General features: G+C 63.5%; 58 protein-coding genes (1 of these 58 only partly in view). 32 read left to right on the top strand and 26 right to left on the bottom strand.

Annotated elements, in window-relative coordinates:
• Positions 1-316, bottom strand: a 316-nt coding sequence (locus tag AC1D0I_RS20335; protein ID WP_477397272.1) for a LysR family transcriptional regulator, incomplete at its 3' end; no start/stop codon positions are given.
• A gap of 288 nt (positions 317-604) precedes the next feature.
• Between AC1D0I_RS20335 and AC1D0I_RS20340 the strand changes: the two genes are divergently transcribed.
• Both AC1D0I_RS20340 and AC1D0I_RS20345 read left to right on the top strand, forming a co-directional pair.
• On the top strand, positions 605-1,339 hold the full coding sequence (locus AC1D0I_RS20340) for an SDR family NAD(P)-dependent oxidoreductase (protein ID WP_477397274.1): 735 nt from the start codon (positions 605-607) through the stop codon (positions 1,337-1,339).
• A 215-nt stretch (positions 1,340-1,554) separates the two neighbouring features.
• Entirely contained in the window at positions 1,555-2,154 is a 600-nt protein-coding gene (locus tag AC1D0I_RS20345; RefSeq protein ID WP_477397276.1) for an NADPH-dependent F420 reductase, read from the top strand.
• 34 nt (positions 2,155-2,188) lie between these two features.
• Here the strand turns inward: AC1D0I_RS20345 and AC1D0I_RS20350 are convergent, their stop codons facing one another.
• Positions 2,189-3,205 carry a polyprenyl synthetase family protein gene (locus AC1D0I_RS20350; RefSeq protein WP_095091894.1) on the bottom strand — a complete coding sequence of 339 codons (1,017 nt, stop codon included), beginning with the start codon at positions 3,203-3,205 and terminating at the stop codon, positions 2,189-2,191.
• A gap of 207 nt (positions 3,206-3,412) precedes the next feature.
• Between AC1D0I_RS20350 and AC1D0I_RS20355 the strand changes: the two genes are divergently transcribed.
• The 6 genes from AC1D0I_RS20355 (at position 3,413) to moaB (ending at position 7,189) form a co-directional block, all read left to right on the top strand.
• The gene (locus tag AC1D0I_RS20355; protein ID WP_015318845.1) at positions 3,413-3,637 is read left to right on the top strand and encodes a putative signal transducing protein; all 225 of its coding nucleotides are present in this window, start codon (positions 3,413-3,415) and stop codon (positions 3,635-3,637) included.
• Positions 3,637-4,437: a tRNA1(Val) (adenine(37)-N6)-methyltransferase gene (locus tag AC1D0I_RS20360; protein WP_477397278.1), complete on the top strand. Its 801-nt coding sequence runs from the start codon at positions 3,637-3,639 to the stop codon at positions 4,435-4,437. Before AC1D0I_RS20355 ends, AC1D0I_RS20360 begins: the two co-directional genes overlap by 1 nt.
• Positions 4,438-4,516: 79 nt before the next feature.
• Positions 4,517-5,380 carry a S49 family peptidase gene (locus AC1D0I_RS20365; RefSeq protein WP_477397279.1) on the top strand — a complete coding sequence of 288 codons (864 nt, stop codon included), beginning with the start codon at positions 4,517-4,519 and terminating at the stop codon, positions 5,378-5,380.
• Between the two features lie 165 nt (positions 5,381-5,545).
• Positions 5,546-5,731 (top strand): membrane protein, encoded by a 186-nt coding sequence (locus AC1D0I_RS20370; RefSeq protein ID WP_027023000.1) that lies wholly within the window; start codon positions 5,546-5,548, stop codon positions 5,729-5,731.
• Between the two features lie 26 nt (positions 5,732-5,757).
• Positions 5,758-6,645, top strand: coding sequence for a 4-(cytidine 5'-diphospho)-2-C-methyl-D-erythritol kinase (locus AC1D0I_RS20375; RefSeq protein WP_477397281.1), 888 nt, complete (start codon positions 5,758-5,760; stop codon positions 6,643-6,645).
• 1 nt (position 6,646) lies between these two features.
• Positions 6,647-7,189 (top strand): molybdenum cofactor biosynthesis protein B, encoded by a 543-nt coding sequence (gene moaB / locus AC1D0I_RS20380; protein ID WP_477397283.1) that lies wholly within the window; start codon positions 6,647-6,649, stop codon positions 7,187-7,189.
• Between the two features lie 147 nt (positions 7,190-7,336).
• Here moaB and AC1D0I_RS20385 read toward each other — a convergent pair whose 3' ends face one another.
• Both AC1D0I_RS20385 and AC1D0I_RS20390 read right to left on the bottom strand, forming a co-directional pair.
• Entirely contained in the window at positions 7,337-8,311 is a 975-nt protein-coding gene (locus tag AC1D0I_RS20385) for a hypothetical protein (protein WP_477397285.1), read from the bottom strand.
• Positions 8,312-8,458: 147 nt separating this feature from the next.
• Positions 8,459-8,977 carry a glycosyltransferase gene (locus AC1D0I_RS20390; protein ID WP_457154159.1) on the bottom strand — a complete coding sequence of 173 codons (519 nt, stop codon included), beginning with the start codon at positions 8,975-8,977 and terminating at the stop codon, positions 8,459-8,461.
• 150 nt (positions 8,978-9,127) lie between these two features.
• Here AC1D0I_RS20390 and AC1D0I_RS20395 point away from each other — a divergent pair, with 150 nt between their 5' ends.
• The gene (locus AC1D0I_RS20395; protein WP_477226421.1) at positions 9,128-10,282 is read left to right on the top strand and encodes a PA0069 family radical SAM protein; all 1,155 of its coding nucleotides are present in this window, start codon (positions 9,128-9,130) and stop codon (positions 10,280-10,282) included.
• Between the two features lie 152 nt (positions 10,283-10,434).
• Positions 10,435-11,130, top strand: coding sequence for a ribonuclease HII (locus AC1D0I_RS20400; RefSeq protein ID WP_477397287.1), 696 nt, complete (start codon positions 10,435-10,437; stop codon positions 11,128-11,130).
• A 327-nt stretch (positions 11,131-11,457) separates the two neighbouring features.
• Here the strand turns inward: AC1D0I_RS20400 and AC1D0I_RS20405 are convergent, their stop codons facing one another.
• From AC1D0I_RS20405 to AC1D0I_RS20435, 7 genes are all read right to left on the bottom strand, one after another.
• Positions 11,458-11,949 (bottom strand): F0F1 ATP synthase subunit B, encoded by a 492-nt coding sequence (locus AC1D0I_RS20405; RefSeq protein ID WP_477397289.1) that lies wholly within the window; start codon positions 11,947-11,949, stop codon positions 11,458-11,460.
• 10 nt (positions 11,950-11,959) lie between these two features.
• Positions 11,960-12,559, bottom strand: a complete 600-nt coding sequence (locus AC1D0I_RS20410) for a F0F1 ATP synthase subunit B (protein WP_477225994.1) — start codon at positions 12,557-12,559, stop codon at positions 11,960-11,962.
• 62 nt (positions 12,560-12,621) lie between these two features.
• Positions 12,622-12,846, bottom strand: a complete 225-nt coding sequence (locus AC1D0I_RS20415; protein WP_006206606.1) for a F0F1 ATP synthase subunit C — start codon at positions 12,844-12,846, stop codon at positions 12,622-12,624.
• Positions 12,847-12,929: 83 nt separating this feature from the next.
• A complete protein-coding gene (locus AC1D0I_RS20420; protein ID WP_095091979.1) occupies positions 12,930-13,688 on the bottom strand; it encodes a F0F1 ATP synthase subunit A in 759 nt (252 codons plus the stop codon).
• Positions 13,689-13,747: 59 nt separating this feature from the next.
• Positions 13,748-14,155, bottom strand: a complete 408-nt coding sequence (locus AC1D0I_RS20425) for an AtpZ/AtpI family protein (RefSeq protein ID WP_477397290.1) — start codon at positions 14,153-14,155, stop codon at positions 13,748-13,750.
• Positions 14,156-14,410: 255 nt separating this feature from the next.
• Entirely contained in the window at positions 14,411-15,595 is a 1,185-nt protein-coding gene (locus tag AC1D0I_RS20430) for a cell wall hydrolase (protein ID WP_477397292.1), read from the bottom strand.
• Positions 15,596-15,744: 149 nt separating this feature from the next.
• Positions 15,745-17,052, bottom strand: a complete 1,308-nt coding sequence (locus AC1D0I_RS20435; RefSeq protein WP_477397294.1) for an MFS transporter — start codon at positions 17,050-17,052, stop codon at positions 15,745-15,747.
• 122 nt (positions 17,053-17,174) lie between these two features.
• On the opposite strand from AC1D0I_RS20435, the gene AC1D0I_RS20440 reads away from it, so the two are divergent.
• The gene (locus AC1D0I_RS20440) at positions 17,175-18,098 is read left to right on the top strand and encodes a LysR substrate-binding domain-containing protein (RefSeq protein WP_477397296.1); all 924 of its coding nucleotides are present in this window, start codon (positions 17,175-17,177) and stop codon (positions 18,096-18,098) included.
• A 27-nt stretch (positions 18,099-18,125) separates the two neighbouring features.
• Here AC1D0I_RS20440 and der read toward each other — a convergent pair whose 3' ends face one another.
• The gene (der, locus tag AC1D0I_RS20445) at positions 18,126-19,565 is read right to left on the bottom strand and encodes a ribosome biogenesis GTPase Der (RefSeq protein WP_095091882.1); all 1,440 of its coding nucleotides are present in this window, start codon (positions 19,563-19,565) and stop codon (positions 18,126-18,128) included.
• Positions 19,562-20,227 (bottom strand): tetratricopeptide repeat protein, encoded by a 666-nt coding sequence (locus AC1D0I_RS20450; RefSeq protein ID WP_095091881.1) that lies wholly within the window; start codon positions 20,225-20,227, stop codon positions 19,562-19,564. The genes der and AC1D0I_RS20450 overlap by 4 nt, the downstream gene beginning before the upstream one ends.
• A gap of 192 nt (positions 20,228-20,419) precedes the next feature.
• Between AC1D0I_RS20450 and AC1D0I_RS20455 the strand changes: the two genes are divergently transcribed.
• A complete protein-coding gene (locus AC1D0I_RS20455) occupies positions 20,420-21,427 on the top strand; it encodes a polysaccharide deacetylase family protein (protein WP_477397298.1) in 1,008 nt (335 codons plus the stop codon).
• A 30-nt stretch (positions 21,428-21,457) separates the two neighbouring features.
• Here the strand turns inward: AC1D0I_RS20455 and sbmA are convergent, their stop codons facing one another.
• From sbmA to AC1D0I_RS20470, 3 genes are all read right to left on the bottom strand, one after another.
• Positions 21,458-22,717 (bottom strand): peptide antibiotic transporter SbmA, encoded by a 1,260-nt coding sequence (sbmA, locus tag AC1D0I_RS20460; protein ID WP_477397300.1) that lies wholly within the window; start codon positions 22,715-22,717, stop codon positions 21,458-21,460.
• A gap of 113 nt (positions 22,718-22,830) precedes the next feature.
• Positions 22,831-23,988 (bottom strand): YbfB/YjiJ family MFS transporter, encoded by a 1,158-nt coding sequence (locus AC1D0I_RS20465; protein ID WP_477397301.1) that lies wholly within the window; start codon positions 23,986-23,988, stop codon positions 22,831-22,833.
• Between the two features lie 263 nt (positions 23,989-24,251).
• Positions 24,252-24,476, bottom strand: a complete 225-nt coding sequence (locus AC1D0I_RS20470; RefSeq protein WP_477397303.1) for a hypothetical protein — start codon at positions 24,474-24,476, stop codon at positions 24,252-24,254.
• 94 nt (positions 24,477-24,570) lie between these two features.
• Between AC1D0I_RS20470 and AC1D0I_RS20475 the strand changes: the two genes are divergently transcribed.
• The 3 genes from AC1D0I_RS20475 to AC1D0I_RS20485 are packed head-to-tail and all read left to right on the top strand — an operon-like array spanning position 24,571 to position 27,200.
• Positions 24,571-25,539, top strand: a complete 969-nt coding sequence (locus AC1D0I_RS20475; RefSeq protein ID WP_477397305.1) for a LysR substrate-binding domain-containing protein — start codon at positions 24,571-24,573, stop codon at positions 25,537-25,539.
• Between the two features lie 26 nt (positions 25,540-25,565).
• Positions 25,566-26,822 carry an aminopeptidase gene (locus AC1D0I_RS20480; RefSeq protein ID WP_477225985.1) on the top strand — a complete coding sequence of 419 codons (1,257 nt, stop codon included), beginning with the start codon at positions 25,566-25,568 and terminating at the stop codon, positions 26,820-26,822.
• Positions 26,823-26,843: 21 nt separating this feature from the next.
• Positions 26,844-27,200, top strand: coding sequence for a DUF488 domain-containing protein (locus tag AC1D0I_RS20485; RefSeq protein ID WP_477397307.1), 357 nt, complete (start codon positions 26,844-26,846; stop codon positions 27,198-27,200).
• 246 nt (positions 27,201-27,446) lie between these two features.
• Here the strand turns inward: AC1D0I_RS20485 and AC1D0I_RS20490 are convergent, their stop codons facing one another.
• Positions 27,447-27,803 (bottom strand): ArsC family reductase, encoded by a 357-nt coding sequence (locus tag AC1D0I_RS20490; RefSeq protein ID WP_477397309.1) that lies wholly within the window; start codon positions 27,801-27,803, stop codon positions 27,447-27,449.
• Between the two features lie 154 nt (positions 27,804-27,957).
• Between AC1D0I_RS20490 and AC1D0I_RS20495 the strand changes: the two genes are divergently transcribed.
• Genes AC1D0I_RS20495 through AC1D0I_RS20505 form a run of 3 tightly spaced genes read left to right on the top strand, consistent with a single transcriptional unit; the run spans position 27,958 to position 29,359 of the window.
• On the top strand, positions 27,958-28,521 hold the full coding sequence (locus tag AC1D0I_RS20495) for a dihydrofolate reductase family protein (RefSeq protein ID WP_477397311.1): 564 nt from the start codon (positions 27,958-27,960) through the stop codon (positions 28,519-28,521).
• Between the two features lie 5 nt (positions 28,522-28,526).
• Entirely contained in the window at positions 28,527-28,883 is a 357-nt protein-coding gene (locus AC1D0I_RS20500; protein WP_477397313.1) for an ArsR/SmtB family transcription factor, read from the top strand.
• Positions 28,880-29,359, top strand: coding sequence for an SRPBCC family protein (locus AC1D0I_RS20505; RefSeq protein ID WP_477397315.1), 480 nt, complete (start codon positions 28,880-28,882; stop codon positions 29,357-29,359). The genes AC1D0I_RS20500 and AC1D0I_RS20505 overlap by 4 nt, the downstream gene beginning before the upstream one ends.
• A gap of 100 nt (positions 29,360-29,459) precedes the next feature.
• On the opposite strand, the gene AC1D0I_RS20510 is transcribed toward AC1D0I_RS20505, so the two are convergent.
• The 7 genes from AC1D0I_RS20510 to AC1D0I_RS20540 all read right to left on the bottom strand — a co-directional run bounded on the left by AC1D0I_RS20510 (position 29,460) and on the right by AC1D0I_RS20540 (position 36,249).
• Positions 29,460-29,813, bottom strand: coding sequence for a SnoaL-like domain-containing protein (locus AC1D0I_RS20510; RefSeq protein ID WP_477397317.1), 354 nt, complete (start codon positions 29,811-29,813; stop codon positions 29,460-29,462).
• Positions 29,814-30,192: 379 nt separating this feature from the next.
• Positions 30,193-31,278, bottom strand: a complete 1,086-nt coding sequence (locus AC1D0I_RS20515) for an ABC transporter ATP-binding protein (protein WP_477397319.1) — start codon at positions 31,276-31,278, stop codon at positions 30,193-30,195.
• Positions 31,268-31,876, bottom strand: coding sequence for a cupin domain-containing protein (locus AC1D0I_RS20520; protein WP_457153034.1), 609 nt, complete (start codon positions 31,874-31,876; stop codon positions 31,268-31,270). Before AC1D0I_RS20520 ends, AC1D0I_RS20515 begins: the two co-directional genes overlap by 11 nt.
• Positions 31,877-32,080: 204 nt before the next feature.
• On the bottom strand, positions 32,081-33,145 hold the full coding sequence (locus AC1D0I_RS20525; RefSeq protein WP_379025524.1) for an ABC transporter substrate-binding protein: 1,065 nt from the start codon (positions 33,143-33,145) through the stop codon (positions 32,081-32,083).
• A complete protein-coding gene (locus tag AC1D0I_RS20530) occupies positions 33,130-33,999 on the bottom strand; it encodes an ABC transporter permease (protein ID WP_477397321.1) in 870 nt (289 codons plus the stop codon). The genes AC1D0I_RS20525 and AC1D0I_RS20530 overlap by 16 nt, the downstream gene beginning before the upstream one ends.
• Positions 33,996-34,880: an ABC transporter permease gene (locus AC1D0I_RS20535; protein WP_477397323.1), complete on the bottom strand. Its 885-nt coding sequence runs from the start codon at positions 34,878-34,880 to the stop codon at positions 33,996-33,998. Before AC1D0I_RS20535 ends, AC1D0I_RS20530 begins: the two co-directional genes overlap by 4 nt.
• An 85-nt stretch (positions 34,881-34,965) precedes the next feature.
• Positions 34,966-36,249 carry an NAD(P)/FAD-dependent oxidoreductase gene (locus tag AC1D0I_RS20540; protein ID WP_477397325.1) on the bottom strand — a complete coding sequence of 428 codons (1,284 nt, stop codon included), beginning with the start codon at positions 36,247-36,249 and terminating at the stop codon, positions 34,966-34,968.
• Between the two features lie 242 nt (positions 36,250-36,491).
• On the opposite strand from AC1D0I_RS20540, the gene AC1D0I_RS20545 reads away from it, so the two are divergent.
• From AC1D0I_RS20545 to AC1D0I_RS20565, 5 genes are all read left to right on the top strand, one after another.
• Positions 36,492-37,649: a fumarylacetoacetate hydrolase family protein gene (locus tag AC1D0I_RS20545; protein WP_477397327.1), complete on the top strand. Its 1,158-nt coding sequence runs from the start codon at positions 36,492-36,494 to the stop codon at positions 37,647-37,649.
• A 347-nt stretch (positions 37,650-37,996) separates the two neighbouring features.
• Positions 37,997-38,932 carry a substrate-binding domain-containing protein gene (locus AC1D0I_RS20550; RefSeq protein ID WP_095091864.1) on the top strand — a complete coding sequence of 312 codons (936 nt, stop codon included), beginning with the start codon at positions 37,997-37,999 and terminating at the stop codon, positions 38,930-38,932.
• A gap of 114 nt (positions 38,933-39,046) precedes the next feature.
• Positions 39,047-40,033 carry an ABC transporter permease gene (locus tag AC1D0I_RS20555; RefSeq protein WP_095091975.1) on the top strand — a complete coding sequence of 329 codons (987 nt, stop codon included), beginning with the start codon at positions 39,047-39,049 and terminating at the stop codon, positions 40,031-40,033.
• A 3-nt stretch (positions 40,034-40,036) separates the two neighbouring features.
• Entirely contained in the window at positions 40,037-40,828 is a 792-nt protein-coding gene (locus AC1D0I_RS20560; protein WP_457154340.1) for an ATP-binding cassette domain-containing protein, read from the top strand.
• A 124-nt stretch (positions 40,829-40,952) separates the two neighbouring features.
• A complete protein-coding gene (locus tag AC1D0I_RS20565; RefSeq protein ID WP_457154341.1) occupies positions 40,953-41,975 on the top strand; it encodes a LacI family DNA-binding transcriptional regulator in 1,023 nt (340 codons plus the stop codon).
• 330 nt (positions 41,976-42,305) lie between these two features.
• On the opposite strand, the gene AC1D0I_RS20570 is transcribed toward AC1D0I_RS20565, so the two are convergent.
• Positions 42,306-42,896 (bottom strand): TetR/AcrR family transcriptional regulator, encoded by a 591-nt coding sequence (locus AC1D0I_RS20570; RefSeq protein WP_477300672.1) that lies wholly within the window; start codon positions 42,894-42,896, stop codon positions 42,306-42,308.
• 260 nt (positions 42,897-43,156) lie between these two features.
• On the opposite strand from AC1D0I_RS20570, the gene AC1D0I_RS20575 reads away from it, so the two are divergent.
• Genes AC1D0I_RS20575 through AC1D0I_RS20585 form a run of 3 tightly spaced genes read left to right on the top strand, consistent with a single transcriptional unit; the run spans position 43,157 to position 47,751 of the window.
• Positions 43,157-43,411, top strand: a complete 255-nt coding sequence (locus AC1D0I_RS20575; protein WP_477397329.1) for a hypothetical protein — start codon at positions 43,157-43,159, stop codon at positions 43,409-43,411.
• Positions 43,405-46,584, top strand: coding sequence for a multidrug efflux RND transporter permease subunit (locus AC1D0I_RS20580; RefSeq protein ID WP_184871481.1), 3,180 nt, complete (start codon positions 43,405-43,407; stop codon positions 46,582-46,584). Before AC1D0I_RS20575 ends, AC1D0I_RS20580 begins: the two co-directional genes overlap by 7 nt.
• A gap of 15 nt (positions 46,585-46,599) precedes the next feature.
• Positions 46,600-47,751, top strand: a complete 1,152-nt coding sequence (locus AC1D0I_RS20585) for an efflux RND transporter periplasmic adaptor subunit (RefSeq protein WP_477300676.1) — start codon at positions 46,600-46,602, stop codon at positions 47,749-47,751.
• 21 nt (positions 47,752-47,772) lie between these two features.
• Here AC1D0I_RS20585 and AC1D0I_RS20590 read toward each other — a convergent pair whose 3' ends face one another.
• Entirely contained in the window at positions 47,773-48,705 is a 933-nt protein-coding gene (locus tag AC1D0I_RS20590) for a LysR substrate-binding domain-containing protein (protein WP_477300678.1), read from the bottom strand.
• Positions 48,706-48,809: 104 nt separating this feature from the next.
• Here AC1D0I_RS20590 and AC1D0I_RS20595 point away from each other — a divergent pair, with 104 nt between their 5' ends.
• The 6 genes from AC1D0I_RS20595 to AC1D0I_RS20620 form a co-directional block, all read left to right on the top strand.
• Positions 48,810-49,598 carry a HalD/BesD family halogenase gene (locus AC1D0I_RS20595; protein WP_477397330.1) on the top strand — a complete coding sequence of 263 codons (789 nt, stop codon included), beginning with the start codon at positions 48,810-48,812 and terminating at the stop codon, positions 49,596-49,598.
• 109 nt (positions 49,599-49,707) lie between these two features.
• Positions 49,708-50,400 carry a GntR family transcriptional regulator gene (locus AC1D0I_RS20600; protein ID WP_477397332.1) on the top strand — a complete coding sequence of 231 codons (693 nt, stop codon included), beginning with the start codon at positions 49,708-49,710 and terminating at the stop codon, positions 50,398-50,400.
• Positions 50,401-50,435: 35 nt separating this feature from the next.
• A complete protein-coding gene (locus tag AC1D0I_RS20605) occupies positions 50,436-51,542 on the top strand; it encodes a mandelate racemase/muconate lactonizing enzyme family protein (protein WP_477397334.1) in 1,107 nt (368 codons plus the stop codon).
• A 1-nt stretch (position 51,543) separates the two neighbouring features.
• Complete coding sequence (locus AC1D0I_RS20610; protein ID WP_477397336.1) at positions 51,544-52,728, top strand: mandelate racemase/muconate lactonizing enzyme family protein; 1,185 nt, start codon at positions 51,544-51,546, stop codon at positions 52,726-52,728.
• Between the two features lie 239 nt (positions 52,729-52,967).
• The gene (locus AC1D0I_RS20615) at positions 52,968-54,632 is read left to right on the top strand and encodes an ABC transporter substrate-binding protein (protein WP_095091854.1); all 1,665 of its coding nucleotides are present in this window, start codon (positions 52,968-52,970) and stop codon (positions 54,630-54,632) included.
• Between the two features lie 134 nt (positions 54,633-54,766).
• A protein-coding gene (locus tag AC1D0I_RS20620; RefSeq protein WP_477397338.1) for a molybdopterin guanine dinucleotide-containing S/N-oxide reductase crosses the window boundary here: on the top strand, positions 54,767-56,034 show its 5' portion. 1,084 nt of this gene lie beyond the right edge of the window; 1,268 of the gene's 2,352 nt are visible here — the first part of the coding sequence; the start codon lies at positions 54,767-54,769; its stop codon lies off the right edge, out of view.

The raw sequence follows: 56,034 nt of genomic DNA on the forward strand, positions 1-56,034 counted from the left end.
GGTGTGTCGCGAGGGGCGGTGCCAGCGTGACCCGCAGAAGCCCGCGCACGCTCTGGTCGCGCCCGAAGACGCGCGTCTCCAGCAGGTGCGACGACGCTTCCATCTGGTCCGCGAACTCGAGGACCTCCTCGCCCGCAGCCGTCAGGCGGTAGCCCGACGGCAGCTTTTCGAACATGTGCACCCCGAGGCGTTCCTCGAGCTGGGCGATGCGTCGCAGCACGGTCGAGTGATTCACACCGAGGCGCTCGGCGGCAGCCCGCACCGAGCCTCCACGCGCGACGGCAAGAAAGTAGCGAACGTCATCCCAGTCGATCATGGTGCAATCTCGCACCGCGCGGTGCGCCTTCCAAAGCCCACATCTACCACATCGAACAGCATCTCGTTTGCGGTAGCACGGCGATGATCATAACCCATGCCAACCAGCGCGGCCCAATCCTGAATGGCGGACACCGGTCGTCGCGGCTGGCGTCCGTCGTCCAGCCGGTTCGATTTTGCACCACCGATGTGCGCGCTTCCGCACTCAAAGCCTTACCCCGGCAGACTTATTTCGAGGCTCTCGGGGTTCTTCCCGAACGACCAAAGGCAGAGCCTGAAAGGAAAAATCGTGGGAAAGCTGGACGGTAAGGTTGCGGTCATCACGGGTGGATCGAGCGGCATGGCGCTGGCGAGCGCCAGGCGGTTCGCTGAAGAAGGCGCCTATGTTTTCATCACGGGCCGAAGGCAGGAGACGCTCGACGAGGCGGTCAAGCTGATTGGCCGGAACGTGACCGGCGTGCGCGGCGACGCGGCCAATCTCGACGACCTCGACCGCCTGTTCGACAAGGTCAAGCAAGAGAAGGGCAAGATCGATGTCCTGTACGCGAGCGCCGGCATGGGCGAAGCCGTCCCACTGGGCGAGATTACCGAGCAGCATTTCGATGCGGCCTTCAGCCTGAATACGCGCGGCACGCTGTTTACGGTTCAAAAGGCGCTGCCGCTGTTCAACGATGGCGGATCGATCTTCATGACCGGGTCAGTTGCTTCGGTGAAAGGCTTTCCTGGTTACGGCGTGTATGCGGCAAGCAAGGCAGCGTTGCGCTCATTCGCACGCACCTGGCTCAACGAACTGAAAGACAGGAATATCCGGGTGAACGTACTGAGCCCGGGGCCGATCGCCACACCGATGCAGGACCAAGTTCTCACGGAGGAGGCGAAGCGGATGTTCGAATCTCTGATCCCGCGGGGAAAGATGGGGCGTCCTGAGGAAATTGCGGCGGTCGCGCTGTTTCTTGCTTCAGACGATTCAAGCTTCGTGAATGGGGTGGAGTTGTCTGTCGACGGCGGCTTCTCGGCCATCTGAAATCGCGCCCGATCGCCGGAAGTGGTTGACCGTCCGGGCGCGCGGAAGTCGTTACGGCAGGACGACTACGCGTCAATTCAGGAATTCGAACCGATGTCACGCATCGCTTGCGGTGGCGGTCCGAAGATCTCGCGAAGGTCGCCATGCAGCGAAACGGATAACCCAGCGCTGTTGAAGGCCGGGCAATCAGTATCAACACCGATAGGAGAAGCATTATGAGCTACGCAATTGTAGGATTCGGTAAGATAGGCCAGGCCCTCGCCCACGCCTTCGCCCGTAAAAACATCGACGTGACCGTCGCGAGCCGCCGGTCGCCCGAGGCGTTGGCGACGCAGGCTGGGGCGATTGGACCCATGGTCGTCCCCAAGTCGCTGCCGGACGCACTCGAGGCCGACACAATCATCTTGGCGGTCCCGTTCGGGGAGCATCGCGAGGTTGCGAAGGCCCTGCCGAGTTGGAAAGGCAAGACGGTCATCGACGCGATGAACGCGTTGGTTCCCCTTGAGGAACTAGACGGCCTCCCGTCCTCCGCCTTCGTTGCGAAGTCGTTCACCGGCGCCAAGCTCGTGAAAGGTTTCAATCACCTGGTTGCGGCCACCCTGGCTGCCGATCCGATCGTCGAGGGCGGCCACCGGGTGGTCTTCCTGTCGAGCGACGACGAGGACGCGATCGCTCCCGTGGCGGATTTGGCCAAACAACTGGGGTTCGCACCCGTCAAGCTGGGAAAGCTCAACGAGGGTGGCGCGCTGGTGCACGCACGCGGCCGCACTTGGGGCCAGCTGATCTTCCAGGACCTGTTCAAGAAGGAGCAGTAACGGATTTACTGTCCACTGCCGAAACGCCAGCCGCTCAGTTCACCCGGCTGATGCAGAAATCGATGACGTCGATCAGCGCCGATTTCTGCGGCGTCGCTTCCAGCGGCGCCAGCGCGTCGCGGGCGATCTCACCGAAATGGCGGGCACGCCCGATCGTGTCGGCGATCGCGCCGTGGCGGGTCATCAGGCCGATCGCCTTTTCCAGGCCGGCGTCATCGACGACATTGTCCTCGATGGCGCGCTTCCAGAAGGTGCGCTCGGCCTTGGTGCCGCGCCGGTAGGCGAGGATGACCGGCAAGGTCACCTTGCCCTCGCGGAAATCGTCGCCGACATTCTTGCCCAGATCCTTGCTGGTGCCGCCATAGTCCAGCGCATCGTCGATCAGCTGAAAGGCAAGGCCGAGGTTCATGCCGTAGGAGCGCAGTGCGGCACGGTCGTTGCGTGTCGCCTGGGCAATGACCGGGCCGACCTCGGCAGCGGCCGAAAACAGCGCTGCGGTCTTGGCCTTGATGACGGCGAAATGCTCGTCCTCGGTGGTATCGAGGTTCTTGGCGGCGGCGAGCTGCATGACCTCGCCCTCGGCGATGATCGAGGCCGCACTCGACAGGATGTCGAGCGCTTCGAGCGAGCCGACGTCGACCATCATGCGGAAGGCCTGGCCGAGCAGAAAGTCACCCACCAGGACGCTGGCCTGGTTGCCCCAGATCATGCGGGCGGTCTTCTTGCCGCGCCGCATGCCGCTTTCGTCGACGACGTCGTCGTGGAGAAGCGTTGCCGTGTGCATGAATTCGACCGCCGTTGCGAGCTTGACGTGGCCCTCGCCGGCATAGCCGAACATCTGCGCGGCGGCGAGCGTCAGCATCGGCCGCAGCCGCTTGCCGCCGGACGAGATCAGATGGTTGGCAACCTCCGGAATCATCTCGACGTCGGAGCCGGCCTTGGACAGGATCAATTCATTGACGCGTCCCATATCGGCCGCCGTCAGATCGATCAAATCCTTGATGGAGGCGGGTTCCCGCTTCCCGTTTTCGATGTTGAGAACGACACCCACGACAATCACTCCCGTCTTGGTATAACGCGTGCGACGGCACCCTTGGTCCCTACAGGGACTCTAGGGCGCTAGACACGGCCACGGCAAGTGGCGAATTGGCGCGGCGGCGATGACAGCCTGTCAACCGACGCCGGGAGAGCAGTTCTGCGGGTGACGGAAATCCGCCTGCCCGTTTACATATGCGCCGCAAACTGAGAGTTTCGCCCGATGATAGAGCTCATTCGCACCAACGACGCCGTCATCATCTCCTTTGTCGAATCGCTGATGCGCGATGCCGGCATCGGCTGCTTCGTCGCCGACCAGAACATGAGCGTGCTCGACGGCTCGCTCGGTATCCTGCCGCGACGCGTCATGGTCGATGCCGACCAGGCCGACGCGGCACGACGCATCCTGACGGATGCCGGCATCGCCAACGAGATCCGCGGGAAATAATGTCCGCCGCGCCGGCCACCCTTGCCCCGGACACGCCGGCCCATACGGTCGATGCCTTCCATCGCGGCCGGTTCTGGCTCGTGCAGCCCAAGCAAGGCGGCCATCGCGCCGGCATGGATGCCATGATGCTGGCGGCGTCCGTGCCATCCTCCTTTGGCGGACGTCTCGCCGATTTCGGCGCCGGCGCCGGGGCCGCCGGCCTGGCGGTGCTGTCGCGCTGCCCTGCGGCTGCGGCCGTGCTCGTCGAACGGGCGCCGGAAATGGCTGCTTTCGCCGCAGCAACGCTTGCCCATCCCGGCAATGCCCATCTCAGCGACCGTGCCTCTGTGCTCATCGCCGATGTCACCGTATCGGGCCGGGCGCGGGCGGCGGCCGGCCTCGCTGACAACGACTTCGACTTCGTCATCATGAACCCGCCTTTCAACGGCGCACGGGACCGCGCCACGCCCGATCGCCTGAGAAAGGAAGCCCACGTCACGGAGGACGGACTGTTCGAAAGCTGGATCAGAAGTGCTGCCGCCGTGGTCAGGCCGCGCGGCGGCCTCGCAGTCATCGCCCGGCCCGAGCAGCTCGGCGCCATTCTCGATGCGCTCTCCGGCCGCTTCGGCGATGCCGAGATCCTCGCTGTCCATCCCCGCCCCGACGCGGCGGCGATCCGCATCGTCGTCAGGGCTGCGCTCGGTGCGCGGGGGAAGCTCGCCATCCTCCCTCCCCTGATGCTTCATCCGCAATCGGGCGATGGACCCGATGAGCGCAGCGAAATGATTGCCAACGGCCTCGCCTCGCTGTTCGGAGATTGAGCTATTCTTACCGGCCACATTGCCGTTGGCTGGGGAGTTCCTACATGCCTGCAACCTATCGACCGGAGACCGCGCCCTCGTGAAACGTTTTATCAACCGCCTGCTGCCGAAGTCCTGGCGCTCCACCGTCGTCACCATTCCGGTCATCCGGCTGCACGGCACCATCATGCCCGGGGGTGGCCAGTTCCGGCCGAGCCTGTCGCTTGCCTCGACCGCCGGCCTCATCGAGAAAGCGTTTTCCTACGACGCGCCGGCGGTCRCCATCTCGATCAATTCGCCGGGCGGCTCGCCGGTGCAATCGCGACTGATCTTCAAGCGTATCCGCGACCTTGCGAGCGAAAAGAACAAAAAGGTGCTGGTCTTCGTCGAAGACGTCGCGGCATCGGGCGGCTACATGATCGCGATCGCCGGCGACGAGATCTTCGCCGATCCGTCCTCCATCGTCGGTTCGATCGGCGTGGTCTCGGCCTCGTTCGGTTTCCCGGAGCTGATGAAGAAGATCGGCGTCGAGCGCCGTGTCCACACCGCCGGCCAGAACAAGGCTGTGCTCGATCCGTTCAAGCCGGAGAAGAAGGAAGACGTCGAGCGCCTGAAAGCGCTGCAACTCGAGGTGCACGGCACGTTCATCGACCTCGTCAAGGAAAGGCGCGGCACGAAGCTGAAGGACGATCCGGACCTGTTCACCGGTCTGTTCTGGACCGGCATGAAGGGTCTCGAACTCGGCCTGGTCGATGCACTCGGCGACATGCGCACGGTGCTCAAGACTCGGTTCGGAGCGAAGACCCAGCTCAGGCTGGTCACGGCGCCGCGCGGTTTCCTCAGCCGCTTCGGCCTGTTCGGCTCGAGCAAAGGCTTTTCAGCGCCCGATATCGCCGCGGCAGCCGCCAGCGGCGTGATCGATGCGGCGGAAGAGCGCGCGTTGTGGGCACGGTTCGGGCTTTGAAAAACCGGCAAAACCGTCTAGCATGAGGGCTTAAAGCGCGTCACGCTGAAACGGATCGAGCTTTAAGCCTTTGTTTTTATGCATGTCGTTGTCCCAGGGCTACTTTTGGGCGACATGCATTGACCGACCCGACCGGCCGCCGCCCAGCGTGGGAGGAGTTTTGACATGCCGCAGATCATTTTCTTCACCGTCGTTGGCGTCGCCGCCTATTTCGGCTACCGCACCTTCATCCGGGAAGCCGAGCGCGTGACCGCCAAGGTGCGGCGCACGGAAAAGCAGGCGGCCAACGGCGCGATGGGTACKCTGGTCAAGGATCCGAAGACCGGCGAATACCGGCTGGCCAAGGACTGAGCATCATCCCGCACACGACTGACGCCGTGGACACCGAGATCGGGTCGCGCACCTGGCATGCGCACGCCAAGATCAATCTGGCGCTGCATGTCACCGGCAGGCGCCCTGACGGCTATCACCTGATCGAAAGCCTGGCGGTGTTCACGCGTTTTGGCGACCGGGTTGAAATCGCGCTCGCCGACAGCGATGATTTTACCGTGTCTGGCCGCTACGCGCAGGCCGTTCCGCTTGACGCCAGCAATCTCGTGCTCAAGGCCCGCGATGCGCTGCGAAGAGAGGCTGGGCCCAAGAGAACCCCGACGGTCGCCATCCGGCTCGAAAAGAACCTGCCGGTCGCCTCCGGCGTTGGCGGCGGCTCGAGCGATGCGGCAGCCGTGCTGCGCGGGCTGGCAGAGACATGGACCCTGAACATGGACAGCACCGAGCTGGCGCGGATCGGCCTTTCGCTTGGCGCCGATGTGCCGATGTGCCTGGCGGCCAAGCCGCTGGTCGCGCGCGGCATCGGGGACGAGCTGTCGATGGTGCCGGATTTTTCGGCGTTGGGGCTGGTGCTCGTCAATCCAGGAACGGCCCTCTCGACCGCCGATGTGTTTGCAGCCCTGTCCCGTCGCGACAATGAGCCACTGCCGCCTTTGCCGCGCAGCATCGATTTCCATAGCCTGCGCAACTGGCTGGAGATCACCCGCAATGATCTTGAGCCCGCGGCGCTGGCGATGCAGCCCGCCATCGGCAGAGCGCTTTCCTGGCTTAACAAGGCTGGATCGGGATTCTCCCGGATGTCCGGATCCGGCGCGACATGCTTCGGCCTGTTCGAGACCGGCAATGTCGCCAAGCGCGCTGCAGCCGACATCCGCAGCCGCCAGCCCGACTGGTTCGTCGCCGCGACGCGCAGCATGGCATCGGAGGCTGACTGAGATGGCCAGGATTGACGAGAGCCGGCCTTTCATCCCGATCCGCATCGCGGTGCTGACCGTCTCGGATACGCGCAGCCTCGCCGACGACAAATCCGGCCAGACACTGGCCGACCGCATCACTGAAGCCGGCCACGTCCTCGCCGCCCGCGATATCGTCACCGATGATCGCGAAAAAATCCGCGACAAGGTGCTCGGCTGGTCGCAGGATGCGGCGATCGACGTCGTCATCACCACTGGCGGCACCGGGTTCACCGGCCGCGACGTGACGCCGGAAGCGCTCGAGCCGATCTTCGAAAAGCGCATGGACGGCTTTTCGGAAGTCTTCCACCGCATCTCCTACGACAAGATCGGCACCTCGACGATCCAGAGCCGGGCGACCGGCGGGGTCGTCAACGCCACCTTCGTCTTCGTGCTGCCGGGCTCGCCCGGCGCCTGCAGGGACGCTTGGGACGGCATCCTGAAGGCGCAGTTCGACTACCGGCACATGCCCTGCAACTTCGTCGAGATCATGCCGCGCCTGGACGAGCATCTGCGGCGCGGTTGAGGCCAAACGGCAAGCAATTCAAGCGCCCGACCTCGGTTTCGCCAGCAGAACACTGCTTGCGCCTTCGAAGTGTCATTCCCAACCGGATGCCGCATGAATAGTCTCGGCCACGATTTTGACGGCGGGACCGGCTGGGATGGTTCCCTGTCAGCGGATGACCGGCTCGCCGTGAAAGCGCCGGCGTGAGGGCGGCGACACGCCGAAGCCGACTTCCATCATCAGCCGCGGCGTGCGCGCCGGCACCGTGCCCATGTGGAAGCCAAACGGATCCTCGACGAAGCCGAGACCGGCTTCACCGGTCAGCGTCACCGGGCTGTGCTCGCCGTAGACATCCAGAACCTCTTGTGCGGGATGGCCGACCAGCAAGGTGAGCTGATGCTTGAGGCTGCGGCGCTTGTGACTGCCCCGGACATAGACATGCGGGCCGGTGTCGGCGTCGACCGGCTTGAGATAGAAGAAGAATTTCAGCATGCGCCAGTCGTCGAGGTCGAAATGATACTTGCCGAGCGAGGCAAGGTTCTTGTCGGCGTCCGTAGCCTCACCCGTCGGAAAACTCCACCAGACGCGCGTGGTGATCAGTTTTGCCTGGCCGCCGAGATAGTGCGCCGCAATATCCAGAAGCAGCGGATCGCGCTGGATGGCGAGTGCCGCCCGGCAGTCGAGGATGCGCTCGAAAAAATGTCCGCTGAGCAGTGAGCGGCCGAAGCGCTTCTCGGCCTCGGCATGTTCACCCGGCATGAATTCGAGACGGCGATCGAAATTGCCAAAGCAAGGCGTGCGCTGGGCGAAACTGGCGATCTCTTCATGGATCGCCAGTGGCAGCATCAGGCCCGAAAACAGCCCGTCGGAGCGCAGCGCTTCGACCACGGCTTCGCGGTCGACGCCGGCAAACATCGTATCTCCAGAATCATAGGCCGGACGAGCGCGTTTTGCGCCCAGCCAATGCATCCGGCGTCCTGGCATTGTGCGTGCCAGCACGAACATCGGCAGCCAGGCAGGGTTTTCGCGCAGGTCCGTCAGATAGGTCGGAATGCGCACGGCGATGCGGCGCAGCAGGCTGCCGTTGCGCGCAACGGCTTCAAGACTGGCAGCGCCGGATTTGTCGGGGGTTGAAAGCTTCATCGGGTCCTCGGCTAAGAGCGTGGCGCCGATGCCGCATCGGAGCTCGTCACTCGGTATGACCCCAACCCAATCCACCCGTCTGACCGGGAAACTAACCTCGCGTCAGATTTTGTGCAATGCACAATGAACAGAGCAGCCGCAAAAAGATCACTCCGGGGAGCGCTGCTTCGGCGGTGCCACCCAGATTTCGGCGTCGAGCCGCTTTGCCGCGAGGCCGCGTGCGATGGCCTCGGCGCTGCCGGCCCGCTTCGACGCTGCCGCGGCCTGAAGCTTGCTGATCAGCAATCCATCGGCCAAGGCGCGGTTTCCCGAAAACACCCGGGCCAGGAACGGTGTGCGGCTGCCCCGCGCCCGCGAGAAGCGTGCCGCCATGGTCTGCCTGGCCGTGTGGGCAACGACCGCATCGATCCAGCCATCCATCAGCCGCGAGCCCGGCTCCAGGAGCAGCAGCCAGTCACCCTTGGCCTGCCGGATGCCGGCAGCGATACCTCCAGTTACGCAGTGACAGCCGGCATGCTCGGCAACGCGATGCGTCTGGTCGGTTGAACCCGTGTCACAGACGATGACGTCACGCACCACGCCCTCGACCGCGCCGCCAATCAGCGAGGCGAGCGTGCGGGCGAGGCCCTCCTCGTCATTGCGGGTTTCGATCAGGACACTGAGCATCATTAGCCGAATAGCGGAAAGCCGAACGCAGCGCCAGTTTTTGCAATGCACCATTGAAAGTTCTTGCTTTGTTCTCATCGACGAAATAGGAATAATTTCATGAACAGAGCGATTCGACACAACATGGACAGTCCCTGGGAGCGGGCGAAGATGGAACAGATCGTGCGCGCCGACATTGCAGCTTTCGGAGCTGGAAGAGCCGAGATGGCCAATGCGATGATCGAGCAGAGTGGCGTGCGTGTCCGTCCGGACCGCAATCGCGGCAGGTCGGCGGGCATCAATCCATCCGGCCGGTTCGAGCCGGTCAGCCGGCATGTCTTCGATGATGGCTGGAATTCGCTGGAGGAACTGCCGCCCTTCAAGACCGAGGTGCAGGTCGAGAAGCCACGCACCATCATCACCCGCAACGAATCGCCCGACATCTCCTTCGACCGGTCGATCAATCCCTATCGCGGCTGCGAACATGGCTGCGTCTATTGCTTTGCCCGGCCGACGCACAGTTTCATGGGCCTGTCGCCGGGCCTCGATTTCGAATCGAAGCTGTTCGCCAAGCCGGATGCGGCGCGACTGCTCGACAAGGAACTGTCGAAGGACAGCTACCAGCCGCGCACCATCGCGATCGGCACCAACACCGATCCGTACCAGCCGATCGAGAAGCAGTACCGGATCATGCGCGAGATCCTCGAAGTGCTGGAAGCGCGCGGCCATCCGGTCGGCATCGTCACCAAGTCCGCTTTGGTGACGCGCGACATCGATATCCTGTCGCGCATGGCCGAGCGCGGGCTGGCCAAGGTGGCGCTGTCGGTGACGACGCTCGACCGTATGCTGGCCAGGACGATGGAGCCCCGCGCCTCGACGCCGACCAAGCGGCTGGAGGCGATCCGGCAGCTTTCGGATGCCGGCATTCCGGCCTCGGTCATGGTGGCGCCGATCATCCCCGGCCTGACCGATCAGGAGATGGAACGCATCCTCGATTCGGCACGCGCCGCCGGTGCGCGCGAAGCGGGTTATGTCGTGCTGCGCCTGCCGCTGGAGGTCAGTCCGATCTTCAAGGACTGGCTGCTGCGCCACTATCCCGACCGTTACCGCCACGTGATGTCGCTGATCCGCTCGATGCGCGACGGCAAGGACTACGATTCGGAATGGGGCAAGCGCATGAAGGGTGCTGGTCCCTACGCCTGGCAGATCGGCCGGCGCTTCGAGATCACCGCAAAGCGGCTCGGCCTCAATGTCGAACGGCGCACGCTTCGGACCGATCAGTTCGTGGCCGGCGGCAAGGACCAGGTGCAGCTGACCCTGCTTTGAAAAGACAATTCGCCGAGGCGGTTTGACCTGTCGCGGCACAAGAATCCCGTCCGGCCTGCCCCGGCCTGCAGACGGTGCCCTCCCGGTCCGGCGCCCCACCCGACCCGGAGGGACTTGCGGAGAATCGGAGCCGATGCGAACCTCGCCGCAACATGGCTCGCGCGCGTTCCGATTCTCCGCTTCTCTTTGAGATCATCGAGAAACCCGATTTCTCCTTCGAGACGAAGGCGATGGCCGATGGCCTGTGGCCGGTGGCGGGCATGGACGAGGCCGGCCGCGGTCCGCTGGCTGGGCCGGTGGTAGCGGCGGCGGTGGTGCTCGACCCCGCCAACATTCCGGACGGGCTCGACGATTCCAAACGTCTCAGCCATCTGCAACGCGAGGCGCTGTTCGTACGAATTCTTGGCTCGGCGCTGGGCGTTTCGATGGCGTCCATCAGCGCCGAGGGCATCGACGGCAGCAACATCCTCAAGGCCAGCCTGGAAGCGATGCGCCGCGCCCTGGTCGGCCTGTCGGTCCAACCGAAGCTTGCGCTCGCCGACGGGCGCGACGTGCCGCCGGGGTTGCCCTGCGCGGGGCGCGCACTGATCAAGGGCGACCAGCGCTCGCAATCGATCGCCGCCGCCTCGATCGTCGCCAAGGTGATGCGCGACCGCATGATGTGCGGCTGCGGCAACCATCATGATCGCTACGGGTTCGAAGTCCACATGGGCTACGCCACGGCCCGCCATCGCACGGCGATCGAAGAGCATGGCCCGGTGGCGCGGCTGCACCGCGTTTCCTTCGCGCCGTTCAGGTTGGGTGGTGCGGAAGCGGTTGAGGAAGAGAGCCTCGCTGGCCTCGACTGACCTGAGGAGATTGGCGACAGCGGTGATGACAACCAATCTCCCCCCTCGTGGGGGAGATGTCCGGCGGGACAGAGGGGGGCGCGAAGGATCGCGACGTTTGATCTCTCTCGTCTTGAACTTGTGGCGGCTTCAAAGCGGCGGCCGGCATTTGGAACGACCTGATTGATAGGTCGGCGGGACAGCGCCCCCCTCTGCCCTACCGGGCATCTCCCCCACAAGGGGGGAGATCGCGCTCAGCCGGTTTCGCTACCTCCGGGACAATTTTCCACAACAAAAAAGCCGCCAGGTTGCCCGGGCGGCTTTTAATTAGACTGCGTCTTCTAAGGCCTAATTCAGCTTGGATTTCACATCCGCCAGCGATGCCTTGAAGAGGTCGGCGCCGGCCTTGGCGTCCATCTTGCCGGCGAGCAGCGCACGCGCGGCCTCGACGGCGATGTCGACGGCGCTGGCACGGACTTCGCTGATGGCATCGCGCTCGGCCTGACCGATCTTCTGTTCGGCAAGCGCGGTGCGCCTGGCGACATAGTCCTCGGTCTTCTTGTGCGCTTCCGCAGCAAGCATGTCGGCTTCGCGCTTGGCGGCCGCAACGATGTCGGCGGCCTCCTGCTCGGCTTCCTTGCGCTTGCGCTGGTACTGGCCGAGCAGCTGCTGGGCCTCCTCGCGCAGCCGGCGCGCTTCATCCAGCTCGTCGCTGATCCTGGCGGCACGGGCGTCGAGCGCCTTGGCGATCATGCCAGGCACCTTGATGTAGACGGCAACGCCGAGGAAGATGATGAGGGCTATCGTTGCCCAGAGCGTCGCGAGAGATGTGTAATCCATGATGCGCTCCTCACCGGGCCACGGATTTGACCGCGGCCGCGATCTCGGCCTTGCTGGCCTTGCCGCCGACCAGTGCCTCGACGATCGCCGACGCGGTGTCCTCGGCAATGCTGCCGACTTCCTTCATGGCGTTGGCCTTGATGGAAGAAATGCGGGCTTCGGCCTCGCCAAGCTTCTCGTCGAGGGCTGCCTCGACCTTCTTGCGTGCGGTCTCAGCTTCGGCCTTGGCCGCATCGCCGGCCTGCTGGCCGATCGCGTTGGCCTTGGTCTTGGCTTCCGCCAGTTCCTGCTCGTAGGCAGCAACGGCAGCGTCAGCCTCGCCCTTCAACTTGCTCGCCTGGTCGAGGTCCTGGGTGATGCGGTCGTTGCGGACCTCGATGATGCCCGCGACGCGCGGCATCGCGACCCGCTTCAGGAAGAGGTAGAACAGCCCGAAAGTGATCGCCAGCCACAGAAGCTGCGACGGGAACGTCGCAGGATCGAATGGCGGAAAGGTGCCGTGCGCTTCGGCAGGCACGCTGGTGCCGGAATGCGTGTCGCCTTCCGTTGCAGCGTGGCTGGTGTCGGCTGCAGGTGCGGACTCTTGCGCGAAGGCAGATGTCACGAACATGGACTATCCCCGAAATTCAGGCCTGCCGCTCGCGCGGCCGGCCTGTCCAATCTTCCCAGTGCTCAGCCGAACAGGGCCAGAAGCGCGATGAGAAGCGAGAAAATGCCCAGAGCTTCGGTCACGGCGAAGCCGAAGATCAGACGGCCGAACTGGCCATCAGCAGCCGACGGGTTGCGCAGAGCGCCCGCCAGGTAGCTGCCGAAGATGTTGCCGAGGCCAATGCCCGCGCCACCCATGCCCAGGCAAGCGATGCCGGCGCCGATGTACTTTGCTGCTTCTGCGTCCATTTGTTCAACTCCTTTGGATCTAAAATTCAGTTGCGATTCAATCCGGCGCCAATGTTGGAAACTCTTGGGCCGGAAACTCTTGCTCAGTGCCCGGGGTGCAGGGCGTCGTTCAGGTACATGCAGGTCAACACCGCAAAGACGTAGGCCTGCAGGAAAGCGACCAGCAGTTCCAGTGCCGTCAGCGCCACCGCCATTGCCAGGGGCAGCACCGAGCCCGCCACGCCGACTGCGCCCAGCGCGCTCAGGCTGACGACAAATCCAGAAAACACCTTCAGCGTGATGTGGCCGGCGAGCATGTTGGCGAACAGACGAACCGAGAGGCTAACCGGGCGCGACACGAAGGAGATCACCTCGATCAGCACCACCAGTGGCAGGAGGAACACCGGCACGCCATGCGGCACGAACAGCTTCAGGAAGCCCAGACCGTGCTTCATGAAACCGTAGACGACTACGGTTCCGATCACCAGGGCGGCGAGGCCGAAGGTGACGATGATATGGCTGGTGACGGTGAAGAAATACGGGAACAGGCCAAGCAGATTGGCGACCAGCACGAACATGAACAGCGAGAACACGAACGGGAAGAACTTCATGCCCTGCGTGCCGGCGGCATCGCGCAACATGTTGCCGACGAACTCATAGGCCATCTCGGAGACCGACTGAAGCCGGCCGGGAACCAGGCTGCGGCTCGAGGTCGTGAGAAACAGAAATGCCGCCGCAACGACCACGGTTGCGACCATGAACAGTGCGGAATTGGTGAAAGACAGGTCGTAGCCGCCGATCTCGATCGGTATCAGCTTGTTGATATGGAACTGGTGGATCGGATCGACCTTGTCAGCTGCCACGTTCAAACCCCGTCAATGCCGCGTACGGCTTCGTTACCATTACCACACATGAAGCGCGGTCATTTCCTGTCGTCCTGGTCACGGCGCGATTTATCGCCCTGTCCGAATTCTGCCACAACGCCCGCGGAACGCATCACATTGAGCACGCCGGCGCCAAAACCCAGCAGCAGAAACACGATCAGACCCCATGGCGATGTCCCCGCCAGACGGTCGATGATCCAGCCGATGCCGGCACCCACCACCACTCCGGCGATGAACTCGCTGGAGAGTTTGAGCGCCTGGCCATAACCGGCCACACTGCCCGCTTTCGCGTCGTCTTTCCCCTCGAGCCGGTCCGGCCGCCTTGTCGCAAGCGATGCTTCAAGTACACGCCGGCGGCGCTCAAGATCGTCGTCGCGGATTTCGGCTTCATGCTGCTTGCCGCGGCCGGTTTCTCCGGTTCCGTCTGGCCTGTTTTTATCGGCCATCGCAACCCCCCTGCCCGGTCAGACCGTCACCGTCCGTCCGCTTCTAAAGTCGCCGGCAACATAGTTAGAGGGTTTGCGCCAGTCAAGCCACGGGCGGAAGTTCATTGTCATGTATTTTAGGCAACAAAATCAATTGGTTATAAAGGTGCGACATCGTGCCCGCCACGACGACGGGGATGCGCTGCGCGAATCCCCCCGGCATTGGCTCTTCGATCGGCTGCACGCAGCGCGAAAAGATCGGTGACTGTGCGGTGCTCAGCTCCAGCCGCCGCCATAGGTGCGGTAGAAGATATGCAGGCCGATCTTGGTCATCTTCTGCATCGTGCGCGCCCAGCCGGGATGGACATATTGGGCGTAGTAGTGGGTCGACGATCCGACTTCGGGGATGAAGATCTTGCCCGCGGTGACGGCCATGGCGATATCCTGCGCGGTCTTGTAGGCGGCGGGACTGTCGATGCGCTTCCTCCTGCCGTCGCAAGCGAAGGAGAACTGGCAGCGGTTGAACCAGCTGTCGTTCTGGTAGACGACGCCGCAGATCGAATTGGGATAGGCCGGGTTGCGGACGCGATTGAGGATGACCTGAGCGACGGCGGCCTGGCCGCGCACGGATTCGCTTCTCGCCTCGAAATAGATGCCGTTGGCAAGGCATGCCTGCTCCTTCTTGGAGAAGACACTCGCCGGCAGCGGGTTCTGGATCCAGGAATGGTCGCCCTTGGCCATCGGCGGGATGAAGCGACCGTCATTGGGCTGCTCGTCCTGAAGCAGGGCTTCGAAGGGCGATGCCTTGGCATAGTCGGGCTCGGCCTGCGCATAGGCGGTCGCCAGCACATCGGGATGGTCGTTGTTGACCAGCGCGGCAAGCATGGCCGGCACGCCGGGATCCGGCTTCTTGTCCTCACGCGCATGGAATGCCGCGGCGATCTGGATTTCCTTGCCTTTGATCTGCGGTTTGGCGAAAGCCATCTTCAAGCCGCTATCCATGCTGGGCCGCAGCAAGGAGGAGGTGCGCTCGAAGATCGAGCCGGCATTGAAATTCTTCGGCGGCGCGACGGGAGAAACCTGGACGATGCGGCCCTTCTTGTCGGCCCGCACGATGCGATCCTCGTCGGGCGTGCCGCTGACCTTGCCGCCCTTGCCACGAAACGACACGTTGCCGACGCCGGCCAGATGGACGCCCGATCCGGAGATGGAGCCGGTGACGTCGGAATCGACAAAGGGCATCTCGGCCGCATGGGTCGAGCCGGCGACGGATTTCTCGACATAGGAATTCCAGCGGGTGTTCGACGCTTCGAGGCCCGAGACAAAGCTGGTCATGTCCTGGTAGGCGGCGGCGGTCGGAAAGCCGATCCAGATGCCGAGACCGATGACGAACGGGGTCAGAAAGCCACGTTTTTTCTCACCGGCGGCGGCCGCAAGCCGCTTCAACACACGTCGATGCACGGAACTCTCTCCAGGAACGCGACTGACCCCACTGGAGAGCAAAATGATGCATTAACCTTGATGGGACGTTAACAGGTTCGATCGGGTTTTCTCAGTCGGCTCAAGGTCGTGGTTCCGAAGTCGGGCGATTTTGCGGCCGGCCAACGAAGTCAGGCCGGCCGCAGGAAGATCGGCCGAGCGATCAGCGCGCAGATGGCGGCCGAAAGCCAGACGCCCGTCCATGATCCGACAACCAGAAGCCCGGGGATGGCGATCGGCACCAGGAAGAAGGCGACGAAGACAAAGCTGTTGGCCAGACCGAGCGCCGTCCCGGCATTGCTGGCGCCGGCAAGCGTGGCGATCTCGGTATAGGCAACGCCGTGCCACGCTGAAACACAGATGCCGGCGACGATCAGGATGGCAACGATCGTTGTCGCGAGCATAGGCTGCCAGCCGGGTACGGTGGTCACGACAAACACAAGCAACGTGAGGGTGGCGAAGGCCGCCGCGCTCAGCATGCTGAAAAAGCGGAGGAACGAGCGGCGGTTGCCGCGTCGATCGGTGAAGCGGCCGCTCCAGACGCGCATGACCATGGCGCCGACCTGCACGGCTGCCAGGCTGGCGCTGATCACTGCCGTTCCCATGCGGCCGAAATCATGCAGGAAGACGGAGGCGAAGGTGAGCACCGCCACTTGCGGGACGCAGAGCAGGCCGATGGCCATTGCGATGCGCCAGACGTCCGGATTGCGCAGCGGCGCCGGTCCGGCCGACACGATGGCGTCGCTGGCGGACGTTGCGTCTTCGCCGATTGGTGGCTGATGCAACCAGCGCCATGCGAAAAGCGCCGTGACGGCGGAGAATGCGGCCAGCAGGCCGTAGACCGCTGCAAAGCCATGCGCCGAGGCAAGCGACGGCAGGACAAGGGCGCCGAGCCCGCCGCCGAGCGGCACCGCGGTCTGCCTGATGCTCATGGCGAAGCCGCGCTCGCCTTCACGGAACCAGGCCATGATGGCGCGGCCGCTTGAGCCATTGACGCTGCCGCCAAGCAGGCCAGTGACAAGCAACACGGCGGCCAAAAGCACAACCCCGGGAAGGCGTGCCGGCGACGGCACGACCAGCAATGCCATGAGAAGCAGCCATGCCGCGGTGGCACCGAGTCCGGTCAGCAGCACGCGGCGATCGCCCCAGCGATCGGTGAGCAATCCCCACGGCAGTTCGCTCAGCGCCACACCCAGGCCGAGAAGACCGAGAACCAGCCCGAGCTGACCATTGCCGAGCTGGTAGCCAGAGCGCAAGAAGACCGCCGTCGCCGGGATGCCGGAGAAGGTCGCGGAAAAGCTGGCATTGGCGGCAACACCGATGCCCAGCACCTTCCAGCGATGGTTGGAGCGGACGGTCGCGGCACCAGCGGCGGCTGCGCCAGCTTGTTGCCGAGGCCTGCCCTGGCTGCATTGCAAATCCGTAGCGACGAGCGACATGACTGAATTCCCTTGATGGTCCGACTGCATCCGGACCTTGACGCCTCGTCTTTACCGCCATAGCTTCATGCTGAATATCGGGAAGTTTTTTACTTACTATCCTGAAAATCGGGACTATTGCCATGCGACGCGTGACATTCGACCTCGACGTTCTCCGCAGTTTCGTCACCGGCATGGAGCTGGGCAGCTTCGCCAAGGCTGCCGACCGGCTTGGCCGGTCGACGTCGGCGGTAAGCGCCCAATTGAAGAAACTGGAGGAGCAGGCGGCGACGCCGATCTTCCGCAAGTCGGGACGTGGCCTCGCCTTGACCGAGGCCGGCGAGACCATGCTCGGCTATGCGCGGCGGCTGATTGAGCTCAACGACGAGGCGGCATCCGCCATCCATGACGTCGAGCTGGAAGGCTGGGTACGGCTTGGGCTGCAGGAGGATTTCGGCGAGGCGGTGCTGCCTGACGTGCTCGGGCGCTTCGCCCGCGCCCATCCCAAGGTCAAGATCGAAGCCAGGATCGCGCGCAGCTACGAACTTGCCGAGCGCGTCACTTCAGGCAATCTCGACATCGCGCTCGCCTGGCACAGCGGCGAGACCCTGCCCTACAGCGAGCACGTCGCCGACGTGCAGATGCGCTGGATCGGCCCGGCAAAGCGCATCGCGACCAGCCTGCGCAACGGCGAGCCGCTGCCGCTGGTGGCGCTTGAAGCACCCTGCCTTTTGCGCACGGTAGCGACCGAAACGCTCGACCGCGCCGGTCTGTCGTGGCGGATGGCCTTTTCCAGCCCAAGCCTTGGCGGCATCTGGGCAGCTGTCGCGGCGGGACTGGGGCTGACCATCCGCACCGACATCGGGCTGCCGGCCAGCGTCAGCGCGATGACACCGGAGATCGCCGGGCTGCCGACACTGCCCAAAATGGCGTTGTTCCTGCATCGCAGGGACGCCGAACCCGAGCCGGTGGTCGCGCGCCTCGCCGAGATATTGTTGCAGGCGGCACGGCAGGCGCTGCCCGACAATACGCGAACCAACGAAAACGGTTTGCGCGACGTGGCTTGATCATGGCGCCAGGACGGGCAGCGATGCTCAGCTGCGTTTCTTGGCCCTGCCGGCGAACGGGTTGTCCGAGGTGCGCAGCGCAATGCGGATCGGCACGCCGGGCATGTCGAAGGCTTCACGCAGGCTGTTGGAGAGATAGCGGACATAGGATTGCGGCATCGCCTCCGGCCGGGAGCACTGGACGACGAAACCCGGCGGCCGCGTCTTGGCCTGGGTGACGTATTTGACCTTCAGCCGACGACCGGCGACGGCCGGCGGCGGGTGATGCGCCAGGATGCTTTCCAGCCAGCGGTTGAGCTTGCCTGTCGAGACGCGGCTGTTCCACACCTTGTGGGTCTTCAGCACCGCATCCATCAGCTTGTCGAGGCCGCGCCCGGTTTCGGCCGAGACGGGCACCGCCTGGATGCCGCGCACCTGCGGCAGCAGCCGCTCGGTCTTCTCGCGCAACTCCGCCAGAAGCTCCTGGGGATGGTCGATCAGGTCCCATTTGTTGAAGGCGATCACCGGCGCCCGCCCCTCGCGGATGATCAGGTCGGCGATCTGCAGATCCTGCTTCTCGAAAGGAATGGTGGCGTCGAGCACGATGATGACGATCTCGGCGAAGCGGATGGCGCGCAAGCCGTCCTGCACCGACATGACTTCCAGCTTTTCGTGGATCCTCGCCTTGCGGCGCATGCCGGCCGTGTCGAACAGTTTCAGGCGGCGGCCATGCCAGTCCCAGTCGACGGAGATGGAATCACGGGTGATGCCGGCTTCCGGCCCGGTCAACAACCGCTCCTCGCCGATCAGCGCGTTGATCAGTGTCGATTTGCCGGCATTCGGGCGGCCGACCACGGCGATGCGCATCGGCTTGGTGTCGTCGTATGAAGGCACATCTTCCGCATCCGGGTCGACGATGTCCTCGCCGATCAGCACCTCGCCGGCGACGACCTCTTCGCCTTCGCCGTCTTCTTCTTCACCAAAGGCGCGCGCCTCGCCAAGCGCTCCGATCACCGCGTCGCGCAGGTCGGGCATGCCCTGGCCGTGTTCGGCCGACACCGGGATCGGCTCACCGAGGCCGAGCTCCCAGGCCTCCAGCATACCGCCCTGGGCGCCTTTCGCCTCGGCCTTGTTGGCGACCAGCACGACCGGCTTGCCGGACTTGCGCACGATCTCGGCGAAAGTCTTGTCATCGGGCATCAGGCCGGACTTGGCATCTACCGTGAAGAAGATCAGGTCGGCCTCGCGGATGGCGATCTCGGTCTGCGCCCGCATGCGGCCGGGCAAGGTCGAGGCGGCGGCATCCTCGAAGCCGGCCGTGTCGATGACGTCGAAATGCAGGTCGTAAAGCTTGGCGGCATGCACGCGGCGATCACGGGTGACGCCCGGCGTGTCGTCGACAAGCGCCAGCTTCCTTCCCACCAGCCGATTGAAAAGAGTCGATTTGCCGACGTTAGGTCTGCCGATGATGGCGACTTTGAAGGTCACGACGCACTGCCCGACCCGCGGATCAGCTCGGACATCAAGGTTGCCCGCTCACGAGTGTTGCGCGGGGCGCCGTCATCGGCGGCAATCTGGTCGAACAGCTTCAGCGCATCCTGGGTCTTGCCTTCCTTCCAGGCGGAAAGACCGAGCGCCTCGCGCGCCGTGTGGCGCAGCGTGTTGGTGTCTGACGTAAGCGCCTCGACCCGGCTGGAGACATCGGCGAAGGAGCCATGGTCGACAAGCAGGAGCGCTGCCCTGAGCCGGGCCATGTCGCGAATGCCTGAAGGAATGGCCGTGTCGGCGGCGACATCGTCGAAGTCCTTGACGGCAGCGTCGACGTCGCCCTTGCTGGCCTTGACGGTCGCGGCGCGCATGCGGGCAAGCAGCGGATAAGCGCCGTAGCCATCCTTCTCCAACTGGTCGAGAGCGGTCAGCGCTTCGTCGTTCTTGCCGTCATTGGCAAGCTTCAGCGCCTGCGAGAACGCATCGCCGGAGCGGTTGGCGCGCGTCTCGTCCCAATAGCGATAGCCGACGAAGGCGGCGGTGCCGAGCACCACGAGGATCGCGAGGACAAGCAAGGCGGGACCGAAACGGTCCCATAGCTTCTGCGCCTGTTCGCGACGCATCTCGTCGTTGACTTCACGGATAAAACTGTCGTCGGACATCAATCAAACCATTCCTGCCCTCTCGGGCCGTTGTCAGCCCGCGTTTTAGCGAAATTTTGTCGGCATGGAAGGGGTTCGGCGGGAAAATCGCCTATTCCCACGGCGGGCCGCCCAAAAGGCCAATCGCACCCGCGCCACATTTGCGCGATAGCCGGCTTCCAGACATCCTCCGAGGTCAAGATCAGATTGCCGATGTATCGTCCGTTCCGCGCTGTTGCGTTTTCCCTCGCTTCGCTCGCCACCGCCGGTGTGGCTTTGGCCGATCCGCCGGCGCCACCGACGCCGGCAAAGCCCAGGCAGGTCGTCATCATCTCGTTCGACAGCGCCCGCGACATTTCGCAGTGGAAGCGCAGTCGCGCGCTGGCGCAGCGCACCGGGGCGCATTTCACTTACTTTCTATCCTGCGTGTTCCTGCTGTCGCCGGAAACGCGCAAGGAATACACGGCGCCCGGCAAGACATCAGGCAAATCCAACATCGGCTTTGCCGCCTCCAAGCAGGAAGTGGGCGAACGGCTCGAGCAGGTCGGACTTGCCGCGCGTGAGGGCCACGATATCGCCAGCCATGGCTGCGGCCATTTCGACGGCAAGGACTGGAGCAAGGCCGACTGGCTGAAGGAGTTCGGCTCGTTCGAGCACATTCTCGAGAACGCCTACGCGATCAACGGCATCGCGCCCGAACCCAACGGCTGGCGCGATTTCGCAAGGCATGCGGTGGTCGGTTTCCGCGCGCCGTATTTGTCGACAGGCAAGGCGCTCTACGAGGCGCTGCCGGCGGCCGGTTATCAATTCGACGCCAGCGGCGTCTCGCAGGGCCCTGCCCGGCCGACGGCCAGCCACGGCATCATGCACTTTTCACTGCCGCAGATTCCGGAAGGACCGAAATCGAGGCCAGTGATCGCCATGGATTACAATCTCTATGTCAGACATTCCGGCGGCTTCGAGCGGCCGAGCAAGGCGGACGAGTTCGCCAACCGAACCTACGATGCCTTTCGCGCCGCCTTCGATGCGCAATATCAGGGCAAGCGCATTCCGCTGGAACTCGGCTTCCACTTCGCCCTGATGAATGACGGCGCCTACTGGAACGCGCTGGAGCGCTTCGCCGGCGAGGTCTGCGTCAAGGCCGATGTCGAATGCATCAGTTTTCGCGACTATGTTTCGCGGCAGAAAGCCGGCGAGACACAGGCATCGGTTGGCGGCTGAGCCGCCAACCCGGTTCCAAACCTCAGCTCTTTAAGCCGGGTCCTCGGCGCCTTGGCGTTCCAGATAGCGCTGATCGATCGGCGGCRGCGGCTCGCCTTGCAGCGTCGCTTCAAAGGCGCGCAGGCGTTTGTGGACCGATTGCAGCTCGACGATGGTCGACCAGGAGGTGAGCAGAAACTGCAGCGAACTCGTCACTTTGCCGAATGCGTTCGAGATCTGGTTCAGTGCGCCGAAGGTTATCTTGTGCGCCACCAGTGACGGCCCAAGGATCAGCAGCGAGAAGATGTTGTCGGCCTGCAGATACGTATACCGGACCACGTTGAAATATATGTAGTGGAAATAGAGCCTGAAATAGTTGTGACGAACGTTCGCGAACAGCTCGGCGGTGGTAGCTGGCTGGGCCCTCTCCGCATGATCCTCGCCATAGACAAGTTCCTTGCGATAGGCGGCCTCAACACGCTGGTTGCGAAACTGCAGTCCCGGAAGTTTCAGCCCGGCAATCATCACCGAGATCGTCCCGAACAGACACCAGGCCAGGGCTGCGACAACCAATGGCTGCGGGATCGCGCCGACAATCGGCAACTCGCTGATGTGAGCCTGCAACTGGATCATGACCGGCAGGAATGCGATCAATGTCATGATCGACTGGACGAAGCTCGAGCCGAGATCCTCCATGATCTGCGAGAACCGCATCGTGTCTTCCTGGATACGCTGCGAGGCGCCCTCGATATGGCGTAGCCTGCCCCAGTTCTCGACGAAATAATTGTTCATCGCGGTGCGCCAGCGGAAGATCCAGTGGCTGACGATAAAGGCGTTGACCACCTGCACATTCATGCCGACGAGCGCTAGCCACGAAAAATCGGCCAGCCCGATGTAAAACTCACCGTTGGTCGACTTTCCAGTCCCCGACATCAGCCCCTGCACATAGTCGAAGAAGGGACCGTACCAGGCGTTGACCGCGACGCTGACCTGCACATTGAAATAGATGAAGAACAGGATGACCGCCGTCATCAGGATCGACCAGCGCTGCCAAGGATGCGGCGAATACCAGTTCCAGAACGCGTAGAAGACGAGCACGCAAAACGCGAAGTAGAGATAAAACCAGAGAAACGGCGGCGACAAAAGGATGGCGATGCCGATGATGGGGGGCGCGCCAGCTGCGGCCGGCGGCAATCCGAAAACGGCGCCCAACTGCTCGCCGCCGAAAAACCAGAACAGGATCGCCGCAAGGCTCCAGATGGCTGCCGAAGAGAAAAAGAGCTTCGGCTGCGGGAAGAAGGATACGAACACTGTGGGGGATTCCTCGGTCGATGCGCAAATCAGCGGGGTTTAGCGGGCATAAAGTCACATATTAGGTTGAAAGCAAATGCCTACCCGATGCCCGGCATCGAGCAACCCCACAATCATGGCGATTTTGGCGCAGCCGACCATGTGATGGCGCCGGAGACGACCAGCATCACTGCGGCGGCAATCGAGGCGAGGAAGAAATCGCCTGACATCTGCGCCAGCAACCCGGCGGCGATCGGGCCGATGATCTGGCCAAGGCCGAAGGACGCCGTCATCAAGGCAAAGATACGCCGCGGCGCTTTTGGTGCCTGGTGCCGCGCGGCCTGCAGGCCAAGCGCCGTGATGGCAATGAAGGTGCCGCCGAGCAGCAGGCCGCCAAGCAGCGGCCCTGTGCTGCCGCCGATGGCCACGCTGGCGGTGACGCCCGCAACTTCGATGAAGCATGCCAGCGCATAGGCTGCGTAAAGCCCGATCCGGGCGGCGATCTTCTGCCAGAGCCAGGTGGAGGGAAAACCGGCAAGGCCGGCGACCATCCACACCATCGCCTCGAAGACGCGGCTGCCGCCGCCTTGCCGGACGATGGCGACCAGGAACGTCGCCGTCACCACATAGCCAAAACCGAACAGGCCGTAGGCGACGATGATCTTCATCAGCGACCAGTTCTTCGGCAGCGCCGGCTCGCGCGCGGCGTCGCCATTGGCGAGTGGGCCTTCGTTCACCAACAGCGCGACGACGACGAAACCGCAAGCCGAAATTGCCGCCGACCAGAGCCAGCCAGCCGCCCAGCCGGCATGTTCGGCGACCAGCGCCGCCATCATCGCCGCGGACACCGCGATGCCGAGACCAACGCCGCCAAAATGCCACGCCTGCAGGTCGCCGCGGCCGGCAGCGTTAATATGGCTGAAGACGATGCTGGCCATGAACACCATGACGAAGGCGCTGGTCAGGCCGGCCAGAAAGCGGATGACGAGAAAGGCGACCATCGTGTCGGACAGGCCCATCAACGCAGCGAGGGCCGTGCTGGCGCCGAGACCCACCAGCATCAGCATGCGTTCACGTCCCTGCGCCCAACCGCCCGCAGCCGCCAGCGCGCCGACGAGGTAGCCAAGATAGTTGGCGGAGGCGATCCACCCGGCATCGGCCGGCGACAGATGGAGCTCCTCCATCATGCCAGGCAGGATCGGCGTGTAGACAAAGCGCCCGATGCCCATGGCAACGGCCATGGCGATCATACCCGCGATGGCGAAACGCAGTGCTGTCGAGGTGGGTGTCATTGCAGTGCACAATAAGTGCGCGAGCCGGTGAAACAATCCACCTTTGGTTGGGCCAGCGCGGTCGCAATGCGCGGCGCTCGCCTCGACTTTTGCCTAAGCCGGAAAGCGAGGCGTCCGTTCAGAGACTGCTTCGAAATTCGCTCTGTCGAGTCATATGGTGGTGGTTTCGAGAACCTTAGAGCAGCGGACATTTGGTCCGTGAGCAACGGAAGCGCAGAAAACGCCATCAGATGGCCGCCAGAGTAGAATTTCCAAACAGGCTCTCAGCAGCGTCCACCAAAACCGGCATGCCATGCAGCAGTCTCGTGCACCGTCCGCCGCGCCGTCAGCCTGAACGGCACATCACCCAATTCGCGCTCCGACATGGTGTTGAGCACAGGATGCGAAAGCGGATCGGTCAGCCATCTCTGCGTCACGCTCTCCCGGCTTGGCTCTTGCGGAGCATGGGTCGAGAAAAAGATCTTCAGCGATGACAACATGCTCAGCATTTTGGCTCCACGGGTCTGGCTCCCTCCGTAAAGTGTGCCGTTCCGATGTGTCTTTCAATTGAGATTTCAGCCGGATCGGTTTAGAAAAACTCAAATGGCCATGCTCAATCGCGTCCATCTCAACGGCCTTCGCGCCGTCGAAACCGTCGCCCGTCTCGGCTCGCTCGCGGCGGCCGCCGGAGAACTCAACGTTTCCGTCAGCGCCGTCAGCCAGCAGATCAGCCGCACCGAGAAGCAGCTCGGCCAGGCGCTGTTCGAGCGAACGGCGAGCGGTCTCGTGCTGACCGAGTTCGGCGCTGCCTTCTCGGCCCGCCTCGGTGTGGGGTTTCGCGAGCTTGCCCACGCCGTGGCGCTGGCCGACGAGGCGACGCAATGCACATTGGTGGTTTCGGTGGCGCCGGCCTTTGCCTCGAAGTGGCTGCTGCCGCGGCTGTCGCGTCACTTTGCGCGGCATCCCAACGTGCTGTTGCGCATCGATGCTTCGGTGCGGCTGGCCGATCTCGACCACTCCGACATCGATATTGCCATCCGGCTCGGCGACGGCAAATGGCCGGGCGGGAGGGCGGAACTGCTTTTGGCCCAGGAAGTCTTTCCGGTCTGCGCCCCGGTGATCGCCAGGAAGCTGAAATCGATCGAGGACCTTGCCCAGACCTGCGCCATCACCGACGAGCGGGCCATGATCAATTGGGAAAGCTGGTTCGAGGCAGCCGGTGTTCCACCCGTCACCTTCCTGAAGGGCGCGCGCTTCACCGATCCGATGCTGTGCCTGGAATCGGCGATCGCCGGCCATGGCGTGATGCTCGGCTGGCAATTGCTCACCGCCGATGCGCTGGCCGACGGCCGGCTCGTGGCGCCGTTCGGAATCCGCGCCCAGAGCGGCCTCGGCTATTGGCTGGTGACCTCCTCGGCCAAAGCCGAAAACCGCAAGGTCCGGGATTTCAAGATCTGGATCAAGGAAGAGATCGAGGCGACGATGGCACAGTTCGGGTCGCCGAATGCGGCCACCGCGCCCACCGGTGGGATCGCGGTGGAAAGCACCGTGGCGCCGTTCTATGTAAAGTGAGACATCAAACTACGGCAGGCAGGATCATGACCACACATTCGCGCGGCGTTGCCGCATCGATAGACCCGGTGAAGCTCGACAGGCTGGCGGAAGTCGCAATCAAGGTCGGGCTGCAGTTGCAGCCCGGACAGGATCTGGTGCTGACGTCGTCGATCGCGGCGCTGCCGCTGACCAGGCGGATCGTCGAGCATGCCTACAAGGCCGGCGCCGGGCTGGTGACGCCGATCTTCAACGACGACGAGATGACGCTGGCGCGCTATCGCTTCGGCGCCGATGCCAGTTTCGACCGCGCCGCCGGTTGGCTTTATGAAGGCATGGCGAAGGCCTTCGCCAACAATGCCGCGCGGCTTGCCGTGCGCGGCGAGGATCCGTCGCTGTTGTCGGCGCAGGATCCGGCGAAAGTGGCGCGCGCCAACAAGGCGAATTCGATGGCCTATCAGCCGGCACTGGAGAAGATCACCGGCTTCGATATCAATTGGAACATCGTGGCCTATCCGGATCTCGCCTGGGCCAGGCAGGTCTTCCCAGATGATGCCGACGACGTTGCCGTGGCGAAGCTCGCCGACGCCATCTTCGCGGCGTCGCGGGTGGACGTCGAGGACCCGATCGGCAACTGGAAGGCGCACAATGCAGCACTTCGTGGCCGCACCGAATGGCTCAACGGCCACAATTTCCATGCGCTGCATTTCACCGGGCCGGGCACCGACCTGACCGTCGGGTTGGCGGACGGCCACGAATGGATGGGCGGCGCCTCGACCGCCAAGAACGGCATCACCTGCAACCCGAACATCCCGACCGAGGAAGTCTTCACCACGCCGCATGCCAGGCGCGTTGAGGGCCATGTCTCCTCGACCAAGCCGCTGTCCTACCAAGGCACGCTGATCGACGAGATCTCGGTGCGTTTCGAGGAGGGCCGGATCGTCGAGGCGAAGGCTTCGAAGGGCGAGGACGTGCTGAAGAAGGTGCTCGACACCGACGAGGGCGCGCGCCGTCTCGGCGAGGTGGCGCTGGTGCCGCATTCCTCGCCGATCGCGGCCAGCGGCCTGTTGTTCTTCAACACGCTGTTCGACGAGAACGCCGCCTGCCACATCGCACTCGGCCAATGCTATTCGAAGTGTTTCGTCGACGGCGCCTCGCTCAGCCAGGACGAAATCGCCGCACGCGGCGGCAACAAGAGTTTCATCCACATCGACTGGATGATCGGCTCGGACAAGATCGACATAGATGGCGTCCACAAGGATGGCGCCCGTGTGCCGGTGATGCGCAAGGGCGAATGGGCCTGACAGGCCCCTGAGGAGGGTCCGATGGCCTTCGACCTGGCGGTCAAGCGGATCTACGAGCCGCCGGCGCCCGACGATGGGCAACGGGTTCTGGTCGACCGGATCTGGCCACGCGGCGTCAGCAAGCAAGAAGCCGTGCTGGCGCTATGGCTGAGGGAGATCGCACCGAGCGACGGCTTGCGCGGATGGTTCGGCCATGCGCCGGGGCGCTGGGCGGAGTTTCAGAAGCGATATCGGGCTGAGTTGGACGGGAATGCAGAGGCGGTCGGGCAGTTGCGTGCGCTGCTCGACAAGGGAAAAGTCACGCTGCTCTATGGTGCGCATGACGAGGCGCACAACAATGCGGTGGCGCTGGCGGCGTATCTCAGAAAGTCGGATTGAAGGGCGCCTATTCCCTGCAACGGTGGCGATTGGTCGATCTCCCCACTTGCGGGGGAGATGCCCGGCAGGGCAGAGGGGGGTGCTGTCCCTCCGGTCTGTCAACTAATTGCAATTGCGGCCACGTGCTTCGACAGGCCCCTTTGGAATAAGTCGGCCGACGGTTGGCGATCCTTCCCACCCCCCTCTGGCCTGCCGGCCATCTCCCCCGCAAGGGGGGAGATCGGCAGCTTCGCCGTCCTACTGCTCCTACTTAAAACTGGCCACCGCCTGCTGATAAACATCCGGCTTGAAGCCGACCAGAATCCTGTCGCCCAGGTCCAGCACCGGCCGCTTGATCATGGTCGGCTTGGCCAGCATGAGCGCCTTGGCCTTCTTCTCGTCGAGGTTCTGCTTGTCCGTGTCGGCCAATTCACGGAAGGTCGTGCTTGCCTTGTTGAGCAGGATTTCCCAGCCGACCTTGCCGACCCAGCCATCCAGCCGCTTCGCCTCCAGCCCTTCCACCCTGTAGTCGTGAAAACGATAGGGCACATCATGACCTTCCAGCCAGACGCGTGCCTTCCTGATCGTGTCGCAGGTGGTGATGCCGTACATCGTGATGGTCAAGCGCACTTCCCCAAACTGACAGTCGAATCCGCTCCCAGCCTAGAACCGCCCTTCCCGCTTTGCCAGCACCCCTGGTTGGCATCCTTCGAATTTTGGCTGTTGCCAACACTAAGGAATTTTCCTAAGTAATGGCCAAAACCGGAAAGGAATGACCATGGCCAGGATCGTTGTATCGGAACTCATCTCCATTGATGGCGTGATGGAAGCGCCGGGAGGCGAGCCGGGCTACCGGCACACCAACTGGGTCGGCAAACGGCACGAGGCCGGACAGATCGAGTACAAATTCCAAGAGGTCCTGGACCACGAAGCGCTGCTGATCGGCCAGGTGACCTATGAAAGCTTCGCCGACGCCTGGCCGACCTACAAAGGCGCCTTTGCCGACCGGATGAACAGCATGCCGAAATATGTGGTGTCGACGACGGTGAAGACCCCGGCCTGGAACAACACGACAGTCCTTCAAGGCGAGCCGATGGCCGCCATCCGTAAACTCAAGCAGGATCTGAAAGGCGATATCGTCGTTGGCGGCAGCCGCACGCTGGTCAATGCGCTCAAGCAGCACGACCTTGTCGACGAATACCGGTTGATGGTGTTCCCGGTCATACTCGGCAGCGGCGCGCAGCTTTTCGACAGGACCGAGGACGCGACGGACCTCAGGCTGGTCGAGACACGCTCTTTCGCCAACGGCGCCGTGGTGCTCACCTATCGTGTCGAGCGGTGATCGCCATGACAAGTCTGCAATCCGCGACACAAACACCGCCACCAATCGACGGTATTTTTCGCGCCCTGTCGGACCCGACGCGGCGACGCGTGGTGGAGCGGTTGAACCGCAGCCCCGCCTCGGTCAGCGAACTCGCCCAGCCGTTCGACATGGCCCTGCCCTCGTTCATCGAGCATCTCAGGGTCCTCGAAGGCTGCGGACTGGTGCGCTCGGAAAAGACCGGCCGGGTCCGAACCTATCAATTGGCGCCTGAGCCGCTGAAGCTTGCCGAAAACTGGTTGGCCGAACAGCGCACATTGTGGGAACGCCGCCTCGACCAGTTCGACGCCTATGTGATGACCCTGAAGGAGAAAGACGCATGAGCTATCCGTTCAAGCCGGACCCCAGACTGGACCTCGTGCTCGAGCGTGTCGTCGATGCGCCGCGCGAGTTGTTGTGGAAAGCCTGGACGACCCCTGCCCATGTCAAGCAGTGGTTCACTCCGAAGCCGTGGACCGTCACCGACTGCGAGATCGACCTTCGGCCGGGCGGGCTGTTTCGCACGCGCATGCAGTCGCCTGACGGCAAGGAGGTCAGCGACCGACATTGCTGCTATCTGGAAATCGTGCCGAACGAGCGGCTGGTGTGGACGGATGCGCTGCTGCCGGGTTACCGGCCGTCAGGTGAGCCGTTCATCACCGCGGTCATTTCCTTGAAGCCGGACGGCAAGGGTACGCGCTACACCGCCACCGCCATCCACCGCGACGAAGCGACCCGCAAGAACCATGAAGAGATGGGCTTCTTCGATGGCTGGGGCACGGTGGCGGATCAACTGGCAGAGTATGTGAAGACGATCTGAGCTCTCACATGCGGCCGGGCTATCGTCCCGGCCGCCATGCCTATTTTTCAACCCTGCAGCGAAGAGAGCAGGCTCGCGGAAGCCGGTATTATTTCCGGCCTCAGTAGTAGAAGCGCTCTTCGGTGATCTTGCCGTTCTTGACCGTGTACACGCCGACCTCATCCATGGTGACACGCTCGCCCGTAGCCTTGGGCGTTATGTCAAACTTGAAGCGCACTGCGAACTGGTCGCCGTTGACATAAGGGCCTTCGACCGAGCCGCCATGGACTTCGTGGTTCTCTTGCCACCACTGGCCCTTCTGCTTGAGGGCCTCCTTGCCATGGGAGACGGCCATCGGCCCCTCCATGGCTTCGTAGCTGACGATTTCGTCGGCATTGTATTTCTCAGCGGCACCGTGGCGGTCGCCTTGCTGTAGGAGTTCGGTGAAATCCTTGGCAATTTCCGCGATGGTCATTTGTGTTCCTCCTGTTCAGACGCATTGCAATTAGGGGACAGCCTGTTGGCCTGCCATCATCAATCCGCTTGGTAGCTGACAAGCCATGTCAGGATGATGATATCGCGCGGGGTATGTGACGACGATTTGAGGGAGCGATCGGCGGATCACATCGCCCTCAGCGGCCGGCCGCTTAGGCCACCATGACCGCTTTGGAATGCCGAAGTCGATTTCGCCTTGCAGATACATACGCATACGCCCGCAGAAGTACGCTCCTGCCTTGTACGATAAAGAACAAAACAGGAACATAGCTTCGAGTCAAGCGTGGAAATTTCCACGCCTACGCCCCGTAGCCGACGATGCCGTTGACCTCGAGGAGTGGCGGCCAATGTCGGTGAAACTAGCTTGGCAGCATAGGGCAGTTGGCGCCGCGGCGCAGGCTGATATGCGCCACATCGCCGACGCTGAATTGAAAACCATCGGCCTTGCGCGGCGCATCGATGACGATCGGGGCGCCCTGCCCGAGCTCGGCATGTAGGCGCAACGTGCGGCCGTGAAAGACGATGCTGTTGACGCGGGCCGGCGCCGTGCCGGGTGCCGCCTCGGTGGCCGCCAGCAAATCCTCGGGCCGCACGCCGACGGTGCGGATCGTGCCCTCGGCCGGAGCTTCGCCGGTTTCGGAGGTCGCTTCCAGCGGCAAGGCCCCGGCGGCGAACCGCAGGCGATCGCCGTCGCGTCCGATAAAACGCGACTGCAACAGGTTCATGGTGCCGATGAAACTGGCGACGAATGTGGTGGCGGGCCGGTCGTAGAGCGTTGCCGGCGGCGCGATCTGCTCGATGCGGCCCTTGTTCATGACGACGATGCGATCGGAGATCGACAGCGCTTCGGTCTGGTCGTGGGTGACCATGACGAAGGTGGTGCCGAGCCGCGACTGCAGCCGCTTCAGCTCGACCTGCATCTGTTCGCGCAGATGCGCGTCGAGTGCCGACAGCGGCTCGTCGAGCAAGAGCACACGCGGTTCGCAGACGATGGCACGGGCGAGCGCGACGCGCTGGCGCTGGCCGCCCGACAGTTCGGAGACGCGGGCGCCGAGCTTGTCGGCCAGACCAACCATATCGAGGGCTTCGCCGAGGCGCTTTGCCTGCTCGGCGCCGGAAAGTTTTCGCAAGGACAGACCGAAGCCGACATTTTCGGCAACGTTCATATGCGGAAACAGCGCGTAGTCCTGGAACACGGTGTTGACTGGCCGGTCGTAGGGCCTGAGTGCCGTGATGTCACGGCCGTCGAGCAGCACCTTGCCGCTCGACGGGCTTTCGAAGCCGGCGATGACGCGCAGGCTCGTGGTCTTGCCGCAACCCGACGGTCCAAGCAGTGTGAGAAACTCGCCGCGGACGATGTCGAGATCGACGGCGTCGAGGCCGACAATGCCGCCTGGAAATATCTTCGAGACCGCCTGCAGCCGGACAAGAGGATCAGGCGCCATCGCGAACCTCGGACGGCTTGGTGGTGTTGACCCAGAGTATCTGGCAGCGCTCGGCGCCCGGATTGCGGAAGGCGTGCAAAAGCGTGCTCTTGAACGCAAAACTGTCGCCGGTCTTCAGCACGTAGTTCGTCGAATCCACCACCAGTTCGACCTCACCCGAAACGACGAAGCCGAATTCATGGCCGGCATGGGCATAGGCCTCGGCGGTGCCGCCGCCTGCTTCCACCGACACGAGCATGCCAGTCAGCGTCGCACCCGGCGGCGACAGCAGCGCCTTGGCAATGCCTTCGGACTTCACCGGAATGGCGCGGCGGCTGTTGGCACGCACGCAATAGAGATCGCTAACGGCATCGTTGCCGTCGGCGATCAGCGCCGACGGCTCGATATCGAGGGCGGCCGCCAGCGGCCAGATCACCTTGACGCGCAGCGAGGACATGCCGCGCTCGATCTGGCTGAGCGCGCCAATCGACACGCCGGCCCTGGCGGCCAGATCGGCCAGCGACAGGTTGCGCTCAAGCCGCAACGCCCGCACGCGCCGGCCAACCCGCACATCGGCATCGTCCTTCGGCTTTTCAGCCGCTTCGTCCAGCATGTCCATGCATTCGTCCTCGTTGCAGTCAACTTTTGGGCGGGGCGCTTGCTGGGCTTCCCTTCTCCCCTTGTGGGAGAAGGTGTCGCCGAAGGCGACGGATGAGGGGTGTTCCAGCTTGGCAAAGACGGTGATCCGTCCAACACCCCTCATCCGTCTCTGCGCTGCGCGCCGATCCACCTTCTCCCACAAGGGGAGAAGGAAGAACCAGGCTCAGCCGCCTGCCTTGACCTTTTCGAACATCTTGGCGAGTTCGTCATTCTGTTTCATCGGTCCGGTGAAGATGGTGGTCTTCAGCATCACCTCCGGGTCGGACGGCAGCTGCAGCTTCTCCAGCTCCTCCTTCGGCACGGTGGCAAAGGCAGAGCTCAGCGAACTGCCATAGCCATAGGACTCGATCAGGTATTTGCCAGAGTCGGCGTCCAGCCGGCTGTTGATGAAATCATAGGCGAGATCGACATTCTTGGCGTCCTTGAGCATGACGAAGCCGCAGGACCAGGTCAGCATGCCCTCCTTCGGTTTCATGAACTCGACCGGCACCCCTTGCTTCTTCAGCGAGGTGGCCGACGCGTTCCAGGTCATGGCGGCGACCAGCTGGCCGCTGGCCAGCGCCTGTTCGACCGAGGTCATGTCGGTGGTGTAGTTGGAGAGCAGCGGACGCTGCTCGCGCAGCTTCTCCGCCACCTTGTCCATTTGCTCCGGCGTCATGTCGAACGGATTGACGCCGGCCAGAAGCGCGGCAACGATCGGCGTGTCATGCACGGCGTCGATGGTCGCCATGCGACCGGCATACTGCTTGTCCCACAGAAGGTTCCAGCTCGCTTCCGGGTTCTTCACCAGATCGGTGCGGTAGAGGATCGAGGTGTTGCCCCAGTCCCACGGCACCATCCAGACCTTGCCGTCACCGGCCTGCAGGTCGGGCAGGTTCTTGAACACCGGGAAGATCGAATCCCAGTTCTTGATGCGCTTGGTGTCGATCGGCTGCAGCAGGCCTTCCTTGTTCCAGCGCGCCACCTTGTCGTAGCAAGGATGGGCGATGTCAGGGCGGAAGCCCGCCTTGACCTTGGTGAAGGCGTCATCATCGTCACCGAATATGGAAGCCTCGACGCCATCGGGATGCGCGGCAAGGAAGCTCTTGTTGAAGTCGGGCAGTTCATAACCCGACCAGGTGAAATATTGCAGCTTGTCGCCGGCGAAAGCCACGGTCGACGACAGTGCCAAAGCCAGGGCGGCCAGGCCGGTCCGGGCCATCTTTCCAGATATCAGGTCGAATGCCATTGCAGTTCTCCTCTCTTGGTTTGTTTTGGTTGTGATGGATCCGCGGGTCGTGGCGCCGCTGCGGACAGGCCGCGATGGCGCAGGATTTCGGCGATTGCAGCAATGACGAAGGAGACGGCCAGGATCGACGTGCCCAGCGCCATGACGGTCGGCAGCGATTTCGGGAACCTAAGCTGGCTCCAGATATAGAGCGGCAGCGTCGGCTCTGTGCCGGCGAGGAAGAAGACGACGATGAACTCGTCGAAGGAGATCAGGAACGCCAGCATGAAGGCCGAGATGATGGCCGGCAGGCTGAGCGGCAGCATCACCCGCCGGAAGGTCGTCCAGTCGGAAGCGCCGAGGTCGAGTGCCGCCTCGCGAATGGTTTTCGGGATGGCGGCAAAGCGGCTGCGCATGATCACCACCGTCGTTGGCAGCGCCACCAGTATGTGGCCCAGAACGATGGCAATGCGCGACGGCCCGAGACCGATGAGGTTGATGAGGATCAGCAACGATATGCCGACGATGACACCCGGGATGAGGATCGGCAGCCGCGCGACGGCGCTGATGGTGGCGGCCAGCGGCGAGCGGCCATAGAGATCCATGTAGGACACAGTGATGCCGCACAGCGTTGCCCCCGTGGCGGCGATCGCAGCGATGACGAGGCTGTTGACGAGCGCGCCGGACAGCATCGAATTGCCGTAGAGCGTCGCATACCATTGCAAGGTGAAGCCCTGTAGCGGAAACGCTGCCTGGACCGAGTTGTTGAAGGAAAACAGCGGGATCAGCAGCACCGGCAAATAGAGAAAGACCAGGTAGGCGATGACATAGACGCCAAGCCAGCGGCCGCCACCCTGCGTGTGCGCGATGTTCATGTGCGGCTGCCAAATCTGCGGTCGGTGAAGCGTGCGACCAGCACCACGGCAAGGATGACCAGCATGACGGCGACGGCGAGTGCGGCGCCAAACGGCCAGTCGTTGGCCTTGCCGAACTCGGCCTGGATCAGCGTACCGATCATGGTGCTGGCCGGGCCGCCGACGAGCGCTGGCGTGACATAGTCGCCGACCGTCGGCACGAAGACGACAAGTGCGGCCGCCAGCACGCCGGGCATCGAATTGGGCAGCACGACCCGGCGGAAAGAGGTGAAGGGTCTGGCGCCGAGATCGGAAGCGGCCTCGATCAGCGACTTCGGGATGGTGTCCAGCGCCACATAGATCGGCAGGATGGCGAACGGCGCATAGGCGTGGGCGAGCGTGACGACGACAGCGGCCGGCGTGTTGAGAAAGGCCAATGTTGGCTCGGACCAGATGCCACTTTCGATCAGCGCCGAGTTCAAGACGCCGTTGTAGGCGAGCACGATCTTCCAGGCGAATACGCGCAGGAGATAGCTGGTCCAGAACGGCAACGTCACCAGGAACAGCAGCAGGCCGCGCCGCCGTCCGGCATGGAAGGCAAGGTAGTAGGCAACGGGGTAGGCGGTGACGACGGTGGCCAGCGTCACCAGCGCGGCAATGACCAGCGAGCGCAGCGTCACCGTCCAGTACAGCGGATCGGACAGCACGGTGGCGAAATTCGCCAGGCTGAAACCGGCGCCGAGCAGCGAACCGTCGTTGTTGCGGAAGGCAAGGAAGAGCACAAGGCCGAGGGCAAACAGGATCAGCAGGAAGGTGACCAATGCGCCCGGCAGCAACATCGCGACCCGGAAGCCCGATGAAGACCGAGCCTCTGGCGCTTGCGTTGCAACAATGGTCGACATCGACCTGCCCATCGAAATTTTGAAATTACCTAAGAATTTTTCATATTCATGAAACTGTCAAGTGGAATCCCGCTGGCATGCTGCGTCAACGCTCCAGCGCATCGAGCAGGCGATACCAGGCGATGGTCGCGGCAACGCCAACCTGCCGGAAGGCGTGGAACGGGATCGGCCGGATCGGCGAGAGCGGGAACGGCAACTGCCTGGCGTCGCCACCGGAAAGATAGGTTGCGATGCGCTCGCCAAGCGCCGTCATCAGGCCGACGCCACGGCCCTGGCAGCCGACCACGGCGACAAGGCCTTGCTCCGGTTCGTGGATGTGCGGCAGGTGATCGGGCGTCATCGCTACCCGACCGAACCAGCGCTTCTCGATGGCGACACCGGACAGGCCGGGATAGAGCCGCCGCAGCGCCCGCTCGAGATGCGCCCAGTCACTGGCGCTCGTCGGCAAGGCCATGCGGCCACGCCCGCCCAGCACCAGACGGCCATCGGCGCTCTTGCGGTAGTAGACGAGGATGCGACGCGAATCCGACACCGCGTGCCCTTCCGGAAGGATCGTGGCCGCCAGTTTGGGCGGCAACGGTGCCGTGGCGATCTGGAAGGAATGCAGCGGCACGATCGTGTCGGCGAGGCCTGGGATCAAACCATCCGTATAGGCGTTGGTCGCCAGCACGACCGCCTTCGCCTGCAATTCAGTGCCGCTTTCGGTCGAAACACGCCAAACGCCGCCGGCGTTGACGAGCTTTACGACCTTCTGGCGCTCCGCTATCCCGACACCAGCCGCCGCTGCGACCCGGGCCAGTTCCGATGTGTAAGCGAGCGGATCGATGACACCGGCGCGGCGGTCGAGCCAGCCACCGAGATACCCTCGAGCGCCGGTCATCGCCGCGATATCGGCCTCACTCAAAAGCTCGACGTCGGCACCCCTCGCCCGCCATTGCCGGTCACGTTTTGCCGCCGCGTTCAGCGCGGCCTCGGTGTGCGCCGCCTGGATCCAGCCATTGCGGACGAAGGGAACCGACAGTTTTTCATCGCGGATCAGTTCGAACACGGTATCCGCGGTCGAAGCGGCGAAATTGACCAGCGCCTCGCCGCGCTCCGGGCCAAAATGCGCGAGCAGCCATTCCGGATCGTATTTCAGGCCGGGAATGACCTGCCCGCCATTGAGCCCCGAGGCGCCGCGGCCGATGTCGCCGGCCTCCAGCACTTGCACGGACATGCCAGAGCGGGCCGCATGCAAAGCCGTCGACAGACCCATGATGCCGCCACCGACAATGACGACATCGACAGGTCCGCCGCCGGCAAACAGCGACTGAAACCTGGAGGCCGCTTGCGGCTTGCGCCAGACGGGATCGGAGAACGGTGCGGGCAAGGGTCACCTGGATGGGCTGCGATGAATGAAAACTCTAGTCAGAATTTCACAGTTTTGAAATAGTATTTGCGGCCCTGACATTTGGACCAACGCCAACGGACCGTTCGGACCAGGCACTTGCCGATCGAACACGGCAATGCAGATTGCCAGCCAACGGGATAGACCTTTGACCGGAATCCGGTGAAAGTGCCGCGCCGATGCGGCCGGCCCGCATTGTCGATCATTTCAGAGGACCGAACGCCATGACCAATCCGACGAACCTGCCCGCTGAAGGTCTTTTTGTCGGCCGCGCCAGGAGCAGCGATGTCTCGTATCCCATGGTGGTCACGGTGCGCGATGGCACGGTCCTCGACATCACGTCGAGCACGGCACCGACCGTGCGTGATGTCTGCGGGATGCCTGATCCGGCCGGCCATGTGCGGACGGCCAAGGGCAAACCGATCAGCTCGCTCGATGCCGTCGCCGCCAACAGTTTTGAGGCCACGCGCGATGCGAACACGCCGTATCTGCTGTCCCCGGTCGACCTCCAGGCGGTCAAGGCCTCGGGTGTCACCTTCGTCGTCAGCCTGCTCGAACGGGTGATCGAGGAACAGGCACGCGGTTCGTCCGAAAAAGCCGACGCCATCCGCGCCGACATTGCCGGGCTGATCGGCCACGATCTGTCGAAGCTCAAGCCCGGTTCGCCAAAAGCGATGGAGATCAAGGCCAAGCTCATCGCGCGCGGGGCCTGGTCGCAATATCTGGAAGTCGGCATAGGTCCCGATGCCGAGATCTTCACCAAGTGCCAGCCGATGGCCTCGGTCGGCTTCGGCGCCGATGTCGGCCTGCACCCGGTGTCGACCTGGAACAACCCCGAGCCCGAGATCGCCATGATCGCCGCCGGCAGCGGCAGGATCGTCGGCGCCACCATCGGCAACGACGTCAATCTGCGCGACGTCGAAGGGCGTTCGGCGCTGCTGCTCGGCAAGGCCAAGGATAACAATGCCTCGGCCGCCCTCGGCCCCTTCATCCGCCTGTTCGACGACACATTCTCGATCGATGACGTCAAGCGGGCCGTCGTGCGCCTGAAGGTCGAAGGCGAGGACGGGTTCTCGCTGGAGGGCGCAAGCTCGATGGCCGAGATCAGCCGCTCGCCGGAAGAGCTGGTTGCCGCCGCCATGGGTCCTCACCACCAGTATCCCGACGGGCTGGCGCTCTATCTCGGCACCATGTTCGTGCCGTCGAAGGATCGCGGCGAAAAGGGCAAGGGCTTCACCCACAAGGTCGGCGACATGGTCACGATCTCGTCGGAAAAACTCGGCGCGCTGGTCAACCGCGTGCGGCTGTCGCCCGACTGCCCGCACTGGACCTACGGCGCCAGCCATCTGATGCGCGAATTGGCCGGGGCCAAGCTCATCTAGCGGCCTCTGCTCGCAAGCCCGTGCCGGCATTCCGACCGCCAAGGTGTGGCGGCTGATGTTGGGGGGGCGATGGCGGAGCTTGCGGGAGTGATCCTCGTCGGCTCCGGCGGCATCGTCGACGCCAATCTTTCGACCGCCGCGAAAAACCACCGCAACTGATGCAATCTGATGGGAGCGTTGATGGCGCCCCGTCAGGCGCCCACTACATCTGCAGATGGAGGCTTGCCATCCGTCGAAAAAGGGAATGCTCTGACGCATCCAACCGGCGCTGGCAAATACGCGATCCGGCGGTCGCCGGAACAAGGGACGGATAAGGAACTGACCATCTACAAACGGGAGGAAATCAAATGCTGACACGGCTAAGACTCGTTCTATATGGCCTGTTGGTGGCGCTGACGATTGTTCCGGCAGCGGCACAGGCCAAGACCTTCTACTGGATTTCGCATGGCGGCCCGGCTGACCCGGTCTGGACCTACTTCCTGGCCGGCGCGAAGCAATGGGCCAAGGACACCGGCAACACCGTCAACACCTCGTTCCACAATGGCGACGTGGCCTCGCAGCAGGAAGCGGTTCGCGCCGCCCTCTCTGCCAAGGCCGATGGCATCGTCACCACCAGTCCCGATCCGGGCAGCCTTGTCGAGATCGTCAAGGAAGCGCGCGCCGCCAACATCCCGATCATCAACTTCAACACACCCGATCCAAAGGCCAATTTCAACGCCTATGTCGGCGGTGACAACGTCACCTTCGGCAAGCACTGGGCGCAGTATCTGGTCGACAAGGGCCTGGTGAAGAAAGGCGACTTCGTCTGGATGCCGGTCGAGGTTCCCGGCGCCACCTATGGCGTCCAGGAAGAAGAAGGCATCAAGAGCGTCTTCGGCCCGCTCGGCATCACCTATGAGATCACCGAAGCGACGCTTGACCAGGCCGAAGTGATCAACCGCATGGTCGACTACCTCACCGCCAACAAGGCCAAGGTCAAGGCGATCATCGGCCTCGGCGACCTGGTGACCGGCTCGATCAAGCGGGTCTTCGACCAAGTCGGCATCAAGCCGGGTGAAATTCCGGTCGTCGGCTGGGGCAACTCGCTCGACACCACCCAGGAAGTGCTGAACGGCTACGTCAATGCCGGCCAGTGGCAGGACCCGCAGGCGACCAGCTATGTCGCCCTCTCCCTGGCCAACATGGCCGCTGCCGGCATTCCTCCGGGCTTCAACGTGATCACCGGTGCGCTCTACGAAAAGGATACCGCCGCGGTCTACGACAAGATCCTGTCCGGCAAATAAGATCCCAAACTCAAACAGTCGCGACTGCCCCGGCGGTCGCGACTGACTTCTCCGTTTTCGCCGAGCCCTTCGCTGTGCAAGGCTCAGCCTTTCCAATCCTATCGCGGGTTGCTCGTGGAAAATCGTTCGCTCATCCAACACCTGATCGCGCGGCCTGAATTCGGCCCCTTGGTGCTGCTCGTCATCGAGATCGCCGTTTTCTGGAGCATCAACCACGACTTCCTGTCGCCGCAGAACATCTCGAACACGCTGGCCTTCACGGTCGAACTTGGCCTGATCGCGCTGGCGATGACGCTGTTGATGACATCTGGCGAGTTCGACCTTTCGGTCGGTTCGCTGTTCGGCTTCTCGCCGGTGCTGATGTGGACGCTGTTCAACAGCGGCCTCACCTCGCTTGAGGTCGGCTTTGTCGCGGCGCTGCTGGTCGCCGCCTTCATCGGGCTGGTCAATGGCTGGTTCGTCACGCAGCTCAAGATCCCGTCCTTCCTGGTGACGCTCGGCATGCTGCTGGTGGTGCGCGGCACCGCCCTTTTCGTCACCGACGGGTTTCCGCAGCGCACCTGGAGCGCCGAAGGCAGCTGGCTGGCGGAGGCGCTGGTCGGCGACTTCTTCATCGGACCGTTCCGCATCTACATGTCGCTGTTCTGGTTCATCGCCGCGGCCATCGCGCTCGGCTATGTCCTGACGCAGAGCCGCACCGGCAACTGGATCCAGGCGGCCGGCGGCAATCCCAATGCGGCGCGCGCCCGCGGCGTCAACGTCAGCGGCGTCAAGATCGGCCTGTTCGTCCTGTCATCGCTGATGGCCTCGCTTGCCGGCGTCATCTCTTCGCTGCGCACCTCGGCCGCCAACCCCAACAGCGGCACCGGCTATGAGCTCGAAGTCATCGCCATGGTGGTGATCGGCGGCACGGCGCTGACCGGCGGGCGCGGCACGATCATCGGCACCGTGCTCGGCATCCTGATCCTGCGCGTCATGCGCAACGGCATTGTGTTGATCGGCGTGCCCGGCCTTGCCTACAACATCTTCATCGGTGCGATCATCCTTGGCATGATGGCGCTCCATTCATGGCTGGAACGCCGGCATCAGGCAGGGACTTGAACCATGGCCGAGCCACTGATCCGCATGCAGAACATCCGCAAGTCCTATGGCCGCGTGCAGGCACTCGAGGACGCCAGTTTCCATGTCAATGAACGGGAGATCGTCGGCCTGCTCGGCGACAATGGCGCCGGCAAGTCGACTCTGATCAAGGTGCTCTCGGGCGCCGTTCCGCTGACCAGCGGCGACATCTTCATCCGCGGCAAGAAGGTCAGCTTGCGCAACACCAGCGACGCCATCGCCCACGGCATCGAGACGATCTACCAGGACTCGGCGCTGGTCACGCAATTGTCGATCGCCCGCAATTTGTTCCTCGGACGCGAGCCGATCAAGCCGCCGCGCTTCCTCAACCGGATGGACCAGGACGCCATGAACACGGTCGCACGCGACCTGCTCAAGCAGGTCGGCATCTCGAAGAACATCCCGCCGACGACACCGATCGGCTCGCTCTCCGGCGGCGAGCGGCAGGCAGTGGCGATCGCGCGCGCCATGCATTTCGACAGCGACCTCATCATTCTCGACGAGCCGACCAACAATCTCGGCGTCGCCGAAACACAGGGCGTGCTGAGCTTCGTGCGCAACGCCCGCGATTCCGGTCATTCCTGCATTTTCATCGCCCACAACATCCACCATGTCTTCCAGGTGGTCGACCGCATCGTCGTCATGCGCCGGGGCAAGGTGGTCGCCGACGACATCGACCCGAAGAAGACCAGCGTGGCGGAAGTCGAGCGGATCATCACCGGCATGTCGGACAAGGAAATCCGCGATGCCATCGCCGATGGCAAGCCATCGCACTGAGTCCGGGACAGCCGTCTTGTCGAGGCGGCCGAATGACTGTCCGGCTGATGGGCGGCAATCAGCCGTCACCTCAAATCGCATCGCTCGTCTGGCGCGGCATCGCATCGGGACATAGGGTTAGGGCATGAAAGCCACCGTCTCGGATATCGCACGCAATTGCGGGCTGTCGACAGCAACGGTCGACAGGGTGCTCAACAACCGGCCAGGTGCGAGTGCCGCCAACCGGCAGCGTGTCATGGAGGCCGCCAAGCAGCTCGGCTATCTGCCGGTCGCCGATCAGGTGACGCTGCCCTCGCGGCCCGCCCATCTCGAATTCCTGCTGCCGATCGGCAGCAATGCCTTCATGCGCGATCTCGCCGGACATATCGAGGACTACGCCGCGCGGCTGCCGCTTGTCGCCTCGTGCCGGATCCACAACCTCGCCGGAATCTCGCCGAGCGCGCTGCAGACCGCCGTCGAAAACCTCTCGCTCAGGGCCAATGGCGTCGGTGTCATCGCCGTCGACCATCCGCGCACACGCAACATCCTGCGCGACATCGTCGACGCCGGCATGCGCCTGGTCACGCTGGTATCGGATGTCCCGGCCGCACCGCGATCGGCCTATGTCGGCATCGACAACCGGGTGGCAGGACGAACCGCGGCGCTGTTGATGGGACGCTTCCTGGGCGGTCGCACCGGCCATCTGGCGATGGTCGTCGGCTCGCGCTCCTATCGCGGCCACGAAGAGCGCGAAATGGGTTTCCGCTCGGTGCTCAACGAAGAGTTTCCCAACCTGACCGTCAGCAGCGCGGTCGAGATCAACGACGAGCCCGACGTCAGCTATGCCGAGACCATGAAGGCGCTGCACAACGAGCCCGAACTGCTCGGCATCTATTGCGTCGGAGCCGGACATTCGGGCGTTGCAAAGGCGATCCGGGAATTAAGGCCGAACCGCAAGCCGGTGTTCATTTGTCACGACCTCACAAAGGACACGCGGGGCTATCTGGTCGACGACCTGCTCGATGTCGTCATCGACCAGAATGCCAGGCTGATCGCCGAGCAGTCGGTCATCCGCCTGCTCGGCTCGATTGCATCCTCGGCGCCCTATCTGACGCGGAAGTTCATCGAGCCGCGCCTGATCTTCAGGGAAAACGTTCCGGTGCAGTGAAGCTTGCCTGCGCTTTTCCGGTCACACTCGGCAACTTTCGCGGGTGATACAGCGAATCTGCACAGCTGCTATGCACGATCCACGATTGCCGAATCATTGGGCAGCCCCTAATTTGCAGTTGTCGGCCATCTACTCCTCCCAGATGCGATGCCGACGCTGAGTGGGGTGCACCTCCTCCCGCGCCACACTCGAAATCGAGCCCGCTGCCACCTCCTCCCGGCAGCGGGCTTTTTTCGTTCCAGTCAGCCGCGATTGCAATGGCGCTCACGCCAAAGGCGTGGCGCATCGTCCATTCTCGGTCGCGAGATCGAAAAGATTGCCGGGGAGAATTCAGCCGGCAGCAGTGCCGCGGAAGGAGACGATCAGCCCTTCCGCCATGCGCACGAACTGCGCGCTGGGGCCTTCGGTACCGACACTTTGAACGCTGACACGGGCGCCTTCAAGCAGAAGCGACAGCGTATCGGCAAGCAGCTCAGCTTGGCCGATGCCGGCATCCCTGCACAGCGTGACAAGGCGATCGCGCTGGGCTTCCTTGAGTTCCTTGATGACGCGCCGGGCCGGATGATCCGCGTCGGTCAACTCGATGGCTGCGTTGGCCATATCGCAGCCGCGGCCGTCAGCCGTCAGGCAATCGGCGGCCATGCGAACCCAGGCATGCAATTGCGCCAGCTTGTCGCCGGGATGCTGACTCTCGAATTTCTCCCAGATCGCACCAGCCTTGCAGGCGGTGGCGCGCAGGCATTGGATGATGAGATCATCCTTGGAATCGAAATGACGATAGAGCGTCATCTTGTTGGTTCCGGCGGCCTCAGTGATGGCGTCGATGCCGACGCCCTTGATGCCATGCTTGTGAAACATGTCCTGCGCCGTCTCCAGGATCCTGTCCCGGGGGCGAACGCGTTCCACAGTGCCGTCTTCCATCAAAACCTCCTTGGTTTCCCAAAAATCCCTCGGTACGCCTCTTGACTAGGGTGTTACCGGTCTGTAACGTCACGAATGTTACTTACTGGTAACACCTATGTCGCCCTCCGTCAATCACAAGACCGTGAACTGGTCCTGCCAGATCGAGAGGGACCTCAGCGAGATGGGCGAACAATTGCAGTTCATGCGGCCTCGGCCGGTGAAGAGTTGAAAACGGTTCGTGAGCATGGGCTGCGAACCGACAGACAAGGAGCCGGCCAATGCCACAGCGCCGCGATCTTACCATAGATGAAGCCGTCCGGGATCCGATGATCCGGCTGGTCATGAAAGCAGATGGCGTCGACCCGCGCGCCTTCGAAAGGATGCTGCGCTCGCTCGCCGATGCGCAGCACAGCGAGATGCCGTTGCTGCATTCGCTGGGAGAGCCCGGTGACGGGCGCGGCCAAAGGCTGTCCAGGGTTGCCAGCGCCTTCGGCAAGGCAAGAGCGGCCAGGGAGGCGTGTGTTTCGTGGTAAACTTTTTCATTCATCGTCCGATCTTCGCCTCGGCGATCGCCATCATCATGGTGCTCGCCGGGACGATTTGTTATTTCCTGCTGCCCGTCTCGCAATTTCCCGACATCACACCGCCGCAGGTCGTGGTCAGTGCTCATTATCCGGGCGCCAGCGCGCAGGTGGTGGCCGACACCGTGACGACGCCGCTGGAACAGCAGATCAACGGCGTGCAAGGCATGACCTACATGTCGTCGACGAGCTCCAATGACGGCTCCTCGACCATCACGATCACCTTCGATGTCGGCTATTCGCTCAGCACCGCCGCCGTCGACGTCCAGAACCGCGTCTCGCAAGCGGCCTCGTCGCTGCCGGCGATCGTCAATCAGGGCGGCGTTACGATCAAGAAACAGAATCCGAACTTCGTCCTTATCGTCAACCTGACCTCGCCCGACAGTTCGGTCGATCCGGTGGCGCTGAGCAACCTTGCCTATTTGCAGGTGGTCGATCCGCTGAAGCGGTTGCCCGGTGTCGGCGACGTGCAGATCTTCGGCGAGCGGCGCTATTCGATGCGCGTCTGGCTCGATCCGGACAAGCTCGCCAATCTCGGCATCACCGCCGTCGACGTCCAGAACGCTATTGCCGAGCAAAACGTCCAGGTGGCGGCCGGCAAGATCGGCCAGTCGCCGGCCCCGGCCGGCACCGCCTTCGAGATGCAGGTCAACGCCGTCGGCCGCTTGAGCGATCCCAAGGAGTTCGGCGACATCGTCGTGCGCGCCAACACCGACACCGGCTCGCTGGTGCGGCTGCGCGACGTCGCCCGCATCGAGCTCGGTGCGCTGCAATATTCATCGTCGGCCTTCTTCGGCAAGGATCCGACCGTGGTGCTCGCCGTCTACCAGATGCCCGGCTCCAACGCGCTCGATCTGCAGCAGCGCGTCAAGGACAAGATGCAGGAGCTGTCGGCCCGTTTCCCGAAGGGCGTCTCCTATGCGATGCACTACGACACGACCCGCTTCGTCTCGGCGTCGATGCATGACGTGCTGATCACGCTCGGTGAGGCGCTGGTCCTTGTCGTCGCCGTGGTGTTCATCTTCCTGCAGAGCTGGCGCACGACGATCATCCCGACCATCGCCATTCCGGTGTCGCTGGTGGCGACGCTCGTCGTCATGGAGATGCTTGGCTTCTCGCTCAACATGCTGAGCCTGCTCGGCATGGTGCTGGCGATCGGCCTGGTCGTCGACGATGCCATCGTGGTGGTCGAGAACGTCGAACGACAGCTGGAGGCCGGGCTGAAGCCACTGGCGGCGACCAAGGCCGCGATGGCCGAGGTCACCGGTCCGATCATCGCCACCACCGCCGTGCTGATGGCGGTGTTCGTGCCGGTCGCCTTCATTCCCGGCGTCTCCGGCAAGCTCTACAACCAGTTTGCGCTGACGGTGGCGATCTCGGTCGGCATCTCCGCCTTCAATTCGCTGACGCTGAGCCCCGCGCTCAGTGCCGCCTTCCTGCGGCATCGCCAGCCAACGCAGTTCGTGCTGTTCCGCTGGTTCAACACAGGCTTCGACCGGCTGTCGCATGCTTATGCGCACGGCGTGCGCATCCTCATCCGCTTGCGCTGGATCATGCTTGGCCTGTTTGCAGCCGGACTTGTCGCCACCTACTTCGTCTGGCAGCGCCTGCCCTCGACCTTCCTTCCGGTCGAGGACCAGGGCTACTTCTTCGTCGTCATCCAGCTGCCCGACGGCGCTTCACTGGAGCGCACCGACGCGGTGGCGCAAAAGGCGCGCGACATCCTGCAGGCGACACCCGGCGTCGACATCGTCGGCTCGATCAGCGGCCTGAACTTCCTGACCAGTGCGGCGCAGTCGAACTCGGCGGTCGAATTCGCCATCCTCAAGCCCTGGGAGGAACGCAGTCCCGACCAGAGCGCGTCGAAGCTCGTCGCCGATGTGCGCGGCAAGCTGCTGCAGATCCCGGAAGCCTTCGCGTTGAGCTTCGATCCGCCCTCGATCCCCGGGATCGGGACCACGGGCGGCTTCGAATTCGTCGTCGAGGATCTCACCGGCCGCGGCAGTTCAGCCCTCAACGACGCGACGCAAGCCGTGATCGCCGAGGCGCGCAAGCAGCCCGAGATCAATCCGCAGCAGCTGTTCTCGCCATTCTCGACCTCGACGCCGCAGTTCAACTACGACCTCGACCGCAGCAAGGCGAAACTGCTCGGCCTCAACCTGCCGGACGTCTTCAACACGCTGCAGATCTATCTCGGTTCGCTCTACGTCAACGACTTCAACCTGTTCGGCCGCACCTTCCGGGTGACCATCCAGGCCGACAAGGATGCACGTGCGGGCGCTGCCGACATTTCCCGGCTCTATGTGCGCAATGCCTCGGGCGGCATGGTGCCGTTGAGCACACTGGGCAAGCTCGTGCCGTTCGTCGGCCCCGAAACCGTGCCGCACTACAACAACAACGCGTCGGCCTCGATCAATGGCGGTGCCGCACCGGGCTTCTCCTCGGGCCAGGCGGTTGCTGCGATGGAACGGGCCGCCGCCACGGCACTGCCCAGGGATTTCGGTTTCGAATGGACCGGCATCACCTTCCAGGAACTCAAGGCAGGATCGATCGCGTCCGTCGTCTTCGGCCTCGCCATCGTCTTCGTCTTCCTGATCCTGGCGGCGCAGTATGAGAGCTGGGCGATGCCGTTCATGGTGCTGCTGGCAGTGCCGCTCGCCCTGTTCGGCGCGTTCGCGGTGCTGTGGGCGCGTGGCATGCAGATCGACGTCTACTCGCAGATCGGCTTCGTCATGCTGATCGGCCTGGCGGCCAAGAACGCCATCCTGATCGTCGAGTTCGCCAGGAGACGCCGCGAGGAAGGCCTCAGCATCGTCGACGCAGCGATGGAGGCGGCACGGCTGCGGCTGCGGCCGATCCTGATGACGGCTTTCGCCTTCATCCTCGGCGTGCTGCCGCTGATGTTCGCCACCGGCGCCGGTGCCGCAAGCCGTCAGTCGATCGGCACCACCGTCTTTGGCGGCATGGTGGCGGCCACCATCCTGTCGCTGGTGTTCGTACCGGTCTTCTACGCGGTCATCGAACAGCTGCGCGAACGCGGCGGCAATGACGAGCCCGCCGCTGACGAACACACTGAACCAACTGCCGAAACCGCCTTCCCTCCCCTGGCGGAAGCGGCCGAATAAGATTGGAGACTAATCATGCGTAAATGGAAAATCGCGTTGGGAACGGCTGTCGCGCTGGGTGCGATCTCGGTGGCCAGCGTCCATCTGCTCGACATGGGCAACGTCAGCCTCAATGCCGGCACCGCTGGTGCGGCGCCCGCCCCGGCGGCGTTCGTCATGCCGGTGCCGGTGGTCAGCGTCGTCAAGAAGACGATCCCGATCTACCTCGACTACGCCGCGCGGACGGAGCCGATCCGCAACATCACCTTGCAGGCCAGGATTCCGGGCTATCTGCAGGAGCAGGCCGCTGCCGACGGCGTCGACGTCCGCCAGGGCGATCTGCTCTACAAGATCTCGCCTGATGACTTCCAGGCGGCTCTCGACCAGGCGAAGGCGCAGGTGCAGCGCGACACCGCAACGCTCGACTATGCCCAGTCCAATCTCGGGCGCGGCACCGAGCTTGCGAAGAGCGGCTATCTCGCCAAGGACGGGTTCGACCAGCGCACCAGCACCTTGCGCGAAGCACAGGCGTCGCTGGCGCTCAACCAGGCGGCGGTCCGCACGGCCGAGCTCAATCTGAGCTATGCCGAAATCCGCGCGCCGTTCGCCGGACGCCTGGGTCGCAACCAGGCCTCGGTCGGGACGCTGGTCAGCGTTGCCGGCACCGTGCTCAACACGCTGGTGCAGCTCGATCCGATCTACGTCACCTTCAATCCGAGCGAGACGGACCTGGCTGAGATCGAGCAGGCTCGCGCGGCCGGTCCGATCGAGGTCGAGGTCCTGCTTCCCGGCGAGACCGAGGCCAGCCAGAAGGGCGAACTCACCTTCATCGACAATACGGTGGACCGTTCGACCGGCACCATCACGGCGCGGGCGACGATCGGCAACGGCAAGTTCACGCTGCTGCCGGGCCAATATGTACGTGTCCGGCTGCATGTGAAGCAGCAGGCCGATGCGCTGATGGTGCCGCAGACGGCGCTGGGCTCGAGCCAGCTCGGCAAATATCTCTACGTCGTCGGCAAGGGCAACACGGTCGACCAGCGGCTGGTTTCGCTTGGCCCGACCAGCGGCAACCAGGTGGCGATCCTGACCGGCGTGGCCGAAGGCGATCAGGTGATAACAGGCAATCTGCAGAAGATCGGACCCGGAATGCCGATTTCTCCGCTGCCGGAAAAGCCGGCCACCTGAACACCCCCGTCAGGTCCGGCCTCAGCGCGGCGCCCCGACCTTCCCATAGGTCGCGGGCGCCGCTTTCGTGAGCAGCTCCAGCAGGCCCGCGACATCGGCACGATCAGCCTTGGCCGGCGGCATGAACGCGCAGTAGGGATGCCCGAGGCGGACCGAGACGGGTGACAGCGCGATCAAGCGGCCTGCCTCCAGATCGGCGCGCGCCATGACCTGCTGACCAAGCGCAATGCCGAGACCCAGCCTCGCCGAGGTGATTGCCAGGCTGGACAGGCCGACGCGCCGCCCATGCGACGGGTCGGGCGAGCGACTGCCGCCTGATGCCGCGAACCAATCGGCCCAGGTCGGATGCGAGGCGTAGTTCGGTCCCCAATTAGTGTGGATGAACAGGCTTTCATGCAGGTCCGCCAGACCCGAATCGCCATTGCCGTGCCGGTGCCAGAATTCGGGCGCGCAGACCGGCAAGACATCATCATGGACAAGCCGGACGAGCTTCAATCCGGGATAGTGATAATCGCCATAGCTGATGCGCAGGTCGATGTTCTGGCGGATCAGGTCGACCGGATCGTCCTCGACCCGGACATCGATCGCCATCTGCGGAAAGGCATCGAGAAGCACGGCGAGCTTCGGGGCCAGCCACAGTTCGGCCAGCGAAAACGGCACGCTGACGACAAGGCGGGTTCGCAAGCCGCCTTCCAGCATGCGCCGGCCGATCGCCGCTATGTCGCCCAGCGCCCGCGCGGTTTGCGGATAGATGGCGTGGCCGGCGTCGGTCAGCGCGATGCGGTTGCCGCTGCGAACGAACAGTTGCTTGCCGAACCAGGTTTCGAGATTGCGTATCTGCTGGCTCACCGCCGCCGAGGATACGCCAAGCTCGGTCGCAGCCAGGGTAAAGCTGCCGGCACGCGCCGCGACCTCGAAGGCCTTGATCGCATTGAGCGGAGGCAGCCGTTCCACATCGATCTTCCCAAAGTTTTTCTTGGCCAATCCTAATTATTTTGCGCGTTGAGGGAAAGATTTTTTTGCCGTCTCATAGGCTCGGAAACTCGGAGCCCACGACCATGAAAGACATCCTCGATCTCGACCGCTATCCGCTCGACCGCGAAGGCAGCGCCGAATGGCAGCGCCTCGTCGACCAATCCGTCGCCGCACTCGAAGCCGACGGCATGTTCAACCTCGAGGGGTTTCTGCGGCCCGGCGTGGCTGAAAAGGCGGTGCGGGAAATCCAGCCGGTCATGGCTGCGCGCTCGCATGTGCACAAGCGGATGCACAACATCTATTTCAAGCCTGACATTCCCGAGCTAGCATCAGACCATCCGGCATTGCGCAAGGTCGAGACCGTCAGCCACACCGTTTGCGCCGACCAGATCCCCGGCAGCGTCGTGCTCGCCATCTACGAATRCGAACCGCTGCTGCGCTTCCTGGCGGCGGCGATGGGCAAGGCCAGGCTGCATGTCATGCAGGATCCGCTGGCGCGCACCAATGTCATGGCCTATCGCGCCGGCGAGGCACTCAACTGGCATTTCGACCGTTCGGAATTCACCACAACCCTCCTGCTGCAGCAGTCGCAGCGCGGCGGCGACCTCGAATACCGCACGGACCTGCGGTCGGACGACAATCCGAACTATGACGGCGTCGCCAGGCTGCTCGAAGGGCGCGACCCAGAAGCCAAGATCCTGCGCATGAAGCCCGGCACGCTCAACGTCTTTCGCGGCAAGAACACCGCGCATCGCGTCACCACCGTGGAAGGCGAACGCGAGCGCATGATCGCGGTGTTCTCCTACTACGAGAAGCCCGGCGTGATGTTCAGCGCCGAGGAAAGGGTCGGCTTCTACGGCCGCGCGGCCTGAGGGCCGAAGGCGCAGAAAGGTCAGCGGTCCCCAAGAATCCGAAATTGACCCCTTGTTAGATTGTCGACAATCTGCTTGTCTTGCTCTCGGTTTCCTTGGGAGTGGCCGAATGGCGAAAGTGGATTTCAGTCCGATCGCGGATACGACGCGGCGCGCCGAGATCGTCGCGCTGCTGCGGCGCGCGATCCTGACCGGCCAGCTGGAACCGGGCCAGAAACTCAACGAGCTCCGGATCTCCGAACAGATGCGGGTCAGCCGCGCGCCGCTGCGCGAGGCGATGCGCGAGCTGGTGCAGGAAGGCATCCTGACCAGCATTCCCTATGCCGGCACTTTCGTCGTCGACGTGACCGCCAAGGACATCGACGATGCCTATTCGCTCAACAAGGTGCTCGACGAATTCGCCATCGAGCGCACCTGGCCGTTGCGCGACCAGCGTTTCTTCGATGAGCTTGACCAACGCCACGAGGCGGTGAAACAGGCGACCCGCAACCGCGACACCACCCGCCAGATCGAAACGGCGCTGCAACTGCATGGCCTGATCTACGAATGGGCCGACAATTCTGTGCTGCTGGAAACCTGGCAGCGGCTGACCAGCCGGTTGCAGATGTATTTCGCCCTGCACCAGCAGGCTCGCAATGAGGCGGTGCCGGCCGAAGACGTTCACGAGATCTATGTGTCGCTGCTCAAGGGCGCCGACATGCGCGCTGCCCAGCGCCATGCCCGCGAGCATATCAACCTCGATTTCGAGGAGCTTCTTTCCTACGCGCGCGATCTCGAACAGCGCCCGTCGAAAGGCGCCTGACCCGTTCCTCACCACCGCAGACAATGGACAGACACGTGCAGATCGAAACCATCAAAGCCTACCATGTCGTGCAGCCCTTCGTGGATGGGCCCTACCGCATGTCCAAGGGGCGCGTTGCCGATGCCTTCGACGCGGTGATCGTCGCCATCACCTCGGATAGCGGGATCACCGGCTGGGGCGAGATGGCGCCGCTCGGCAATTTCTACTCGCCCGCCTTCGCGGCCGGCGTGCGTGCTGGGGTGGTCGAGATCGCGCCGCATCTCATCGGCCACGATCCGCGCGGGCTGGCCGGCATCGGCCGGCTGATGGATACGGTGTTCAAGGGCCATCCCTACATCAAGTCGGCGCTCGACATGGCCTGCTGGGATCTGGCGGCGCGCGCCGCCGATGTGCCGCTGGTGACGCTGCTCGGCGGCCGGGAGAGCGAGACGGCGGAACTCTACAAGGTCGTCACCCATGGCAGCGTCGAGGCCATGGCGGCACTGGCCAAACGCATCGTCAAGGACGGCTTCCACCGGCTGCAGGTCAAGGTCGGCGGCAATGTCCATGACGACATTGAGCGTGTGACGGCGGTAGCCGCTTCGGTGCCGAAAGGCACGGTGATCTTCTGCGATGCCAATGCCGGCTGGACGCCCTACCAGGCGCGGCAGTTCACTGACGCGACGCGGGCCATCGACTACACGTTCGAGCAGCCCTGCACGACGATCGACGAATGCATGTCGGTGCGCCGCTCGCTCGACAAGCCGATGGTGCTCGACGAATCCGTCGCCTCGCTGGACGACATGCTCGACATCCATCGCAAGGGTGCCGCCGACGGCCTGACTTTGAAGATCTCGCGGCTTGGCGGCGTGACGAAGACGCGGCAGATCCGCGATCTCGCCGTCGACCTCGGCTTCATGATCACCGTCGAGGACACCGGCGGCGCCGAGATCGACACCGCGGCGATGGCGCATCTGTCGCTGTCGACGCCGGAGGAACGCCGCCTGCACGCCATCGCCTTCCACGAATGGGTGACGGTGCGCACGGCGTCGAACAAGCCGCCGGTCACCGGCAGCCGCATGGGCATTCCGGACGGACCCGGCCTCGGCATCGACGTGGTTCCCGACTTGCTCGGGGCGCCGTTCTTCGAAATCGGCGGCTGAGATGAAAATCCGCGGCATCAAAGCCACGCCGATCAACCTGCGCCTCGAGACGCCCTACGCCTGGGTGTTCGGCGAACTCGATGGGTTCTCGCCGACCATCGTCGAGGTCGAGACCGAGGATGGGCTGATCGGTCTCGGCGAGGCGCCGACACCGGCTGCGGCTGCCATCATCAACGATGTCCTGGCGCAGCGCCTTGTCGGCCGTGATGCCTTCGACATCGCGGGCGCCGAGAATGCCTGCCTGCCCTACTGGACCGGCGTGCAGTCGATCAATGACCGCACCCGCATCATGGCGTTTGGCGCCATCGAGATGGCGTTCTGGGACCTGCGCGGCAAGGCGTGGAACCAGCCGCTCTACCAGTTGCTCGGCGGCGCCGTGCGCAAGGACATCCCGTTCACCGACTATTTTTCGCTGCGCGGCGACGGGCTGAAGGTCAAGGGCGAGACGACGCCGGAAGAGGTCGCCGACTATTGCGTCGAGCTGCACCAGACCCATGGGACGACCTTCTTCGAAGGCAAGTTCTCGACGCAGGATCCAAAAGTCTCGCTGAGAATGGTCGAGCTGATCCGCGAACGACTTGGCGACGATGCGATGATCCGCATCGATTCCAACCAGGCCTATTCGCTGGCGACGGCACGTCGCCTGGCGCGGCCGCTGGAGGAGCTCGGCGTGCGCAATTGGGAGGATCCGGTGGCGACCATCGAGGAGATGCGCGAACTGCGGCGCCACTGCTCGATCCCGTTCTCGACCCACAACATCGACATTGCACGCGCCATGGACATGAAGGTGCCGGACGCTTTCGTCGGCAACCCGACGACGCATGGCGGCATCGGCCGCATGCTGCGTTTCGTCGGTGCGTGCGAACATGCCGGCATCGATTTCTGGTGCTACAGCGGCGACAGCGGCATCGGCAGCGCGGCCTATCTGCATCTGTGCGCAGCGCTTGGCTGGATCAGGGAGCCCAACCAGTCGCTGTTTCGAATGCTGCCGATGGATGTCACCGAGGAAGGGCCGTTTTCGCCGAAGAACAACGTCGTGCGCGTGCCGGAAGGGCCCGGTCTGGGCGTCACGTTGTCACGGGAAAACCTCGCTGCCTGTCACAGAGACTTTATCGAGAAAGGACCGTGCAACAAGTATCATGACCCGGCAAAGCCCGGAACCTATCGCCGTTTGCCGCTGAACTAGATGACAGGCAGGAGACCAAGAAACGAGAAGCCAACCACCGCGACTTCGGTCTGGAAGGTCGGACAAAGACGGGTGAAAGCAGTGCAGTGAGGAATCCGGCGCATCCACGGCAAGGACTGGATGGACCGGACAAAATCGCATGCTACAGTCCCGGTCGACAGGCTACTCTGGCGGCCGGAAAATGGAGCTATCCGCAAAATTCGTCAGCCATAAAAACATAGGGGAAAGGGTAAAAACCCATGAGCAAGAATTATCACATTCTCGACCTGATCCGGCGCAATCGCTCGCCGCTTGAAAATCACCTGATCGATGGCCTCGTCGACGGCAGGGTCAGCCGCCGCGACTTCATCCGTCACGGCAGCCTGCTCGGCCTGTCGCTGCCGCTGCTGGGCCGCATCGGCGCAGCAGCCGGCCTCGGCGGTATGCCGTCGCTGGCGCGCGCCCAGGGCGCGCCCGGAGCCACCATCCGCGTCGCCAGCAGCGTGCCGGCGGCAACGATCGACCCGGTTACCATTGCCGACGCCGGCGGCCTCCTGGTCATGCAGCAGGTTGCCGAGTTCCTCTGCGTCGACGGCCCCGACCTCGTGCTGCAGCCGGCGCTGGCCGAAAGCTGGAAGCCGAACGACAACGGCACGGTTTGGACGTTCAAGCTGCGCAAGGGCGTGAAATTCCACAGCGGCGGCGAGATGAAGGCCGACGACGTCGTGGCCAGCATCGACCGCCTTGCCGATCCGGCAAACTCGTCCAACGCGCTGTCGGTGTTCAACGGCATCCTGCAGAAGGGCGCCAGCAAGAAGGTCGACGACTACACGGTGGAGTTCCACCTCGACGCGCCGAACGGCAACTTCCCCTACATGCTGTCGTCCGACAATTACAACGCGGTCATCATCCCGGCGAGCTACAAGGGCGAGTACGAGAAGAGCTTCGACGGCACCGGGCCGTTCAAGATCGAGAAATACACGGCAAAGGTCGGCGCCTCCTTCGTCCGCAACGAAGACTATTGGGGCACGAAGGCGTTGCCGGAACGCACCGAATTCACCTTCTTTACCGACACGCAGCCGCAAATCCTGGCACTGCAGGGCGGGCAGGTCGACATCATCAACCAGCTGCCGGTGCTGTCCGGTGTCGCGCTGCTCAACGATCCGAATGTCGACATCATCAGCCTGAAGTCGGTCGCTCACCAGCAACTGCATATGCGCTGCGATTCCGACCCGTTCAAGGACCCGCGCGTGCGCCGCGCCATCGCACTCAGCCTCGACCGTGACAAGCTGGTTGCCGGCCTGATGAAAGGCCGGGCTTCGCCGGGCAATGACAGCCCGTTCGCCCCGGCCTACCCGTCAACCGATGCGAGCGTGCCGCAGCGCAAGCAGGATATCGCGCAGGCCAAGCAGCTGATGGAAGCAGCGGGCGCGGGCAAGGGCTTCAAGGTGACGCTGACCACCGAGCGTTACCTGGAAATCCCCGAATACGCCCAGCTGATCCAGAACTGGGTCAAGGAGATCGGCATCGAGCTGGAGCTCAATATCCTCGACCAGGGCGGCTATTACGGAGACGCGGTGTTCGGCAAGTCGAACTGGCTGGATTCGGTGATGGGCATCACCGACTATGGCCACCGCGGGGTGCCGAATGTCTATCTTGCAGCACCGCTGAAGAGCGACGGCACCTGGAACGCCGCGCATTTCAAGAACAAGGATTACGACACGCTGGCGACCAGCTATATCGCCGCACTCGACCTCGAGGCGCAGAAGGCGACCGCAGGCAAGATCCAGAACCTGCTGCTCGAAGAAACGCCGGTCATCTTCGGCTATTTCTACGACTATCTGACAGCGACGGCGAAAGGCGTGGCCGGCGTGCAGCCGACCGCGATGTCGCAGCTGTTCCTAGACAAGGCATCGAAGGCCTGAACGGAGGCAGACAAGCCCATCCCGCAACTGCCAGCCCCTGCGGGGGCTGGCGCTTTCGCTGCCAGGCCGAGGCAAGGCGCTGCGCGTCGGCCTGACGTGAAACCCCGCGTTGCGGGGCGATTTATCATTGTCCCATGGAGTCCGAGACCCTGCTCACCACCATGCATTGGGGGACTTACGAAGTCCGTGCCGAGAACGGCAGGCTCGTCGGCGTCGAGCCATGGAGCGGCGACCCCGATCCATCGCCGATCGGCAAGTCCATGCTTGGTACGGTACAGGGTGACCTGCGCGTCTCCCGTCCCGCTATCAGGCGTGGCTGGCTGGAGGGGGACAGGTCCAGCGCCAAGGGCGGGCGCGGCAGCGAACCCTTTGTCGAAGTCCCATGGGAAACCGCACTGGATATCGTGGCGGCCGAACTGGACCGAATTCGCGTTGAGCATGGGAATGCCGCGATCTATGCGGGGTCCTACGGATGGGCGAGTGCGGGGCGGTTCCACCATGCCCAAAGCCAGGTCCACCGTTTCCTCAACACGATCGGCGGCTATACAAGCTCGGTCCTCAGCTATTCCTATGGCGCTGCCGAGATCATCCTGCCGCACGTGCTTGGCGGGACTGATGGCCTGACGGGCAATCATTCCACTTGGGACGGGATCGAACGGAATAGCGAGTTGATCGTCGCCTTTGGCGGCCTGCCCTGGCGCAATGCGCAGATACAGGGGGGCGGCGCGGCACGTCACGAAGCGTCGGCGGCCTTGCGCAACGCCGTCGGCAACGGCGCCCATCTGATCAACGTTTCGCCCGTGCGCGACGACGCACCGCGCGGCGTCGAGACAGAATGGCTGCCGCTTCGGCCAAACAGCGACACCGCCTTGATGCTGGCTCTATGCCATGTCCTGATCACCGAGGCCCGTCATGACGAGACATTTCTGGCGCGATACTGCATCGGTTTCGAGGTCGTGCGGGCCTATATCCTGGGAGAAAGCGACGGCCAGCCGAAGAGCCCCAGATGGGCGGCCGCCCTGAGCGGCGTGGCCACAGAAAAGATTGTCGCGTTGGCCAGGGAAATGGCCGCCAAGCGCACCATGCTGATGGTCAGTTGGTCGCTGCAGCGCGCCGACCATGGCGAGCAGCCATATTGGGCGGCAATCACGCTTGCGGCTCTGCTGGGCCAAATCGGATTGCCGGGCGGCGGCCTTGGCTTCGGCTATTCGTCGACAAATGGCGCCGGAAGACCGGAGATGGGATTCCGGTGGCCGTCCGTGCCGCAAGGCAGGAACCAGGTGCCGGACTTCATCCCGGTCGCGCGGATGGCCGACATGCTGCTCGATCCGCGCGGCTCGTTCGACTTCAACGGCGCCGCGCTTGTCTACCCCGACATCAGGCTCGTCTACTGGGCCGGCGG

The sequence above is a fragment of the Mesorhizobium sp. P2_D1 genome (assembly GCF_056404455.1).

Bases quoted from the DNA above. Each gene is read 5' to 3' on its own strand.
- AC1D0I_RS20345 (WP_477397276.1), top strand. From the start codon at position 1,555: ATGAGCTACGCAATTGTAGGATTCGGTAAGATAGGCCAGGCCCTCGCC.
- AC1D0I_RS20355 (WP_015318845.1), top strand. From the start codon at position 3,413: ATGATAGAGCTCATTCGCACCAACGACGCCGTCATCATCTCCTTTGTC.
- AC1D0I_RS20360 (WP_477397278.1), top strand. From the start codon at position 3,637: ATGTCCGCCGCGCCGGCCACCCTTGCCCCGGACACGCCGGCCCATACG.
- moaB (WP_477397283.1), top strand. From the start codon at position 6,647: ATGGCCAGGATTGACGAGAGCCGGCCTTTCATCCCGATCCGCATCGCG.
- AC1D0I_RS20385 (WP_477397285.1), bottom strand. From the start codon at position 8,311: ATGAAGCTTTCAACCCCCGACAAATCCGGCGCTGCCAGTCTTGAAGCC.
- AC1D0I_RS20390 (WP_457154159.1), bottom strand. From the start codon at position 8,977: ATGCTCAGTGTCCTGATCGAAACCCGCAATGACGAGGAGGGCCTCGCC.
- AC1D0I_RS20395 (WP_477226421.1), top strand. From the start codon at position 9,128: ATGGAACAGATCGTGCGCGCCGACATTGCAGCTTTCGGAGCTGGAAGA.
- AC1D0I_RS20400 (WP_477397287.1), top strand. From the start codon at position 10,435: ATGGCTCGCGCGCGTTCCGATTCTCCGCTTCTCTTTGAGATCATCGAG.
- AC1D0I_RS20405 (WP_477397289.1), bottom strand. From the start codon at position 11,949: ATGGATTACACATCTCTCGCGACGCTCTGGGCAACGATAGCCCTCATC.
- AC1D0I_RS20410 (WP_477225994.1), bottom strand. From the start codon at position 12,559: ATGTTCGTGACATCTGCCTTCGCGCAAGAGTCCGCACCTGCAGCCGAC.
- AC1D0I_RS20415 (WP_006206606.1), bottom strand. From the start codon at position 12,846: ATGGACGCAGAAGCAGCAAAGTACATCGGCGCCGGCATCGCTTGCCTG.
- AC1D0I_RS20425 (WP_477397290.1), bottom strand. From the start codon at position 14,155: ATGGCCGATAAAAACAGGCCAGACGGAACCGGAGAAACCGGCCGCGGC.
- AC1D0I_RS20435 (WP_477397294.1), bottom strand. From the start codon at position 17,052: ATGTCGCTCGTCGCTACGGATTTGCAATGCAGCCAGGGCAGGCCTCGG.
- AC1D0I_RS20440 (WP_477397296.1), top strand. From the start codon at position 17,175: ATGCGACGCGTGACATTCGACCTCGACGTTCTCCGCAGTTTCGTCACC.
- AC1D0I_RS20450 (WP_095091881.1), bottom strand. From the start codon at position 20,227: ATGTCCGACGACAGTTTTATCCGTGAAGTCAACGACGAGATGCGTCGC.
- AC1D0I_RS20455 (WP_477397298.1), top strand. From the start codon at position 20,420: ATGTATCGTCCGTTCCGCGCTGTTGCGTTTTCCCTCGCTTCGCTCGCC.
- AC1D0I_RS20465 (WP_477397301.1), bottom strand. From the start codon at position 23,988: ATGACACCCACCTCGACAGCACTGCGTTTCGCCATCGCGGGTATGATC.
- AC1D0I_RS20470 (WP_477397303.1), bottom strand. From the start codon at position 24,476: ATGCTGAGCATGTTGTCATCGCTGAAGATCTTTTTCTCGACCCATGCT.
- AC1D0I_RS20475 (WP_477397305.1), top strand. From the start codon at position 24,571: ATGGCCATGCTCAATCGCGTCCATCTCAACGGCCTTCGCGCCGTCGAA.
- AC1D0I_RS20480 (WP_477225985.1), top strand. From the start codon at position 25,566: ATGACCACACATTCGCGCGGCGTTGCCGCATCGATAGACCCGGTGAAG.
- AC1D0I_RS20485 (WP_477397307.1), top strand. From the start codon at position 26,844: ATGGCCTTCGACCTGGCGGTCAAGCGGATCTACGAGCCGCCGGCGCCC.
- AC1D0I_RS20495 (WP_477397311.1), top strand. From the start codon at position 27,958: ATGGCCAGGATCGTTGTATCGGAACTCATCTCCATTGATGGCGTGATG.
- AC1D0I_RS20500 (WP_477397313.1), top strand. From the start codon at position 28,527: ATGACAAGTCTGCAATCCGCGACACAAACACCGCCACCAATCGACGGT.
- AC1D0I_RS20505 (WP_477397315.1), top strand. From the start codon at position 28,880: ATGAGCTATCCGTTCAAGCCGGACCCCAGACTGGACCTCGTGCTCGAG.
- AC1D0I_RS20510 (WP_477397317.1), bottom strand. From the start codon at position 29,813: ATGACCATCGCGGAAATTGCCAAGGATTTCACCGAACTCCTACAGCAA.
- AC1D0I_RS20515 (WP_477397319.1), bottom strand. From the start codon at position 31,278: ATGGCGCCTGATCCTCTTGTCCGGCTGCAGGCGGTCTCGAAGATATTT.
- AC1D0I_RS20520 (WP_457153034.1), bottom strand. From the start codon at position 31,876: ATGGACATGCTGGACGAAGCGGCTGAAAAGCCGAAGGACGATGCCGAT.
- AC1D0I_RS20525 (WP_379025524.1), bottom strand. From the start codon at position 33,145: ATGGCATTCGACCTGATATCTGGAAAGATGGCCCGGACCGGCCTGGCC.
- AC1D0I_RS20530 (WP_477397321.1), bottom strand. From the start codon at position 33,999: ATGAACATCGCGCACACGCAGGGTGGCGGCCGCTGGCTTGGCGTCTAT.
- AC1D0I_RS20535 (WP_477397323.1), bottom strand. From the start codon at position 34,880: ATGTCGACCATTGTTGCAACGCAAGCGCCAGAGGCTCGGTCTTCATCG.
- AC1D0I_RS20545 (WP_477397327.1), top strand. From the start codon at position 36,492: ATGACCAATCCGACGAACCTGCCCGCTGAAGGTCTTTTTGTCGGCCGC.
- AC1D0I_RS20550 (WP_095091864.1), top strand. From the start codon at position 37,997: ATGCTGACACGGCTAAGACTCGTTCTATATGGCCTGTTGGTGGCGCTG.
- AC1D0I_RS20560 (WP_457154340.1), top strand. From the start codon at position 40,037: ATGGCCGAGCCACTGATCCGCATGCAGAACATCCGCAAGTCCTATGGC.
- AC1D0I_RS20565 (WP_457154341.1), top strand. From the start codon at position 40,953: ATGAAAGCCACCGTCTCGGATATCGCACGCAATTGCGGGCTGTCGACA.
- AC1D0I_RS20570 (WP_477300672.1), bottom strand. From the start codon at position 42,896: ATGGAAGACGGCACTGTGGAACGCGTTCGCCCCCGGGACAGGATCCTG.
- AC1D0I_RS20575 (WP_477397329.1), top strand. From the start codon at position 43,157: ATGCCACAGCGCCGCGATCTTACCATAGATGAAGCCGTCCGGGATCCG.
- AC1D0I_RS20585 (WP_477300676.1), top strand. From the start codon at position 46,600: ATGCGTAAATGGAAAATCGCGTTGGGAACGGCTGTCGCGCTGGGTGCG.
- AC1D0I_RS20600 (WP_477397332.1), top strand. From the start codon at position 49,708: ATGGCGAAAGTGGATTTCAGTCCGATCGCGGATACGACGCGGCGCGCC.
- AC1D0I_RS20610 (WP_477397336.1), top strand. From the start codon at position 51,544: ATGAAAATCCGCGGCATCAAAGCCACGCCGATCAACCTGCGCCTCGAG.
- AC1D0I_RS20615 (WP_095091854.1), top strand. From the start codon at position 52,968: ATGAGCAAGAATTATCACATTCTCGACCTGATCCGGCGCAATCGCTCG.